At 65.2% G+C, this 57,671-nt stretch carries 47 protein-coding genes, 1 tRNA gene and 1 pseudogene (1 of these 49 running past the window's edge); 22 read left to right on the top strand and 27 right to left on the bottom strand.

Annotation, left to right across the window (positions count from 1 at the left end; all coding sequences use genetic code 11):
* The 3 genes and pseudogenes from F2P44_RS25295 to F2P44_RS25285 all read right to left on the bottom strand — a co-directional run.
* Nucleotides 1–439, bottom strand: partial view of an arginine/lysine/ornithine decarboxylase gene (locus F2P44_RS25295; RefSeq protein ID WP_167090532.1) — the 5' portion only. 1,814 nt of this gene lie to the left of the window's left edge; the window shows 439 of its 2,253 coding nt (coding positions 1–439); its start codon is at nt 437–439; the stop codon falls past the left edge of the window.
* A 202-nt stretch (nt 440–641) separates the two neighbouring features.
* Nucleotides 642–1,255, bottom strand: a pseudogene (locus tag F2P44_RS36215) (DUF4337 domain-containing protein).
* A gap of 5 nt (nt 1,256–1,260) precedes the next feature.
* On the bottom strand, nt 1,261–1,764 hold the full coding sequence (locus F2P44_RS25285) for a dihydrofolate reductase (RefSeq protein WP_167090530.1): 504 nt from the start codon (nt 1,762–1,764) through the stop codon (nt 1,261–1,263).
* 370 nt (nt 1,765–2,134) lie between these two features.
* On the opposite strand from F2P44_RS25285, the gene carA reads away from it, so the two are divergent.
* The 4 genes from carA (at nt 2,135) to F2P44_RS25265 (ending at nt 9,169) form a co-directional block, all read left to right on the top strand.
* Entirely contained in the window at nt 2,135–3,292 is a 1,158-nt protein-coding gene (gene carA / locus F2P44_RS25280; protein ID WP_167090528.1) for a glutamine-hydrolyzing carbamoyl-phosphate synthase small subunit, read from the top strand.
* Nucleotides 3,285–7,121 (top strand): carbamoyl-phosphate synthase large subunit, encoded by a 3,837-nt coding sequence (gene carB / locus F2P44_RS25275; RefSeq protein ID WP_167090526.1) that lies wholly within the window; start codon nt 3,285–3,287, stop codon nt 7,119–7,121. The genes carA and carB overlap by 8 nt, the downstream gene beginning before the upstream one ends.
* Nucleotides 7,122–7,139: 18 nt before the next feature.
* Nucleotides 7,140–8,882 (top strand): methyl-accepting chemotaxis protein, encoded by a 1,743-nt coding sequence (locus F2P44_RS36440; protein WP_167090524.1) that lies wholly within the window; start codon nt 7,140–7,142, stop codon nt 8,880–8,882.
* Nucleotides 8,883–8,986: 104 nt separating this feature from the next.
* Entirely contained in the window at nt 8,987–9,169 is a 183-nt protein-coding gene (locus tag F2P44_RS25265) for a hypothetical protein (protein WP_167090522.1), read from the top strand.
* 42 nt (nt 9,170–9,211) lie between these two features.
* Here the strand turns inward: F2P44_RS25265 and F2P44_RS25260 are convergent, their stop codons facing one another.
* From F2P44_RS25260 to wrbA, 9 genes are all read right to left on the bottom strand, one after another.
* Nucleotides 9,212–10,006 (bottom strand): thymidylate synthase, encoded by a 795-nt coding sequence (locus F2P44_RS25260; protein ID WP_167090521.1) that lies wholly within the window; start codon nt 10,004–10,006, stop codon nt 9,212–9,214.
* Between the two features lie 22 nt (nt 10,007–10,028).
* Nucleotides 10,029–11,117, bottom strand: coding sequence for a threonine aldolase family protein (locus F2P44_RS25255; protein ID WP_187363423.1), 1,089 nt, complete (start codon nt 11,115–11,117; stop codon nt 10,029–10,031).
* A 247-nt stretch (nt 11,118–11,364) separates the two neighbouring features.
* Entirely contained in the window at nt 11,365–13,191 is a 1,827-nt protein-coding gene (locus F2P44_RS25250; RefSeq protein ID WP_167090519.1) for an ABC transporter transmembrane domain-containing protein, read from the bottom strand.
* Nucleotides 13,192–13,217: 26 nt separating this feature from the next.
* Nucleotides 13,218–14,288 carry a lipocalin-like domain-containing protein gene (locus tag F2P44_RS25245; protein ID WP_167090517.1) on the bottom strand — a complete coding sequence of 357 codons (1,071 nt, stop codon included), beginning with the start codon at nt 14,286–14,288 and terminating at the stop codon, nt 13,218–13,220.
* Nucleotides 14,285–16,825: an FtsX-like permease family protein gene (locus F2P44_RS25240; protein ID WP_167090515.1), complete on the bottom strand. Its 2,541-nt coding sequence runs from the start codon at nt 16,823–16,825 to the stop codon at nt 14,285–14,287. Before F2P44_RS25240 ends, F2P44_RS25245 begins: the two co-directional genes overlap by 4 nt.
* Nucleotides 16,822–17,268 carry a DUF4124 domain-containing protein gene (locus F2P44_RS25235; protein ID WP_167090513.1) on the bottom strand — a complete coding sequence of 149 codons (447 nt, stop codon included), beginning with the start codon at nt 17,266–17,268 and terminating at the stop codon, nt 16,822–16,824. Before F2P44_RS25235 ends, F2P44_RS25240 begins: the two co-directional genes overlap by 4 nt.
* 17 nt (nt 17,269–17,285) lie before the next feature.
* Nucleotides 17,286–18,710, bottom strand: a complete 1,425-nt coding sequence (locus F2P44_RS25230; RefSeq protein WP_229423745.1) for an FAD-binding oxidoreductase — start codon at nt 18,708–18,710, stop codon at nt 17,286–17,288.
* A 5-nt stretch (nt 18,711–18,715) separates the two neighbouring features.
* Nucleotides 18,716–19,120 carry a DUF2069 domain-containing protein gene (locus tag F2P44_RS25225; RefSeq protein ID WP_167090511.1) on the bottom strand — a complete coding sequence of 135 codons (405 nt, stop codon included), beginning with the start codon at nt 19,118–19,120 and terminating at the stop codon, nt 18,716–18,718.
* A complete protein-coding gene (gene wrbA, locus F2P44_RS25220; protein WP_167090509.1) occupies nt 19,120–19,731 on the bottom strand; it encodes an NAD(P)H:quinone oxidoreductase in 612 nt (203 codons plus the stop codon). Before wrbA ends, F2P44_RS25225 begins: the two co-directional genes overlap by 1 nt.
* Nucleotides 19,732–19,849: 118 nt before the next feature.
* Between wrbA and F2P44_RS25215 the strand changes: the two genes are divergently transcribed.
* On the top strand, nt 19,850–21,205 hold the full coding sequence (locus tag F2P44_RS25215) for a YihY family inner membrane protein (RefSeq protein WP_167090507.1): 1,356 nt from the start codon (nt 19,850–19,852) through the stop codon (nt 21,203–21,205).
* 63 nt (nt 21,206–21,268) lie between these two features.
* On the opposite strand, the gene F2P44_RS25210 is transcribed toward F2P44_RS25215, so the two are convergent.
* Genes F2P44_RS25210 through F2P44_RS25190 form a run of 5 tightly spaced genes read right to left on the bottom strand, consistent with a single transcriptional unit; the run spans nt 21,269 to nt 24,438 of the window.
* Nucleotides 21,269–21,412: a PEP-CTERM sorting domain-containing protein gene (locus F2P44_RS25210; protein ID WP_167090505.1), complete on the bottom strand. Its 144-nt coding sequence runs from the start codon at nt 21,410–21,412 to the stop codon at nt 21,269–21,271.
* A gap of 51 nt (nt 21,413–21,463) precedes the next feature.
* Nucleotides 21,464–21,985: a hypothetical protein gene (locus F2P44_RS25205; protein WP_167090503.1), complete on the bottom strand. Its 522-nt coding sequence runs from the start codon at nt 21,983–21,985 to the stop codon at nt 21,464–21,466.
* Nucleotides 21,986–21,992: 7 nt separating this feature from the next.
* A complete protein-coding gene (locus F2P44_RS25200; protein WP_167090501.1) occupies nt 21,993–22,298 on the bottom strand; it encodes an Mpo1-like protein in 306 nt (101 codons plus the stop codon).
* A gap of 18 nt (nt 22,299–22,316) precedes the next feature.
* Complete coding sequence (locus tag F2P44_RS25195) at nt 22,317–23,126, bottom strand: alpha/beta fold hydrolase (RefSeq protein ID WP_167090498.1); 810 nt, start codon at nt 23,124–23,126, stop codon at nt 22,317–22,319.
* A gap of 1 nt (nt 23,127) precedes the next feature.
* Nucleotides 23,128–24,438 carry an O-acetylhomoserine aminocarboxypropyltransferase gene (locus tag F2P44_RS25190; RefSeq protein WP_167090496.1) on the bottom strand — a complete coding sequence of 437 codons (1,311 nt, stop codon included), beginning with the start codon at nt 24,436–24,438 and terminating at the stop codon, nt 23,128–23,130.
* Nucleotides 24,439–24,659: 221 nt separating this feature from the next.
* Here F2P44_RS25190 and F2P44_RS25185 point away from each other — a divergent pair, with 221 nt between their 5' ends.
* The 4 genes from F2P44_RS25185 (at nt 24,660) to F2P44_RS35785 (ending at nt 28,238) form a co-directional block, all read left to right on the top strand.
* On the top strand, nt 24,660–25,112 hold the full coding sequence (locus tag F2P44_RS25185; protein WP_054267929.1) for a CBS domain-containing protein: 453 nt from the start codon (nt 24,660–24,662) through the stop codon (nt 25,110–25,112).
* A gap of 1 nt (nt 25,113) precedes the next feature.
* Nucleotides 25,114–26,004, top strand: a complete 891-nt coding sequence (locus tag F2P44_RS25180) for a PhzF family phenazine biosynthesis protein (protein WP_187363422.1) — start codon at nt 25,114–25,116, stop codon at nt 26,002–26,004.
* A 390-nt stretch (nt 26,005–26,394) separates the two neighbouring features.
* Nucleotides 26,395–27,267 carry a PEP-CTERM sorting domain-containing protein gene (locus F2P44_RS25175; RefSeq protein ID WP_229423744.1) on the top strand — a complete coding sequence of 291 codons (873 nt, stop codon included), beginning with the start codon at nt 26,395–26,397 and terminating at the stop codon, nt 27,265–27,267.
* Nucleotides 27,268–27,380: 113 nt separating this feature from the next.
* On the top strand, nt 27,381–28,238 hold the full coding sequence (locus F2P44_RS35785) for a PEP-CTERM sorting domain-containing protein (RefSeq protein ID WP_229423743.1): 858 nt from the start codon (nt 27,381–27,383) through the stop codon (nt 28,236–28,238).
* A 146-nt stretch (nt 28,239–28,384) separates the two neighbouring features.
* Here the strand turns inward: F2P44_RS35785 and F2P44_RS25165 are convergent, their stop codons facing one another.
* The 3 genes from F2P44_RS25165 to F2P44_RS25155 all read right to left on the bottom strand — a co-directional run bounded on the left by F2P44_RS25165 (nt 28,385) and on the right by F2P44_RS25155 (nt 34,553).
* Complete coding sequence (locus tag F2P44_RS25165; protein WP_167090494.1) at nt 28,385–31,522, bottom strand: ligand-binding sensor domain-containing diguanylate cyclase; 3,138 nt, start codon at nt 31,520–31,522, stop codon at nt 28,385–28,387.
* Nucleotides 31,523–31,794: 272 nt separating this feature from the next.
* A complete protein-coding gene (locus F2P44_RS25160) occupies nt 31,795–32,295 on the bottom strand; it encodes a YcxB family protein (RefSeq protein WP_167090492.1) in 501 nt (166 codons plus the stop codon).
* Nucleotides 32,292–34,553 (bottom strand): putative bifunctional diguanylate cyclase/phosphodiesterase, encoded by a 2,262-nt coding sequence (locus F2P44_RS25155; RefSeq protein WP_167090490.1) that lies wholly within the window; start codon nt 34,551–34,553, stop codon nt 32,292–32,294. The genes F2P44_RS25160 and F2P44_RS25155 overlap by 4 nt, the downstream gene beginning before the upstream one ends.
* Before the next feature lie 307 nt (nt 34,554–34,860).
* Here F2P44_RS25155 and aroC point away from each other — a divergent pair, with 307 nt between their 5' ends.
* Both aroC and F2P44_RS25145 read left to right on the top strand, forming a co-directional pair.
* Nucleotides 34,861–35,955 carry a chorismate synthase gene (aroC, locus tag F2P44_RS25150; protein WP_167090488.1) on the top strand — a complete coding sequence of 365 codons (1,095 nt, stop codon included), beginning with the start codon at nt 34,861–34,863 and terminating at the stop codon, nt 35,953–35,955.
* Nucleotides 35,948–37,126 carry an MFS transporter gene (locus F2P44_RS25145; protein ID WP_229423742.1) on the top strand — a complete coding sequence of 393 codons (1,179 nt, stop codon included), beginning with the start codon at nt 35,948–35,950 and terminating at the stop codon, nt 37,124–37,126. The genes aroC and F2P44_RS25145 overlap by 8 nt, the downstream gene beginning before the upstream one ends.
* Before the next feature lie 9 nt (nt 37,127–37,135).
* On the opposite strand, the gene F2P44_RS25140 is transcribed toward F2P44_RS25145, so the two are convergent.
* Both F2P44_RS25140 and F2P44_RS25135 read right to left on the bottom strand, forming a co-directional pair.
* Nucleotides 37,136–38,650, bottom strand: coding sequence for an HDOD domain-containing protein (locus F2P44_RS25140; protein ID WP_229423741.1), 1,515 nt, complete (start codon nt 38,648–38,650; stop codon nt 37,136–37,138).
* On the bottom strand, nt 38,647–40,371 hold the full coding sequence (locus F2P44_RS25135; RefSeq protein ID WP_229423740.1) for a putative bifunctional diguanylate cyclase/phosphodiesterase: 1,725 nt from the start codon (nt 40,369–40,371) through the stop codon (nt 38,647–38,649). The genes F2P44_RS25140 and F2P44_RS25135 overlap by 4 nt, the downstream gene beginning before the upstream one ends.
* Before the next feature lie 355 nt (nt 40,372–40,726).
* Here F2P44_RS25135 and F2P44_RS36660 point away from each other — a divergent pair, with 355 nt between their 5' ends.
* The 5 genes from F2P44_RS36660 to F2P44_RS25115 all read left to right on the top strand — a co-directional run bounded on the left by F2P44_RS36660 (nt 40,727) and on the right by F2P44_RS25115 (nt 44,074).
* Nucleotides 40,727–41,398, top strand: a complete 672-nt coding sequence (locus F2P44_RS36660; protein WP_370662747.1) for a hypothetical protein — start codon at nt 40,727–40,729, stop codon at nt 41,396–41,398.
* On the top strand, nt 41,370–42,404 hold the full coding sequence (locus F2P44_RS36655; RefSeq protein ID WP_370662746.1) for an acyl-CoA dehydrogenase family protein: 1,035 nt from the start codon (nt 41,370–41,372) through the stop codon (nt 42,402–42,404). The genes F2P44_RS36660 and F2P44_RS36655 overlap by 29 nt, the downstream gene beginning before the upstream one ends.
* A gap of 88 nt (nt 42,405–42,492) precedes the next feature.
* The gene (gene upp, locus F2P44_RS25125; protein WP_167090484.1) at nt 42,493–43,143 is read left to right on the top strand and encodes a uracil phosphoribosyltransferase; all 651 of its coding nucleotides are present in this window, start codon (nt 42,493–42,495) and stop codon (nt 43,141–43,143) included.
* A 13-nt stretch (nt 43,144–43,156) separates the two neighbouring features.
* Nucleotides 43,157–43,528 (top strand): Hpt domain-containing protein, encoded by a 372-nt coding sequence (locus tag F2P44_RS25120; protein ID WP_167090482.1) that lies wholly within the window; start codon nt 43,157–43,159, stop codon nt 43,526–43,528.
* A gap of 342 nt (nt 43,529–43,870) precedes the next feature.
* On the top strand, nt 43,871–44,074 hold the full coding sequence (locus F2P44_RS25115; RefSeq protein WP_010398811.1) for a cold-shock protein: 204 nt from the start codon (nt 43,871–43,873) through the stop codon (nt 44,072–44,074).
* A gap of 91 nt (nt 44,075–44,165) precedes the next feature.
* Here F2P44_RS25115 and F2P44_RS25110 read toward each other — a convergent pair whose 3' ends face one another.
* Complete coding sequence (locus F2P44_RS25110) at nt 44,166–45,068, bottom strand: LysR family transcriptional regulator (RefSeq protein ID WP_167090480.1); 903 nt, start codon at nt 45,066–45,068, stop codon at nt 44,166–44,168.
* 131 nt (nt 45,069–45,199) lie between these two features.
* Between F2P44_RS25110 and aceB the strand changes: the two genes are divergently transcribed.
* Nucleotides 45,200–46,789: a malate synthase A gene (gene aceB, locus F2P44_RS25105; RefSeq protein WP_167090478.1), complete on the top strand. Its 1,590-nt coding sequence runs from the start codon at nt 45,200–45,202 to the stop codon at nt 46,787–46,789.
* A 148-nt stretch (nt 46,790–46,937) separates the two neighbouring features.
* On the opposite strand, the gene F2P44_RS25100 is transcribed toward aceB, so the two are convergent.
* The 4 genes from F2P44_RS25100 to gloB form a co-directional block, all read right to left on the bottom strand.
* Nucleotides 46,938–51,374 carry an EAL domain-containing protein gene (locus F2P44_RS25100; protein WP_167090476.1) on the bottom strand — a complete coding sequence of 1,479 codons (4,437 nt, stop codon included), beginning with the start codon at nt 51,372–51,374 and terminating at the stop codon, nt 46,938–46,940.
* 4 nt (nt 51,375–51,378) lie between these two features.
* Nucleotides 51,379–52,491, bottom strand: coding sequence for an ABC transporter substrate-binding protein (locus tag F2P44_RS25095; RefSeq protein WP_167090474.1), 1,113 nt, complete (start codon nt 52,489–52,491; stop codon nt 51,379–51,381).
* 131 nt (nt 52,492–52,622) lie between these two features.
* Complete coding sequence (locus F2P44_RS25090; RefSeq protein WP_167090472.1) at nt 52,623–53,630, bottom strand: ABC transporter substrate binding protein; 1,008 nt, start codon at nt 53,628–53,630, stop codon at nt 52,623–52,625.
* Between the two features lie 184 nt (nt 53,631–53,814).
* Entirely contained in the window at nt 53,815–54,615 is an 801-nt protein-coding gene (gene gloB, locus F2P44_RS25085) for a hydroxyacylglutathione hydrolase (protein WP_167090470.1), read from the bottom strand.
* Nucleotides 54,616–54,642: 27 nt separating this feature from the next.
* Between gloB and F2P44_RS25080 the strand changes: the two genes are divergently transcribed.
* The 5 genes from F2P44_RS25080 to F2P44_RS25060 all read left to right on the top strand — a co-directional run.
* Nucleotides 54,643–55,416 carry a class I SAM-dependent methyltransferase gene (locus tag F2P44_RS25080; protein WP_167090468.1) on the top strand — a complete coding sequence of 258 codons (774 nt, stop codon included), beginning with the start codon at nt 54,643–54,645 and terminating at the stop codon, nt 55,414–55,416.
* 26 nt (nt 55,417–55,442) lie between these two features.
* Nucleotides 55,443–55,880 carry a ribonuclease HI gene (gene rnhA, locus F2P44_RS25075; RefSeq protein ID WP_167090466.1) on the top strand — a complete coding sequence of 146 codons (438 nt, stop codon included), beginning with the start codon at nt 55,443–55,445 and terminating at the stop codon, nt 55,878–55,880.
* A gap of 56 nt (nt 55,881–55,936) precedes the next feature.
* Complete coding sequence (dnaQ, locus tag F2P44_RS25070) at nt 55,937–56,641, top strand: DNA polymerase III subunit epsilon (protein ID WP_167090464.1); 705 nt, start codon at nt 55,937–55,939, stop codon at nt 56,639–56,641.
* Nucleotides 56,642–56,678: 37 nt separating this feature from the next.
* Nucleotides 56,679–56,753, top strand: a tRNA-Val gene (locus tag F2P44_RS25065).
* Between the two features lie 734 nt (nt 56,754–57,487).
* Nucleotides 57,488–57,671, top strand: a 184-nt coding sequence (locus F2P44_RS25060; RefSeq protein ID WP_167089541.1) for an IS4/Tn5 family transposase DNA-binding protein, incomplete at its 3' end; no start/stop codon positions are given.

Raw genomic sequence — 57,671 nt, 5'->3', positions numbered from 1 at the left:
CCAGGTAGGACTTGGCTTCGCGGATGATGTGGCGCGCCACGAATTCGGGCGTGTCCTCGAACATGTGGATGAAGCCGTGCAGCTCGCGCAGGATATCGTTCGGGATGTGGCGCGAGGTGCGCGTTTCGCCGTAGATGTAGATCGGGATGTCCGAGTTCTTGTGGCGGATCTCCTTGACGAACGCGCGCAGCGCGATCAGGGCCGAATCGGTGTCTTCGATCGAGCCGGAGCCGAATTCCTCGTCATCGATCGACAGCACGAAGGCCGACGCGCGCGACTGCTGCTGCGCGAACTGCGACAGGTCGCCGTAGCTGGTGACGCCGAGTACCTCCATGCCCTCTTTTTCCATCGCCTCGGCGAGCGCGCGGATGCCGAGGCCGGAAGTGTTCTCGGAACGAAAATCCTCGTCGATGATGACGATTGGGAAACGAAATTTCATGGACAGCTCCAAAGCGAAGCGCCGTGAGGATGTCCACGCCTGTGCGGGACGCCGCTCACGGCACCGGTCAAAAAAAGAAGAAGCGGATTTTCGCAGAAATGGCGGCAATCCGGTGAAAAACTTTTGCTAGATTAACTACAAGCGGACCGTAGTGTCGCACAACAGGGGCGCGCGTGCGGCGCGCGCGCCAAACGCCGTCTTTTTAGTGGGCCGCGGCCGCGCCGGCGCCCATCAGCGCACCGATCGGATCGACGTGCAGCCAGGCGAACACGCCGAGCAAAATGCCGACCGCGGCGACCGCGTAGGCGCCGATCATCAGCCATTATTTACGCGTCAGCAGGGTGATCGCCGCCAGCGAAATGGCGATCTGTTCGGCCGTGGTGGCCAGCGCCCACTGGTGATGCTGGTGCATCTTGGCGTCGGACTTATGATTCCACTCGTCGGCCTTGGCGTCGAGCGCTTCGGCATCCTTGCGGATGTCGTCTTTTTCAAGCTTGTAGCGCGCCACGTCGGCCTTGTATTTTTCCGGGTCGACGCCGGGCAGCACCATCGCCAGTTCGGCCAGGTTCTGCTTGTTCGCTTGGCCTGGTAGTAGTTCCAGCTGTTGGCGGCCTTGGTCTTTTCGATCGCGGCGTTATTCTTGAACAGCGCCGCATCGTTCTGGGTGGCGCCGCCCTGGTAGCCGAACATGGCGCCGACCGTGGCCAGCACCGCCGTCATCACCGCGATATTGTTGGAGAAGGTGTCGCTGCCGTGGGCGGCGTGTTCGAGCGCGTGGTCGTGCGGTCCGTGTACGTGAAAACCGTGTCCTGACATGGGAATTAACTCGCTTTACTATAAGTGACGAAGGCGTAATCGAAGCCATTGCTGGCCGAATGGTGTGGTTCGCGCGCGGTCTCGGTCCATGCGGCCGGGTCGAGCGGTGGGAAAAAGGCATCGCAGGCGAAGCTGTGCGCGATCTCGGTGACGATCACCTGCTGCGCCAGGTCCAGCGTCTGCGCATACACCTGGGCCCCGCCGATGACGAAGGCCGAAGCGTCGCCAGCGCCATCGCCGCCTTGCACCAGCGCCAGCGCCTGCGGCACCGAAGCTGCCCGTTCCACGCCCTCATGGAACCAGTCCGGATTGCTGGTAATGACGATATTGCGCCGGTTCGGCAGCGGGCGGCCGATCGACTCGAAGGTCTTGCGGCCCATGATGATCGGGTGGCCCGTGGTCAGGCGCTTGAAGTGCGCCAGGTCTTCCGGCAGGCGCCAGGGCAGGGTGTTGTCGATGCCGATGCCGCGCGCGGCGTCCATCGCAACAATGAGTGAGAGTGTTGTCATAAGGCCTCGGTGTTTCCAAACAAATCAGAAGGTGCTCATTATCATGCAAATCGGCGACTTCGCGAGATTTTGATCTGTCGAATGCCCTGTTGAGCCGTTGCTTCGCCCCGATGTTTCAAATTGAAAAGTCACAAACTCTCACACCTTGTTTTGTTGTAAAGCATTAATTACAAAGGGGAAATTGGCAAATTAAAAATTAAGTGTTGGGATAAAACGTCACGCATTAATTTCTGTATGGCAACTGCGTTCCTGTGCTGTATCGTATTCCAACACTCGCCGCAACATGGATGGATAGCGCAGGTTTTTCTTGTCAGATTGCAAGACGATGACTGCCGGGACCGCGCAGCGGGTGCCCTATTTTGGAGATCAGATGAAGCACCCACTCAGTAACAGCAACGGCGCCCGCCCGCGCGCCACGCTGGCATTACAGGATGGCACCCTGTTCGAAGGCAGCGCCATCGGTGCCATCGGCCACACCAGCGGTGAAGTCGTATTCAATACCGCCATGACCGGCTACCAGGAAGTGCTGACCGATCCGAGCTACACGCGCCAGATCGTCACGCTCACCTATCCCCACATCGGCAACACCGGCATCAACAGCGAAGACGGCGAATCGGCGCGCGTGCAGGCCGCCGGCCTGATTATCCGCGACCTGCCTTTGCTGGCCTCGAATTTCCGCTCCACCCAAAGCCTGTCCGACTACCTGGTGCAGCAGGGCGTGGTGGCGATTGCCGACATCGACACCCGCAAGCTGACCCGCCTGCTGCGCGAAAAAGGGGCGCAGAACGGCGCCATCGTGGTCGGCGGCGAGCCGGGCCAGGCGCTGGCCCTGGCACGCGCCTTCCCCGGCCTGGAAGGCATGGACCTGGCGCGCGTCGCCTCGACCAGCGCGCCCTACGAATGGACCGAAGGCCTGTGGCAGCTGGGCGCCGGCTACGCGCCGCTCCCGGCCCCGCGGCTGCACGTGGTGGCCTACGACTACGGCGTCAAGACCAATATCCTGCGCATGCTGGCCGGGCGCGGCTGCCGCGTCACCGTGCTGCCCGCGCAATCGAGCGCGCAAGAGGCGCTGGCGCTGGCCCCGGACGGCATTTTCCTGTCCAACGGCCCGGGCGATCCGCAAGCCTGCGACTACGCCATCGAGGCCGCGCGCACCCTGATCGACAGCGGCACGCCGGTGTTCGGCATCTGCCTCGGGCACCAGATCATGGCGCTCGCCTCGGGCGCGCGCACGGTCAAGATGAAGTTCGGCCACCGCGGCGCCAACCACCCGGTGCAGGACCTGGCCAGCGGCAAGGTCGCCATCACCTCCCAGAACCACGGTTTCGCGGTCGATGCGGCCACCTTGCCGGCCAACTGCCGCGTCACCCACGTGTCGCTGTTCGACGGCACGCTGCAAGGCTTCGAGCGTCTCGACAAGCCAGCCTTCTGCTTCCAGGGCCACCCCGAAGCCTCACCCGGTCCGCACGACCTGGCCGTACTGTTCGACAAATTCGTTACCATGATGGAAAGGCGTAAACATGCCTAAGCGTTCAGACATCCGTAGCATCCTGATTATCGGCGCCGGCCCGATCGTGATCGGCCAGGCTTGCGAATTCGATTATTCCGGGGCCCAGGCCTGCAAGGCGCTGCGCGAGGAAGGCTACAAGGTCATCCTCGTCAACAGCAACCCGGCCACCATCATGACCGACCCCGAAATGGCCGATGCCACTTACATCGAGCCGATCGCCTGGGAAGTGGTGGCGCGCATCATCGCCAAGGAGCGTCCCGACGCCATCCTGCCGACCATGGGCGGGCAGACCGCGCTCAATTGCGCGCTCGACCTGCACCGCCACGGCGTGCTGGCCGAATTCGGCGTCGAACTGATCGGCGCCACGCCGGAAGCGATCGACAAGGCCGAGGACCGCGCCAAGTTCAAGGCCGCCATGACCAGCATCGGCCTGGCCTCGGCCCGCTCGGGCGTGGCCCACAGCATGGCCGAAGCCTGGGAAGCGCAAGGTGCGCTTGGCTTTCCGGTGGTGATCCGGCCCTCGTTCACGATGGGCGGCAGCGGCGGCGGCATCGCCTACGATGCGGCGCAGTTCCACACCATCTGCCAGCGCGGGCTGGAACTGTCGCCCACCAACGAACTGCTGATCGAAGAATCGCTGCTCGGGTGGAAAGAGTTCGAGATGGAAGTCGTGCGCGACAAGCTCGATAACTGCATCATCGTCTGCTCCATCGAAAACCTCGACCCGATGGGCGTGCACACGGGCGACTCGATCACCGTGGCGCCGGCGCAAACGCTGACCGACAAGGAATACCAGATCATGCGCAACGCCTCGGTGGCGGTGCTGCGCGAAGTGGGCGTCGACACCGGCGGCTCGAACGTGCAGTTCGCGGTCAATCCGGCGGACGGGCGCATGATCGTCATCGAAATGAACCCGCGCGTCTCGCGCTCGTCGGCGCTGGCCTCCAAGGCAACCGGCTTTCCGATTGCGCGCGTGGCCGCCAAGCTGGCGGTCGGCTTCACCCTCGACGAACTGCGCAACGAGATCACCGGCGGTGCCATGCCGGCCTCGTTCGAGCCGTCGATCGACTACGTGGTCACCAAGATCCCGCGCTTCGCCTTTGAGAAATTCGCCGGCGCGGACGAGCACCTGACCACCCAAATGAAATCGGTGGGCGAGGTGATGGCGATCGGCCGCACCTTCCAGGAATCGTTCCAGAAAGCCTTGCGCGGGCTCGACATCGGCGTCGACGGCGTGCGCCGCGACGGCATGCAGACCGGGCGCGCCGTGATCGAAGAAGAATTGTCGAAACCGGGTCCGGACCGCATCTGGTACGTTGGCGAAGCCTTCGCCCAGGGTTTCACCCAGGATGAAGTGCATGCGTGCAGCGCCATCGATCCCTGGTTCCTGGCGCAGATCCACGACCTGGTCGAGGTCGAGCAGTGGCTCGAACAGCAAACCCTGGCCACGCTCGACAAGCCGGTCATGTACCGCCTCAAGCAGCAGGGTTTCGGCGACCGCCGCCTGGCGGCGCTGCTGGGCGCCACCGAACAGGCGGTGCGCCAAGCGCGCCACGCGCTCGGCGTGCGCCCGGTGTACAAGCGGGTCGACACCTGCGCGGCCGAATTTTCGACCAGCACCGCCTATCTGTACTCCACCTACGATGAAGAATGCGAAGCGGCGCCTAGTACGCGCAGCAAGATGATGGTGCTGGGCGGCGGCCCGAACCGCATCGGCCAGGGCATCGAATTCGACTACTGCTGCGTGCACGCGGCGATGGCCCTGCGTGCCGATGGCTATGAAACCATCATGGTCAACTGCAATCCCGAAACCGTCTCGACCGACTTCGATACCTCCGACCGCCTGTATTTCGAGCCGGTGACGCTGGAAGACGTGCTGGAAATCGTCGCCCTCGAAAAGCCGGCCGGCGTGATCGTGCAGTACGGCGGCCAGACTCCGCTGAAGCTGGCGCTGGCGCTGGAAGCGGCCGGCGTGCCGATCATCGGCACCTCGCCCGACATGATCGACGCCGCCGAAGACCGCGAACGCTTCCAGCAATTCCTGCAAAAGCTGGACCTGCGCCAGCCGCAGAACCGCACCGCGCGCACCGAGGTCGACGCGGTGCGCCTGGCCCATGAAATCGGTTATCCGCTGGTGGTGCGTCCCTCGTATGTGCTGGGCGGGCGCGCCATGGAAATCGTGCACGAGCAGGCCGACCTGGAACGCTACATGCGCGAAGCGGTCACGGTCTCGCACGATTCGCCGGTGCTGCTGGACCGCTTCCTGAACGACGCCATCGAGATCGACGTCGACTGCGTGTGCGACGGCGCGCGCACCCTGATCGGCGGCGTGATGGAGCATATCGAGCAGGCCGGCATCCACTCGGGCGACTCGGCCTGTTCGCTGCCGCCGCATTCGCTGAGCGCCGCCACGGTGGCCGAGATCAAGCGCCAGACCGCCCTCATGGCGCTGGAACTGAACGTGGTCGGCCTGATGAACGTGCAGTTCGCGGTCCAGCAAAAGCGGGTCGACGGGCGCGTGCATGACGTGGTCTACGTGCTCGAAGTGAACCCGCGCGCCTCGCGCACCGTGCCGTTCGTGTCCAAGGCGACCGGACTGCAACTGGCGAAAATCGCCGCGCGCTGCATGGCCGGCCAGTCTTTGGCGAGCCAGGGCATGCTGGAAGAAGCGGTGGCGCCGTGCTTCAGCGTCAAGGAAGCGGTGTTCCCGTTCGCGAAATTCCCCGGCGTGGACACGATACTCAGCCCGGAAATGCGCTCGACCGGCGAAGTGATGGGGGTCGGCCCGACCTTCGGCGAAGCCTTCTTCAAGGCCCAGCTGGGCGCCTCGGTCAAGGTGCCGCGCGCCGGCCTGGTGTACCTGCGCGTCAAGCGCGGCGACCAGGCGCGCGCGGTGGTGCTGGCGCGCCAGCTGCTCGGTGCCGGCTTCACCCTGGGCGCCAGCCTGGTGACGGCCACCGTCATCCGCGCCGCCGACCTGGAGGTGGAGGATATCGAGGATGCCGTCATCCTGGAACGCCTGGCCGCGCGCCAGATCGCCATGATGGTCCTGACGGTCGATGAAAAACGCAGCGCCGTGGTGGCCTCGCGGCCGCTGCGGGTGGCGGCGCTGGCGGCCGGCACAGTAGTGTGCACCACCATCGCCGGCGCCGAATGCATGTTCGAAGCGGCCCGCCACGCCGACAGCTACGGCCTGGCCTCGCTGCAGGAACTGCACGCCAAGCACCCCGAGGCGGCACCGGCGCCGCCCGCGCGCGCGCTGCCCAGCGCCGCCGACCTGGCGGCGGCGTCCACCGTCCTGCCCGAGCGGCGCGCACGTTCGCGCGAACGCACGGCCGGCGGCACGCCGCTCAAGCTGTTCATCCGCCAGCCGTTCACCGAGTCGGACGCCGAGCAGCAGCGCCTGATCGGCGACATCATGGACCTGATCGACAGCGCCAACGGCATGCCGCACCCGTTCGACTACCTGACCGGCACCCGCGCCGAAAGCGCGGACACCTTCAAGAAGTCGTTCGAACGCGATTACCACCTGCCGTTCACGCCCAAGAACTTCCGCGACCACCGTCTCGGATTGCTCGACCATGCCGATGCGGTGGTCAATATCCGGGTCGGCATGAGCGAAAGCAGCGCCTTCGAGCTGGGCTACCACATCTTCAAGGGCCGCTGCACGCCGGTACTGTTCCTGGTATGGAAGCACGCACCGATCAAGACCACCCTGATCCGCGAGCTGCAAGACCTGTGCGACGTGACGTATCTCGAATTCGAGCACGTCGACGAGCTGCGCAAGGGCATCCACGCATTTTTCAGCACCATCCGGCACGGCGCAAGCACGACCACCACTTCGTAGTCATACAAGGAGGAACGCATGTTCGATAACATGAAAATCAGGACCCTGGTGATGGGAGTCCTCGGCTTCCTGATCGTGCTGATGGTTACCATCGGCGCGATGGGGATCTACAGCGGACGACATTCGGTCGGGCTGGTACGCGACGTCACCGTCGAAGACCAGCGCAACACCAATGTACAATCGGCCATCCGGCTCGAAATGGAACTCAATCGCAGCCAGATCCTGCAAGCGCTCCAGCACAATCCGGTGCTGAGCTGGGCGCAACTGCACGACCACGCGCTGACGGTCCACTTCGACCAGATCGACGCGATCGCCGGGCGTACCGCCAAGCGCTGGGAAGAGTACATCGCCGGGGTCAGGTCGCCCGAGGAAAAGCGCCTGGCGCAGGAGTGGTATGCCAAGAGCGACGGACTGGGGATCGAGAACGTGCGCGCGGCGGCGGCCTTCATCAAGGCCGAGAAATGGGACGACGCCGAGATGGTCCTGATCAAGAAGATCAACCCGGGCTACCGCATCGGCGACGCCACCCTGGCCACGCTCAAGGAACTGGCCGACAAACGCGTCAAGGCCGATGACGAGATGGTCAATTCCAGCCTGGCGCGCATCGCGTACGGCATGATGGGCATCCTGGTGGTCGGCGTGGTGCTGGGCATGGCGGTGGGCTGGACCCTGGTCAAGGCCATTTCGGCACCGCTGCAGGAAGCCATGCAGATCGCCATGCGCGTCGCCGACGGCGATCTGACCGGACAGATTGTCTCGCACGGGCGCAACGAGATCGGCGCCTTGCTGGGCGCGATGGCCAAGATGAAATCGAACCTGGCCGACATCGTCTCGGAGGTACGCAGCAGCACCGACACCATTTCCAGCGCATCGAGCGAAATCGCGGCCGGCAATACCGACCTGTCGGACCGCACCAGCTCCCAGGCCAGTTCGCTGGAGCAGACCGCCGCCTCGATGGAAGAATTGACCTCCACCGTGCGCCAGAACGCCGACAATGCGCGCCAGGCCAATGTGCTGGCGATGTCGGCGTCGGAAGTGGCCAGCAAGGGCGGGCTGGTGGTGGCGCAGGTGGTCGAGACCATGGGCTCGATCAATGCCTCGTCGAAGAAGATCGTCGACATCATCGCCGTCATCGACGGCATTGCGTTCCAGACCAATATCCTGGCGCTCAACGCCGCCGTCGAAGCGGCGCGCGCCGGCGAACAGGGGCGCGGCTTTGCGGTGGTGGCATCCGAAGTACGCAACCTGGCGCAGCGTTCGGCCGGCGCCGCCAAGGAAATCAAGGAACTGATTGGCGATTCGGTCGAAAAAGTCGACAGCGGCGCCAAGCTGGTCGACCAGGCCGGCCTGACGATGCAGGAAATCGTCACCAGCATCCATCGCGTGACCGACATCATGGGCGAAATCACCACCGCCAGCGCCGAGCAGACGGCCGGCATCGACCAGATCAATGAAGCGGTCGGGCAGATGGACTCGATCACCCAGCAAAATGTGGCGCTGGTGGAGGAAGCGGCGGCCGCCGCCGGACTGCTGCAAGAGCAGGCCGGCACGCTGACCCAGGTGGTCAGCGTGTTCAAGCTCGATGGCAGCCGTGCAGCGGCAGCGCCAGCGCGCATGGCGCCGCCGCGCAAGGCCGCGCCGGTAGCGCCGCGCTTGGCGGGCAAGAGCGCGCCGGTCGTCAAGAAAGCCGCCGCGCCCAAGCCGGCCCCGCAAAAGCGCGCCGCTACCACGGCCGCCGAATCGGATTGGGAAGAGTTCTGATCGGACCCGCAGGCCCATGGCGGCGCCCGCGCCGCCATGGGCCTGCGCGCCGGTATCATGATGCCGGCCATATTGTATGTGGACTATTGCACAAGCTTGTCGCGGTGCCTGGCATAAGCGACGGCAGTGTACTGGCATTCGACCGTCCCCACGACCGCCTGTATGCGGGCGCGGGAAGCACTGTCCGGGTGCTGGAGCGGGCCAGCAAACCGGGTGAGGATGGCCAGGTAGCGCCGCTGGCGAACAACGCCGGTTCCCTCGCGGTGATCAGCGCTTTCGCATTCTGAGGCAAAGGGCGGCGCCTGCGCAATGGCGGGCGCCGCCCCGGTTCACACCGCGACCGGCGCCTTGATGGACGCGTGCGATTCGTAGCCGACGACCTCGAAGTCCTCGAACTTGTAGTCGAACAGCGAGTCCGGCTTGCGCTTGATGACCAGGCGCGGCAGCGCGAACGGTTCGCGCGAGAGCTGCAGGTCGACCTGCTCCATATGGTTCGAGTACAGGTGGCAGTCGCCACCGGTCCACACGAAGTCGCCTACTTCCAGGCCGGCTTGCTGCGCCAGCATGTGGGTCAGGATCGCGTACGAGGCGATATTGAACGGCACCCCCAGGAAGATATCGGCGCTGCGCTGGTACAGCTGGCACGACAGCTTGCCGTCGGCAACATAAAACTGGAACAGGGCATGGCAGGGCGGCAGCTTCATGTTCGGAATGTCCGCCACGTTCCAGGCCGAGACGATCATGCGGCGCGAGTCGGGCGTATTCCTGATCTGGTCGAGCACCTGGCTGATCTGGTCGATGTGCTCCCCGCTTGGGGTGGGCCAGCTGCGCCACTGATAGCCGTAGATGGGACCCAGGTCGCCATTGGCGTCGGCCCAGTCGTCCCAGATGCTCACGCCATGGTCCTTGAGGTAGCCGATGTTGGTGGACCCCGCGAGGAACCAGATCAGCTCATGGATGATGGATTTGAGGTGCACCTTCTTGGTCGTCACCAGCGGGAAACCGTCTTGCAGGTTGAAGCGCATCTGATGGCCGAAGACGGAGCGGGTACCGGTGCCGGTGCGGTCGGTTTTTTCGGTGCCATGGTCTTTCACATGGCGCATGAAGTCGAGGTATTGGCGCATCGCTAAAACTGCTGATTATAACTCACTGGCCGGCCAGGCCCCTGGCCAGCAGCTCGATGCTGTCGCGCACGCGCTGGTCGGGCAGGCCGGCCAGGTTCTCGCCCACGTACAGCTCCACGATGCTGGTATCGGCCAGGGCGCCCGGCGCGGCGCGGCCGAACAGCCACACCTGGTGGTCGTGCGCGACGCGGTTGCGGATCTCGATTGCGCGTTCGCGGCTGACCGGCAGGTGCAGATGCAGCATGTTGGCCTGCGGGCGGGCCGGATTGATGCGGATGGCCGGATAATCGCGCAGCACCTCGTACAGCCACTCGGTGCGGCGGAAATAGTGCGGCATGGCGGCGATGCGGGCATCGAACTGCATCGCCGCCGACACCACGTAGGGCGAGCGGTGGATCACATTGCCGCCCTGGCGCCGGAACCACTCGGCCGCGCGCTCGACGAACGAACGGCTGCCGGCCAGCATGGCGCCACCCAGGCCGCCGATGCCCTTGTACAGCGACACGTAGACCGAATCGAAGCCGGCGGCGATCTTGCGCGGCGTGCGCTTGTAGGCGGCGGCCGCCTCCCACAGGCGGGCGCCGTCCATGTGCAGGTGCGCGTTGCGGGTGCGGCAATGGGCCTTGATCGCATCGAGCTGCTCCCAGTCCGGATTCTGGCCGCCGATTTCGCGCATGGGCACCTCGATGGCGACGGCGCCCAGTTTATCGGGAAGCGCGCGCAAGTCGGCCGCCGTCCACGGGCGATGGCGTTCGCCCGCCACTAGCGCGTGGAAGTGGCCGAGCAGCTGGTAGTTCGATTTTTCGTGGACCAGGATGTGGGAGGTCGGATGGAGCGCCACGAGGGTGCTGGCGCGGTCCTCGCAAGCCAGGCGCAGCGCCGTGACCTGGGCCATGGTTCCGCTGATGCAGAACACGGCCGCCTCGAAGCCGAGCAGGGTGGCGATTTTCTCCTCGAACTGCTCGACCAGCGCGCCGTTGCCGTAGACATCATGTGCGACATGATTATCCTCGCACCACGCGGCCATGGCCCGGAACGTCTCGGCCGGCGTACGCGCCCGATGGCCCGGCAGCACCGTATGGCAGTGTTGAAACAACTCGGCATCCGTCAAAACACACTCCTTCGGCAACTAATTCCCCAACCGGGGTCTGACCTCTGACTCGAAATTTTGCAAAATCGCGAACAGGCCCGGTTTGCAAAGATGTTCTTTAATACTGTTCAGTCCTCGCATTGCGTTCAAACCCCGTGTTTGGTCGCTTTTCTCCGTCAGAGTATTGCGTCGGTAAAAAGTTTTGAGTCAGAGGTCAGACCCCGGTTAGGAAAAGTTTCGAATCAGAGGTCAGACCCCGGTTTGGGGGTCAGGCGGCTTCGTGGGCGATGTGGATGTTGTGGAACTGCAGGGCGGCGAGGTTGGCGTAGATGCCGCCCAGCGCCACCAGCGAGGCGTGCGTGCCGGTTTCGACGATCCGCCCGTCTTCCATGACGATGATGCGGTCGGCCCGCTGCACCGTCGCCAGGCGGTGCGCGATGATGACCGTGGTGCGCCCGACCATCGCCGCTTCCAGCGCACTCTGGACCAGCCGCTCCGATTCGGCATCGAGGGCACTGGTCGCTTCGTCGAGCAGCAGCAGCGGCGGGTTTTTCAGCAGCGCGCGTGCAATCGCGATCCGCTGACGCTGGCCGCCCGACAGCCTTACCCCACGCTCGCCCAGGAACGATTTGTACCCCTGCGGCAGGCGTTCGATGAATTCGTGCGCGGCCGCCATGCGCGCGGCGGCAATCACTTCGGCGTCGGTGGCGCCGGCACGCCCGTAGCGGATGTTTTCCATGGCGTCGGCCGAGAAGATCACCGTGTCCTGGGGGACGATGCCGATCGCGTCGCGCAAGGCGTGCAGGTCGAGCCGCTTGATGTCGACGCCGTCGAGCGTGATGGTGCCGCTTTGCGGGTCGTAAAAGCGCAGGAACAGCTGGAACAGGGTGGTCTTGCCGGCACCCGACGGGCCGACCACGGCCACCGTTTCACCCGGCGCGATCGATAGCGTCAGGTGCCCGAGCGCCGCCGTTTCTGGCCGCGACGGATACGAGAAGGTGACGTCGTTCAGGGCCAGCGCGGCGCCGGTGGCGGTGCGCGCGGGCAGGGCGACCGGCTTGGCCGGGTTCTGGATCGAGGATTGTACCGACAGCAGTTCGAGCAGGCGTTCGGTGGCGCCGGCGGCGCGCTGGGCTTCGCCCATCACTTCGGACAATGCGCCGATCGAACCGGCCACGATCGAGGCGTACAGAATGAACTGGCCAAGGTCGCCGCCCGTCATCGTGCCCTGGAGGACGGCGTGGGCGCCCAGCCACAGCACGAACACGATGGTGCCGAACACCAGCACGATGGCCAGCATCGTGAGCAGGGCGCGCGCGCGGATGCGCCGCATCGCGGTCTGGAAGGCGCCTTCGACCGATTTGCCGAAGCGCGCCGATTCGATTTTTTCGTGCGTGAAGGCTTGCACCGTCGGCATGGCGTTGAGGATTTCACCGGCCATGGCGGAGGCGTCGGCGATGCGATCCTGCGAGTCGCGCGAGAGCTTGCGCACGCGCCGCCCGAACAGCACGATCGGCACCACCACCAGCACCAGCAGTCCCAGGATGATGGCGGAGAGCTTGACGCTGGTTACGAACAGCATCACCAGGCCGCCCAGGAACAGCAGCACGTTACGCAGCGCCATCGAGATGCTGGTGCCGACCACCGCCTGGATCAGGGTGGTGTCGGTGGTGATGCGCGAGAGGACTTCGCCGGTCTGGGTGGTTTCGAAAAATTCGGGACTTTGCTCGACCACGTGCTGGTACACGGCACTGCGGATATCGGCGGTGACGCGCTCGCCCAGCCACGAGACGGTGAAGAAGCGCGCGGCAGTAGCCACGGCCAGCACCGATGCCACGCCGAACAGGGCGAGGAAGGTGGCGTCGACATGGCGGATGCTTTTGGGCCCGGCCGAGGCGCCGAAGCCCAGGTCGATCATCTGCTTGAAGGCGGCCGGAATCGCCAGCGTGGCGCAGGCGGCGACCACCAGCGCGATGCCGGCCATCAGGAACTGGCGGCGGTAGGGTCGGAGGAACGGGAACAGGCCCTTGAATGCGGCGAGACTGCCTTTGCGGTTCGATTCGGACTGCGTGCTGCTGGTGGAGCTGTTGGTCATCGTGTCAGTGCTTCAGTGTTCGTTTTTTAAAGTTTCATCGCGCGGTCGTAACCGGTCATTTCAAGGTACCCCTGGCCGGCTTGCACCCCATCGCGCTTGACCGTGACCGCGCCTTCCCAGTACACGGCGCCGGTCGAGCGCCGCGAGTCGAGCTCCTGGTCTTGCTGCAGGGGGGTGATCTGCCAGTTGGTGGCGCCCGTCGTTATTTGCGTCGCCACCGGGTAGACGGCATTCGTGCGCGGCGACTTCCAGTGGGCCTGCGGCGTAAATGCCACGTCGCCGGGGGCATATTGCGTCACTTTGCCGGCCGCGTCGCGCAGTGTCGCGTGCGCCCATAGTTTACCACCTTGTTTGCTGCGGATCTGGAAAGCCATCAGCGCCGAGCCGTCCGCGAGATTGGCGCCGACCCAATCCCAGCCCTGGGTGTCGGGCGGCAGCGCTTCGGTGGACCATTCGTGATCGAGCCAGGCGCTCCCTTCGACCGCGTGCGCGGCGCCGCCGCCGGCAGCGGCCATGCCGCGTACCTTGAGCTGCGGTTCGCTGTAGTAGTAGCTGGCGTGCCGGCCTTGCGCACTCTTGGGCGAGTAGCCTTGCTCGCCCTGCGCCAGCACCGGCTGGGTCGGCGCCAGGGTCAGGTTCAGGGTCAGGTGCGGCGAGACGATGCTCACCTGGTAGCTGCCGTCGGCCGCGCGCAGCATGCGCCAGTCGTCCAGTTTGAGGTCGGTGGTGCCGGTCTTGGCGTGCGCCAGGCCGAAGCCTTCGCGCACGGTGCGCTGGTCGTGCACCAGTTTGCCGAGCGCGGGGTCGGACAGCGCGGCGTGGCCGATCACCAGCTGCTTGGGTGCGAACGCGCTCGGATTGGCGCGGTCATGCCCGGTGGCGCTGCGGAAGAAGGTGACCTGGAACCCCAGCGGCTTGCCGTCGCCGGTCTTCAGCCAGCCGGTGACGTACCACCATTCGGTGCGGTAGTCGGGATGGGCGCCGTAGTCCGCCGGGAAGGCAAGCGCGCGCCCGGGCGCGACAAGCCCGAACACCGGCGGGGCCGCCTGGCAGGTGTGCGCCGCCGCCAGCAGCAGCGCGAAAATGTATCGTTTCACCAGTCCTCCCTGACTGCTCGAATAGGTCCGCCCGACAGGGCGAAGCGCCCCGACACCAGCGCGGTTGCGACCGACGCCACCAGCAGCACGGCAGCCACGCTGCCCACCAGCGTCCACGGCACATGCAGCTGCATCGACCAGTGGAACGATTGCGGGTTGACCACGTAGACCAGGATCGTGCTGATGATGAAGCCAAGACCGAAGCCGCAGGCCACGCCCAGCGCGGTCAGCGCCCCGCCTTCCAGCGCCAGGATGCGCAGCACCTGCCCGCGCGTGACGCCCACGTGGCGCAGCATGCCGAATTCCTTGGCGCGCGCCAAGGTCTGGGCCGAGAAGGTGGCGGCCACGCCGGCCAGGCCGATGGCGATGGCGATCGCTTCGAGCACGTAGGTGACGGCGAAGCTGCGGTCGAAAATGGTCATGCTGAGCGCGCGGATATCGCCCGGCTTGGCGAAATCGAGGGTGCGCCCGAAGGGCAGGGCGCGGATCTGCTGTTCCAGCCGGTCGGCCGTGGCGCCTTTGGCGACCCACATCGCGGCATCGTTGACGTGCATGTCGCCGGTCAGGGCGCGGTAGTCGGACAGGCGCATCTGCACCGAGCCGGCCTGGGTGGCGTAGTCGCGCCACACGCCGGCCACGAAAAAGTCGCGCAGGCGGCCGGCAAGGGGCATGCGCAGCACGCCGCCGGCCTTGACGCCATACAGGTCGACCATCGCTTCGGACACCCACACCGGCACCGCGCCGTCGGGCACCGGGACCGTCGCGCCACGGATCAGGATCGTGCGCGACGGGTCGGCAGCGTCGATGGTGCGCGCCATGAGCAGCACGTCGGGCCGGGCCGGGTCGAGCGACACCTGGCGCGAACGCAGGAAATCGACGCGCGCGGCGCCCGGCAGCGCGCGCAGCGCGGCCTGTTCGGGCGGACCCAGGCCGCCGGCGCTACCGCCGCTGGCAATGCGCACATACAGGTCGGCCGGCAGCAGCTGCACCAGCCAGTCGTCGAGCGAGACGCGAAAGCTGGAGACCATGATCGCCATCGCCACCATCAGGCTGAAGCTCGATAGCACGCCGCCCAGGGCGATGGCGGCCTGGCCGGAGGCGTTGGCCAGGCGCGCCATGGTCAGGGCCAGCACCGGATGGCGCACATTGCGGCGCATCGCCACGCGGTTGACCAGGCCGAAAAGGGAGGCGGCCAGGCGCGGCATCAGGCCGATGCCGCCGATCAGCAGCAGGCCGATGGCGGCGTAACCGAACAGGGGCAGCTCGAACACGGGCGGCGCGAACGCCATGGCGCCAGCCAGCACGATGCACAGCACCGATGGCCAGATGCGCGCCAGGCGCGCCAGCGCGACTTCGTCGGTACCCGATTTGAGGGCCACGGCGGGCGCCGCGCGCGAGGCTTCGAAGGCGGGCGCCATGCAGCCGAGCAGGGCGACGCCCAGGCCCAGGGCAAAGAAAACCACGGCTGCCACGGGGGTGAACTGCACCGCCGGACGCGCCCCGGTAAAGTAGCCGGCGCCCAGGTCGCCGCCAAAAAAGTGCAGGGCGGTGGCGGCCAGCGCGTAGCCGGCACCGATGCCGGCCAGCGCGCCGATGAGACCCAGGCTGGCGCCTTCGAGCATCACCTGGCGCAGCAGCTGGCCGCGTTCGACGCCAAGCACGCGCAGCAGCGCGAACTGGCTGCGGCGCCGGATCACGGACAGTGCCTGGGTCGAAAACACCAGGAAGGCGCCGGTGAACAGGGCCACCAGGGCCAGTACCGTGAGGTTGACGCGGTAGGCGCGGCTCATGCCCTGGTTGCGGCTTTCGGTGTCTTCGTCGTTGGGCTGGCCGACATTGAAACGGCCGGGGAAATCGCGTTCGAGTTCGCGCGCCAGCGCGCGCTCGAAGCTGTCGCGGTCGATGCCGTCGCGCAGGCGCAGGTCGATGCGGGAAAGCGTGCCGACCTTGTCGAAGCGCCACTGGGCCGCGCCGATGTCCATCACGCCGATGCGCTGGCCGGGGCGCGCCTGTTGCAGGCCGCCGGCCACGCGCAGGGTGAAGTCGCGCGTGCCCGAACGCAGCTGCACGCTGCCGCCGCGCTGCGTCTTGAGCCAGCTCATGGCCGCCGGCGACAGGAACACGGCGTCGTCGGCCAGCACGTCGGCCATGTTCTCGCCATCGGTGGCGCCGAGCAGGCCGGGCGAAACGAAACCGGCGCGAAAGGCGTCCAGGCCGATGATCTTGAGATTGCCCTGGGCGCCGGGCACGCCGGCGTTCAGGGTCAGTACGGGCGAGGCCACCGCCACCGAAGGGTGCCCGGCCAGGCGCGGATAAATCGTTTCGTCGAAACCGCTTTCACGTGCCGATACCTGGATGTCGGCCTGGCCCGACAGGCTCTTGACGGCCGCCGAGAATTCGTTGAAGGCGGAGGCGTTGATCAGGTGGATGGCAAACCCCATGGCCACGCCGACCGCGATCGCCGCCACCGCCAGCAGGGCCCGCACCGGGTGCGCGCGCCACTCGCCCAGCAGCAGCCAGCGTGACAGGGTCTTCATTGACGGCACGCGGCGTCGCGCGCCCGGGCCGTGTTCAGTGCGCGCTGGTCGCGCTCGGCTTTGCCCATGCCGCCGGCCTTGGCGGCTTCGGCGGCCAGCCGCTGTTGTTCCTTCGACTGTTGCTGCTGCGCGCTGGCGCACGTCGCTTGCCGCGCGGCGGCGGCCCGGTTGGCGCGGGCGTCGGCGCGGGCCGCCTGCGCCTGCCTGGCATCGCGCGTGGCGCGTTCTTTTTGCAAGCGGGCCAGCAAGTCCTTCTGGCGCTGCGCTTCGCGGGCCGCGTTTGGATCGGGCGCGGGCGCCGCGTCGAGCTGGGTGCTGTTGCCGCTGGCGCAGGGCTGGTCGGCGTAGATGACCTTGCCGCCAGTGCTGCATTTATAGATGGGGCCGGCATGCGCGGCGCCGCCCAGGGCGCACAGCGCCAGGATGTGCAGGGGATGTAGCATGATTGCTCGCTCCGGATTCACAGGATTTTTCCAGGGTTCATAATGCCCAGCGGGTCGAGCGCCGCTTTGATGGCACGCATCATGTTCAGTTCCACATCCGATTTATATCGCTTGAGTTCGTCTCGTTTGAGGGCGCCAATGCCATGCTCGGCCGACATCGAGCCGGCGTACGCCGCCACGCTGTCGTGCACGATGCGGTTGAGCGCGTCCTGATGCGCCAGGAAATCCTCGTGCGGGGTGCCCGGCGGCGGCGCCACGTTGTAGTGCAGGTTGCCGTCGCCCACATGGCCGAAGCAGACCAGCTGGCAGCCGGGATAGGCCGCCAGCACTTTGGCGTCGGTGCTGTCGATGAAGTCGGCAATGCAGGACACCGGCAGGGCGATGTCGTGCTTGATGTTCTTGCCGGCCGCCGCCTGCGCCAGCGGAATGTGTTCGCGCAGTTGCCACAGGGCCAGCGACTGGGCCACCGAGGTGGCGACCACGGCGTCGTCGGCGATGTCCTGGGCGATGGCGTCGGCAATGGTGTCTTCCAGCAGGCCAACGGCATGCTGTTCCGACTCGCTGCTCGACAGTTCCAGCAGCACGTACTGGGCGTGGCGCGTCACGAACGGCTGCGCCAGGCTGGGGAAATGGGTGGCGACCAGGCGCAGGCAAAAGTCGGACATCAGCTCGAAGCCGGTCAGGCTGGCGCCGCAGCGGTCCTGGGCCAGGCTCAACAGGTCGAGCGCCTGGCGCGGCGCGGCAATCGCGACCAGCGCCGTGATCGAGGCCTTCGGTTGCGGGAACAGGCGCAGCACGGCGCCGGTGATCACGCCCAGGGTACCTTCGGCGCCGATGAACAGGTCGCGCAGGTCGTAGCCGGTATTGTCCTTGCGCAGGGCGCGCAGGCCGTTCCAGAGTTCGCCCTGGGCGGTGACCACTTCCAGGCCCAGGCACAGTTCGCGGGTGTTGCCATAGCGTAGCACGGCGGTGCCGCCGGCATTGGTCGACAGGTTGCCGCCGATACTGCAACTGCCTTCGGCCGCCAGCGACAGGGGAAACAGGCAACCGGCGGCGGCGGCCGCTTCCTGGATGGTTTGCAGGATGCAGCCGGCGTCGACCGTGATGGTGCGGTTGACCGGGTCGAGCGCGCGCACCCGGTTCAGGCGCGCCAGCGAGAGCACCACCGCGCTGCCGCTGGCGTCGGGCACGCTGCCCAGCACCAGGCCGGTCTTGCCGCCCTGCGGCACCAGCGGCACGCGGTGCGCGGCGCAGGCGTGCACCAGTTGCGCCACCTGGCCCGGGTCGGCCGGACGCAGCACCGCCAGCGCGCGCCCGGTGAAGCGGCCGCGCCAGTCGGTCAGGAAGGGCGCCATGTCGGCCTCGCTGGTGAGCACGTGGGCCGGGCCGGCGATGGCGCGGCAGCGCTGCAGGAAGCCGTTGCCCGGCGCTGTACTGTTCAAGGAGTTCACTTCGTCGATTTGGTGCAGTTCACCTTCTCCAGCAATTCCTTGGCCATCTTTTTCGCGGCCTTTTTATAGGGGCGCAGGTACAGCAGCGCGCAGGCGAAATAGACGAACACGAGCACGATTTCGCCGAGCGCCATCATGCGCGATTCCGGCAGCTTGTCGCTCCAGGCGCGCACCACGCCTTCGGTGAAGTACAGCAAAATCACCATCGACGACCATTGCAAGGTGTAAATATCGCGCTTGATCACGCCGCCCAGGGGAATCAGCAGGGGCAGGGCCTTGAGCGCCAGGATCCAGCTGCCGGGGCGCAGGGGCGCGACCACGATTTCCCAGGCCAGCAGCCAGGCGATCAGCACCGCCAGGCTGGCGATGGCGCCGATGTGAAAGTACTTGGGCGCTTGCATCAGGAAGCTCCGTGCAGGCGGGCGGCGGTTTCCGCCAGGCGGCGGCCCATGGCGATGGCGAGCCGTTTTTCATCCTCGCTGACCGCTTTGTTGCCGTCGACCCCGGCCCAGTGGGTGGGGCCGTAGGGCGTGCCGCCGCTGGTGGTGGTCATCAATTCCGGGTTGCTGTAAGGCAGGCCCATGATCATCATGCCGTGATGTAAGAGCGGGATTATCATCGACAGCAGGGTCGATTCCTGGCCGCCGTGCAGGCTGCCGGTGGAGGTGAACACGACCGCCGGCTTGCCCGACAGGGTGCCGGCCAGCCATTCGGCGGCGGTGCCGTCCAGAAAATATTTCAGGCTTGACGCCATGTTGCCGAAGCGCGTGGGCGAGCCCAGCGCGAGGCCGGCGCACTCGGCCAGGTCCTGCGCTTCCACATAGGGGGCGCCGGCCGGCGGGATGGCCGGCTCGGTGGCCTCGGTCACGGTGGAGATGGCGGGCACCGTGCGCAGGCGCGCATCGACCCCGGGGACGCTTTCGATACCTTGGGCAATCAGTTCGGCCAGCTTGCGCGTGGCGCCATGGCGCGAGTAGTACAAAACGAGAATAATCGGATTGGTTTGGTTCATCGTTGGTATTATAGGGCGCTTTACAGGGTTACATCGGCGCAGCCGGCGCGTTTTTCACGCGTTTTCACGATACATGCTTTCAAAAACCGTCCATTCGATTTCCCGATCCACCAGCGAAATGATCAATAGCAGCGTCGATATGGTGCGTGGCCTGACCTGGAGCGAAGCGCGCGACTTGCTGCGCTTCGCCCGGCGCCGCCTCAACGAAGAGAAATTGCCGCAGGTGGCAGGCAGCCTCACGTTCACCACCACGCTCGCACTGGTGCCGCTGCTGACCATCGTGCTGGCCATTTTCACGACCTTTCCCGTGTTTAGCAATTTCCGAGTGGCACTGGAAGCGTATTTCGTCCAGACCCTGATGCCCAAGGCCATCGCCAACACCATCACCGGCAACCTGACCCAGTTCGCCAGCAAGGCCAAGAGCCTGTCGGCGGTCGGCGCGGTGGCGCTGGTGTTGACCTCGGCGGCGATGATGAACATGATCGAGCGCGCCTTCAACCAGATATGGCGCGTGCGCGAAGTGCGTCCGATCGGCCAGCGCGTGACCATTTACTGGGCCCTGGTCACGCTCGGCCCGCTGCTGTTCGGGTTGTCGCTGACGGCCACCTCGCAACTGTTCATGGCCACCAGCGCGCTGGCCAGCAACCTGCCATTCCTGAGTACCCTGTTCTACACGGCGGCCTCGGTCGGGCTGACCACCGGTGCCTACACGCTGCTGTACATGACGGTGCCGAACCGCTTCGTCGACTGGCGCGATGCGGTCTGGGGCGGGCTGGTGGCGGCGGTCGCCTTCGAGCTCGCCAAGCGCCTGTTCGCCATGTTCGTCAGCCGCTTTCCGACCTACGCCATCATTTACGGCGCGCTGGCGGCGCTGCCGCTGTTCCTGCTGTGGATTTACGTGTCGTGGATGATCACCCTGGTCGGCGCCTTGCTGACCGCCGCGCTGCCGATCGTCAAGTACGAACGCTGGTGGTATGAGCCGGTGCCGGGCGGCGCCTTCGTCGACGCCATGGCCATCCTCAAGGTGCTGCACGGCCGCGCCCAGGTGAGCGATACGGCGCTGGTGTCTTCCGCCGCGATCCGCGCGCATACGCGCATCGGCTACGATGAAATGACCACCTTGCTCGAACAGATGCTGGCGGTGGGCTGGGTCGGGCGGGTGCAGGCGAACGTGACCACCCGTTCACGCTGGGGCAAGCGCGCCATCGAAAGCGCCGAGAACTGGGTCTTGCTGGTCAATGTCGACAAGCTGCGGCTGGCCGATGTGTACCGCCTGTTCGTGTTCGGACGGACCGCGATCGATGCGGCCGTGGCCATCGACCTCGACAAGGATACCGAGCTCGACAAGAACTCGCCGATGACGCTCGACGGCAGCGCGCTGGCGCGCCAGGTGGAGTGCGCGGTGGAGGATGGTTTACATCAAACCCTGGCGCAGCATTTTGCCGCGCCGCTGGCGCCCGCGGCGCGCGCCTGAAAGACAGCGCCGGGCGCCAGACTTGCCGGCACGGTGCTGAACTTCAGGCGCCGTGTGCATCGATCAGATGGCGTTGGCCATGGCTGGCGTTGCCCGCTTTGCACGGCGGCGCATCGCGCCAACGGCTAGCAAGCCGACACCGAGCATCAGGTAGCTGTGCGGTTCGGGCACTGCCGTGATCGCGAACTTGGTGTCGGGGGTCATCATATAGATGGTGTAAGAGCCCTCGCCAAGATCAAAGAAATGGCCCCAGAAGCGCTAGTCGGGTGTCACGGCAATACTATCGGAAATGCTTCCGCCATCGGACGGAGGGGTGCCATTTCCTATCTGTTGGCTGTAGCTATACCAGAGAGTCAATGCGCCTTTTGGATCGTAATTAAACTCCGACAACGTACAGCGAATCGATGGATCTTCTCCACAGTGCTGTACCGCCGGGAATCTGTAGGTGAACGATTTCACTTCTGGCAAAGTGAATACGCCGTCGCCGTTCAGATCATCGACGATAAACTTTCCCCCGGTGCTTACGTTGGCATCCCAGACCCCGTCCAAGCTTGCTCCGGTGTAGCTAAACTCATAAGCCTGCTCGGCGGCCTGGCTGTTCAGTGCGCTTAGCGCAAGCAGGCAGGCGGCGATTTTCCTCAGCATGGGTATTTTCCTGAGTTTGTTAAAATAATATTGTAGTCCAAGCAGCAAAAAACGCGGAATAAACCTACAAATTTTCAACTTTTTATCGCCGTGGACGAACGGGAATTCACAGGTGGAGTGCTGGACGTTGACCATGCCCGCACTACCAGCTCAGCTTCCCCGTCAACATCTGCCAGTACATCACCCAATCGCCCATGAAGGAATACAGCGGCCGTGCAAACGAGGCTGGCCGGTTCTTTTCATAGAAAAAATGCCCGATCCAGGCGCCGCCATAACCCGACACGAGCGCCGCCAGGATCCACCACGGATTCATGCTGTCCACATACTGCACCAGCGCCGCGAGCGCCGACGAGCTGCCGATAAAATGCGCCCGCCGGCACAGCACGGTCGCGTGCTGCGTCAGGTAGTAAGGATAAAATTCGGCGAAGCTGGCGTGGCGGGTCGGCATGCGGCTCTCCTGGCGGATTTACGCGGGCGCGGTGGCGAACCCGAACAGCGCGTCCAGCACCGCGTCGGGCTGCTCGGCCATCAGCTGGTGGCCGGCATCGACCTGGAGGACTTTGCCGTGGGCGATGGCGCCCGTCAGCAGTTTTGTCGAGCGCGGCGGCGTCATCATGTCCTTGCTGCCGAAGATGAACAGGGTAGGGCAGCGCACCGTCTCCGCCGCGGCCTGGCCGTTGGCGTAGGCATTGCAGGCGTAAAAGTCGGTGTAGAACAGCTGGTCCGGATTGATGACCGACATGCGCTGCATCAGCCGCCGCGCGCCGCCCATGGTGTAAAACCCCGGTCCGGGACACGATGGCTTTTGCGCCATCGACGAGTGCGAGAAAATATTGACCATGTCGATCGCAGCCTGCTCGTTGTTCCTGGCCGTATCGAGCAGCGCGTCGGACACCTTCATCGGATAAGTGGTGCCGAGCAGCGCCAGATGGCTCACGCGCGCGGGCGCCCGGAACGCCGCTTCGAGCGCGATCAGGGAGCCCATGCTGTGGCCCGCCAGCACGGCGCGTTCGACGCCCACGGCATCGAGCACCGCCAGCAGCCAGGTCGCCATTTCTTCCACGCTGTGCAGCGCCGCGCCCCTGCTGCGCCCGTGGCCGGGCAGGTCCACCGCCAGCACATTGAAGCCGTGGTGCGCGAAATAGCGCGACTGCAAGGCCCACACCGAATGGTCGTTCTGGGCGCCGTGGATGAAGACGATGGTCGGCTGGGCCGCGTTGAAGGCCTTGCCGCCGGTGTAGCAGTAGGCGTCGAAGCCGGGAAGGGTGCAGATCATGTCAGGCTCCCTTCTGCGACAGTTTCAGGCCGCGCGCCAGGTCTTCGATCAGGTCATCGACGTTCTCCAGCCCGATCGACAGGCGCATCGTGCCTTCCTTGATGCCGGACGCCGCCAGTTGTTCGGTCGGTACCCGGAAGTGGGTGGTCGACGCCGGATGGATCACCAGCGACTTGGCGTCGCCCACGTTGGCCAGGTGCGAGAAGATCTTGAGCGCGTCCACAAAGCGCCGCCCGGCGGCGCGGTCGCCTTTGAGGCTGAACGAGAACACCGCGCCGCAGCCCTTGGGCAGCAGGCGTTTGGCCAGCGCATAATCGGGATGCGATTCCAGTTCCGGATACGACACCGACTCCACCGCCGGATTGGACAGCAGGAATTCGACCACCTTGCGCGTGTTGGCCACGTGGCGGTCCATGCGCAGGCTGAGCGTCTCGATCCCTTGCAGCACGGCGAAGGCATTGTGGGGGCTCATCACCGCGCCGAAATCGCGCAAGCCCTCGCGCCGCGCGCGCAGCGAAAACGGCGCCACGGTCGATTCCTCGGCGAACACCATGCCGTGAAAGCCCTCGTACGGCTCGCACAATTCGGCGAAGCGCCCGGTCTTGTCGTAGGCGGCTTGCCAGTCGAAGGTGCCGCCGTCGACCAGCAGGCCGCCGATGGCGGTGCCGTGCCCGCACAGGAACTTGGTGGCCGAGTGGAATACCAGGTCGGCGCCATGGTCGAAGGGGCGCAGCAGGTAAGGCGTGGTGAAGGTCGAATCCATCATCAGCGGCAGATGGTGGTCGTGCGCGATGGCCGAGACGGTGGCGATATCGAGCACGTCCAGCCCCGGATTGCCCAGCGTTTCGGCAAACAGCACCTTGGTGTTGGGACGGATCGCGGCGCGCCAGGCGTCGGCGTCGCGCGGGTCCACGAAGGTGGTCTCGATGCCGAAGCGCTTGAGCGTGTAGGCCAGCAGGTTTTGCGAGCCGCCGTACAGCGCGCGCGAAGCGACGATGTGCGAACCGGCGCCGGCGATCGTCACCAGCCCCAGATGCATGGCGGCCTGGCCGCTGGCGGTGGCGATGCCGGCCACGCCGCCTTCGAGCGCGGCGATGCGTTCTTCGAGCACCGCGTTGGTCGGGTTCGAGATGCGCGAGTACACGTGGCCGGCGCGTTCCATATTGAACAGCGACGCCGCGTGGTCCGAGTCCTTGAACGCGAACGAGGAAGTGAAATAGACAGGCGTGGCGCGGGCGCCGGTGGCCGGGTCGGGCGCAGCGCCGGCGTGCAGCGACAGGGTGTCGAAGCCGGGGTATTGAGGTCCGCTCATGGTGGGCTCATCAGTTAGAAAAAGGATGGGCCGAATCGTAGCACGCATGCGTTGCACAAAAGCGTGGTTTGCTCGCTAAAATGGTGCAATGACCAATCGGGCCCTTTCTCCAGGGGCCTGATTATTCGCAATGCTGGATTTTTTGCCAAGCTTACGCTACAGTCGGAGCTAGGGCTTATAAAAGACATCCACTTATAACCTCACATGACAAGGCGGCCACCATGAAAGTCTCAGAAATCCTTCAAGTGAAGGGTAACATCCTGTACACAGCAACGCCCGAGATGCTGCTCGTGGACGCGGTCAACACCATGGCCGAAAAGGACATCGGTTCGCTGGTGGTCATGGAGTTCGGCGACCTGGTCGGCATGCTGACCTTCCGCGAAGTCATCAAGGTGCTGCACAAGAACGGCGGCTCGGTCGGCGCGGGCACGGTGCGCAAGCACATGGACGATCATCCGATCACCGTCACCCCGGACACCGAGGTCAACGAAGTACGCCGCATGATGCTCGAAAAGCACGCGCGCTACCTGCCGGTGATGAACGCGAAAACCCTGCTCGGCGTCATTTCGTTCTACGACGTCGCGCGCGCCGTGCTCGAAGCGCAGAGCTTCGAGAATCGCATGCTCAAGGCCTACATCCGCGACTGGCCGGCCGAAGCCGTTCAGGAAGACTGATTTGAGCGTGGCCCCGGGCGCGGCGCGCCGCTTCAAGCAGGTCGACGTGTTCACCAAGGTCGCGTTCAAGGGCAATCCACTGGCCGTCGTGCTCGATGCCGACGGCCTGTCCGACGCCGACATGCAAGCCATGGCGCGCTGGACCAACCTGTCCGAAACCACCTTCGTACTGACCGCGCGCGATGCGCAGGCCGACTACCGCGTCCGCATCTTCTCTCCCGATACCGAGTTTCCCTTCGCCGGCCATCCCACTTTGGGCACGGCGCACGCCCTGCTCGAAGCGGGCCTGGTGCCGCGCCGCGCCGCCACCTTGGTGCAGGAGTGCGGGGTGGGGCTGGTGCCGATCGAGATCGGCGCCGATGGCACCTTGGCGTTTCGCGCGCCTGCGGCCACCCTGGCGCCGCTCGAGCATCAGCACCAGCCCTTGCTGGCGCGGGTCTTGCCAGGCGCCGTGCCCGATGCGGTGTGCACGCCGCTCGTCGTCACCATGGGCATCGCGTGGCTGGTCGTGCGTTTGGCGAGCGCGCAAGCCTGTCTCGATGCGCGCATCGACGGCGCCGCGTTGCAGGAAATGACCCGCCTGGGCGTGACCGGCGTGGCGATCTACGGCCCGCATGACGCCGACGGGCCGGCCGATTACGAGGTCAGGGCGCTGTTTACCAAGCACGGATCGCTGGTCGAAGACCCGGTTACCGGCAGCGCCAATGCCTGCATCGCGAGGGTGCTGCAGGCGCAGGGCTTTCCCGGCGGCGGCCAGACCAGCCGTGCTTACACTGCGCGCCAGGGCACCTGTTTGCAATGCGACGGCCGCATCGCGGTTACCTACGTCGATGGCGAACCGTGGATCGGCGGCCAGTCGATCACGGTGATCGATGGCGTCGTGCGCGTTTAAGTGATATGAAATCGCGACTTTCACACGACACTAACCCTGCGCGCCGCGGCCGACGGCGGTCGCTTCAGTAATAGCGGCGTGCCGGAGGGTGCCAACAAGACCCGGTACTGGCGCTACGACCACCGCAACAATGCCGATCGCCTGGTGTATGAAGATCCTGCGCGGGGCGGCCGAATTCCTGATTTTCGCCGGACAGCCGGTATCCCGCCATCAGCGCGAGCGACGACATGGGCCGGGACAGTGCCAGCGCTGCGCGCATCTTCCAGTCTGGCACCGCAACCAAGCCGGAAGCCGGGAAGTGTGAAAAATTTGTAACAGGCCATCGCCCGCGCGGCAGGCACTGGTATATTCCGGTGTCCGACAATCTTGCTATAAATTTAAGGCTAATCCATGAACAAATTCGCCGCAGGTATGGTGATGGCGGCTACGCTGGCGTCACCGCTATTGGCCCACGCACAGGTTCGCGCTGAAGGTAGCCTGAGCAATTTCTCGTACACCTTGATCGACTTGTTGCCCAACGATGGCATTGCCCCGTCGCTCAGCATCGTCACCCCACAGGGTTATGCCGGTGGCGCCTCGGTGTTCGGCTCTCTCAGCCAGTCTGACTCCGTCGAGCCATGGTTTGACGACGCGCGTAGCCAATTCACAGCGCCTTATGACCGCGACCTCGCCGTTGGCCTCGCCACGTCAGTCGGCACGGCAAGGGCGAGCTTGACTGGTACTGATTTTCATTCATTGCAATTGCACACCGTGGCGTCGACGGCCGGCACCCCTGCTGCAAGCCGCCACGCGAAAGGGCAAAGCGGTTTGAACATCACCGAGTTTGTGCTCTCGCCGGGTACCCGGGTGTCGTTTTTCGCAGACTTTACCGGAAGCGCCTTGATCACGCCAGAAGGCGAGGCACATCAGGCATTTCGGGACTATGCGGAAATCCAGGCTCGGGTGTCTTTAAACGCCAATATACAAAACCGGCCGGGTGAATATGTATATGTATCAAATTTCATCAATCGGGAAGCATGGAACGGCCATCCAGGTGAAAGCCCTGCCAGTGAGCGCTTCTCGCTTACGCTCGACAACAAATCGGCGTTTTCAGCCGATCTGAGTCTGAAGTACGACTTGCACGCGACTGTGCAAGCTCTGAAGGCCACCGAGGTGCCGCCAACTCCTGTGCCTGAGCCGGCCACCACGGCCATGCTGCTTGCCGGACTGGCGCTGGTCGCCGGTGCCGTGCGGCGCCGACGCAAGATCGTGGGCAAGGACTGATCGGCAGACGGCGCCGCGATGGGCGCGTCCTGACGGTGGACGCGCCTCCCCGAGTCCTGCACTGGCTTGCCGCATTCCGTGTAGAACACGCTCATTATTCACTCAGGATTTTTATGAACACCATTGTTAACACGCTGGCATTGACCGCAGCGCTCGCTGTCCCGCTGTCCGCCAGCGCGCAAGTGAGCGCACAAGGCACATTGACCAATTTTTCGTATGCGCTGGTAGACCTGCTGCCCAACGACGGCATCGCGCCTTCGCTCTCGATCGTCAAGCCGCGCAGTACCAGCTACCCTGGCACGCGGGCCGGCGGCGATATCATCGAAACCGGATTACGTGCCACGCGCAACATGAACCAGGACAGGACGAGCGCGCTGTATAGCCGCGATGTCGATGGCAGCCTGTCCACCCGCCAGGGGACCGTGGTCTCTACCATCAGCGGAAACAATTTCCAGAGCCTGGACTTGGGTGCGGCCGCGTCGACCACGGGCACTGTCGGCTATAGCCGGTCGGCGACCGCATCGAATTTCATGTACATCGAAGAATTCGTCCTCTCGCCTGGTACGCAGATCACGTTCTTTGCCGACGCGAGTGGCAGTGTGGCAACGTCACTGCCACGTACAAATGTGCTGAGGGAAAATTCAACCCTCAAGGCCAGCATGGGCTTCGAAAGCGCCGCGCCCGACTGGTACCCGACTACGACGACGCACTTCGAGTTGACTGCGCCGACCTGGAGTAGCGACCCGAATTTGCCGTTCTCGCAGTCGGCAAGCGAGCGTTTGTCGATCATGTTCGAGAACACCAAATCGACCACGCAGAACCTGAAGCTGTCGATCAGCTTGTGGGCCGAAGCGCAATCGCGCGATACGACGCCATCGACCAGCCCGGTGCCGGAACCGGCAACCTATGGGATGCTCCTTGGTGGTTTGGCGCTGGTCGCCGGCGCGGCCCGCCGCAAGCGGGTTCGCTGAGGATTCTGCATGCCGGCGCGTGCCGGCATCGTTACATGTGCTCAGCGGCCAAGGCCGAGATGGCGAGATGGTGAAGTTCTTACAGCGCAAGCGCTTTGACTGTCCTTACGGCCGCCGTCGCCTTGCGTAGTGGGAGATCGAGGTGCTCAGCCCGGGTCGTTCGACTCGGCCAGCGCCGCGTGCGCGGGCGTGAGCTGGTCGCTTGAACTGATCAGGGTCGCCCGGCCGGTGTCGAGCATCGCCTGCGCGCCCAGGTGCAGTTTTTCGATCAGCTCCCGGTTGTCCGCATTGGGCTTGGGCCGCAGCGCGCTCCAGCCATTGCGGCCATTCGCCTTGACCCAGTACAGCGCGGCGTCGGCCAGTTCCACCAGGTGTTCCCAGCTCACGCCCTTGGCGTCGTCCAGATACAGGCCGCTCTCGGCCAGCCCCACCGAACAGGTGAGCGATACCTCGATGCCGTCGCCCAGGTCGAACACATGGTTGGCGACCGCGCGCCGGATACGCTCGCCCAGCACCGGTACGAACTGGCGCGTGCCGGGCCGGCACACCAGCAGGAATTCTTCGCCGCCCCAGCGCACGATGTAGTCGCCCACCCGCACCTGGGCGCGCAGCACGTCCGACACCTGCTGCAGCACCCGGTCGCCCGCCTTGTGGCCATAGGTGTCGTTGATGCGCTTGAAGTGGTCGATGTCGACCAGCGCGAACAGCAGCGTGTTGTCGCCGGAGCCGGTGCGCTTGTTTTCGCGCTCGTAGAAGGCCAGGTCGGCCGGGATCTGGTTGCTCAGGTAGCGCCGGTTGTGCAGCCCCGTGAGCGGGTCGGTCTGGCTGGCCAGTTCCAGCGCGCGGTTGGCCACGTGCAACTGCTCGGTGCGCTCGGCCACCTGCTGCTCCAGCGCGGCGCGCTGTCTTTCATGCGCACTGCGCTGCAGGCGGAAACCGGCGTACACGGTGCCGCCCAAACAGGCCAGCAGCAGGCCGTAAAACCAGCTGGTCTCGTAGAAATGCGGCGCGATGATAAAGTCCAGGCGCGCCGGCAGCTTGCTCCAGACGTCGGCGTTGTTGCTGGCCTTGACCTCGAACTTGTAGGAGCCGGGCGGCAGGTTGGTGTAGTTGACCGCGCGCGGCGCGCCCGCCTGCAGTTCGCGCCAGTCCTTGTCGTAGCCATGCAGGCGGTAGCGCAGCACCACGCTGGCCGGGTCCTGGAAGCTCAGGGCGGTGAATTCGAAGGCCAGGTCGCGCGCATCTTCGCGCATGCGCAGGGCGCCGACCTGGCCCTGGCGGATGTCGCGCCAGGTGTCGAGCACGCGCACCCGTTCGATCACGGCCGTTGGCGGCGTCATGTTCCTGGTCAGGCCCATGGTGTCGAGCGTGACCACGCCATCGCGGCTGGGCAGCCACAGCGTGCCCGCCGGGTCCATGAAGCCCTTGGACGTGCCGGCGCCGTTGCAGCAGAAACCCTGTTCGCCGCTGCGCCGGTCGCCGCGCTCGTTGAGGATCATTTCGCCGGCGGCGGTCCTGGCCTGGCCGTTCTGGACCCGGCGCATGTCGGCCAGCGGGGCGCGCAGGATGCCGCGCAGGCCGGCCGACCACAGATAGCCGGCCGCATCTTCCGCGAGGAAGAAGGGCGCGTTCGGCGGCAAACCCTCGGCGCCGCCGAACTTGTGCCAGCGGCGGCCGTTGAACAGGTAGATTTCCTCGGTCAGCGTGCCGAGCACCAGCGCGCCGTCGCGCAGCTCGGTGATGGCGGTGATGTCCATCCCCGGCCGCAAGCCGCTGTCGGGGCCAATCTGCTCCATGCGCTCGCCGCGCAGTTGGTACAAGCCGTCCTGGGTGGTCACCAGGATGCGCCCGTCCTTGAGTTCGCGCACCTGGCGCGCGCGCACGTCGCGCAGGCCTTCGTCCTTGCCGAATTTGCTTAGCGCGGCGCCGGCCAGCCGGAACACGCCTTCGCTGGTCGGGAACCACAGCGTGCCGGCGCGGTCGCGCACGATGCCGTTGATTTGCGCCGCGGCCATCGGCGCGAACAGGGCGGGCGTCTCGACTTTTCCGCCGCGCCACAGCGCCAGCCCGCGCCGCGTGCCGATCCAGATGCGGTCGGCGTCGGCCAGCAGGTTGTAGGCATGCGGATGCGGCAGCTGGCTGCCCGACAGCACCTGGCGGAAGCGCCCGTCTTTGTACACGCTCAAGCCATCGCGGGTGCCGACCCAGGTGCGCCCGTCGGGCGCGCGCGTCAAGGACCAGACGATCGGTTCGGTCAAGCCTTCCGCCGCCGCCAGGCGCCGGGTCGAGCCGTTCCACAGGCGCACCAGGCCCTGCCACTGGCTGCCCAGCCACAGGTTGCGCTCGCGGTCTTCAAAGGCGCTCAGCACGCCCTTGAAGGCGGCCGGGTTCTGGTCGGAGATGATTTCGGTAGTCTTGCCGTCGCGGATGCGCGCCATGCCGGCGTTGCTGGCAACCCACAGGTTGCGGTCGCTGTCCTGATACAGCATGGTAGTCGGCGAATTTTGCAAGATGGGTTCGGTGCCCGCCGCTTCCAGCACGCCGCCGGTGCGCGCAAACAGGCCGACGCTGGTGCCGGCCCAGATTTTGCCTTGCGCCTCGGCCAGCCGCGTGACCACACCATGGCGCAGGCCGGCCGGCAACGGAATCCGTTCGGTCTGTTTGCCGCTGCTGTGAAAGATGCCGCCGGTGCCGCCGATCCAGGTCCCGTCGGCGCTCTTGAGCAGGGCGGTGGCCGGCGCCGGGCTGCCGGGACGATGTACCAGCTTGCCGCCCTCGTAATCGAACACGCCGCTGGTGGTGGCCACCAGCAGCCGGCCCTGGTCTTCGGCCATGGCGTAGATGTCGAGCATGGGAAACTGGGTCGCATCGGCCGCGGGGATGGCGCGGAACACGCCGTTTTCGTAGACGGTCAGGCCCTTGTAGGTGCCGATCCAGACGCGCCCGGCGCTGTCGGCCATCAGGCTGCGGATCCAGACACCGGCCATGCCAGGCTGGTTCTCGGGCGAATAGGTAGTGAAGCGCACGCCGTCGAAGCGCGCCAGGCCATTCTGGGTGGCGACCCAGATGTAACCCTGCTGATCCTGGGTGATGGCTTGCACGCTGATCTGCGGCAAGCCGTTCTGGATCGACCAGCTGGTGCGCACGAAGTGGTGGAAGGCTTTGTCGGGGTCAAGCGCCAACGCCGGCCCGCTCAGGGCGAGACAGGCCAGCCAGAGCAGCGCGCAGCAGCACCAGGCGCGCCGCGCCAGGCTTGGGCTGCAGCGCGACGTGTCGATCCTCATGCATTCATTCAAGTTGGCGCCCCATCCAGTGCAAAGCATGGGATCGATATTACGTGAACGCAGGCGCGCACGGGACGTTTACAGATGACGGAATGGGTGCTGTTGCCGACGTGCAACGATTGCTTGCTACTAGGATACTTCGGGGTGCTCGCGCACACCTTCACCGTCGCCCCCGCGCAGGCGGGGGGCCAAGTTCGTACCGAAGCCAGTGGCATATCTAAATACTTGGGCTCCCGCCTGCGCGGGGGCGACGGTCGGGGGAGCGTGTGCGCTCAGGCCGCCGTTTTCAGCGTCCTGGCCTGCTGCCAGAATGCCTGGAACGCCTCGCCACTGCTAAATGCGCGGCGCGGCAGCAAAAACACGGTATTCCCCTTCAGCCGGAACAGGATATATCCCGACAGCCGGCCCACCGAAGCGACCGCGGCCCACGGCTGCATGCTGTCCTGCTTGCCCGCGCGCAGCTCCAGCCCGGCGTCGGTAAGCGCATAGTGGTGCCGCCCCAGCATGGGGTGGCCGGCATCGAGCTTGAGCAGCATGGTCGCGATATTGATCGTCAGGGCCGACAGCCCCCCGCCCAGCGCGCCCCCGAGCGCCGCCGCCGCCGCCACGCCCAGCGAGTACAGATTGCCCGGCGTGCGCGTGACCAGCACCAGCACAAAGATCGCCAGCGCCAGCACGCCCATGAAAATCCAGTTGCCCTTGAGGCGAGGAATCATCGCCAGCGACACCAGGAACACATCGCGTTTGGTGATATCGACCGTCACCTGCATCATGCAGGGCGCGGCAGGGCTTCGTCGTTGAGCCACTCGTACAGCGCCGTGGTGGCCATCGGACGGGCGAACAGGAAACCCTGCGCCAGCGGGCAGCCGAGCGACTGCAGGATTTCGGCCTGGCGCTCATCCTCGACCCCTTCGGCGATCACCGACAAGCCCAGGTTGCGCCCGAGCTGGATGACCATTTCGGCAATGCTGCTGCCGCGCGCCGAATGGGTGATTTCGGTGACGAAGGCGCGGTCGATCTTGAGCCGGTCCACCTGCAAGCGCTGCAAATACGAGAGCGATGAAAAACCGGTCCCGAAGTCGTCGATCGCGATCGACACGCCGGTGTGCTTGATCTGGGCCAGCATCTTGATCAGCAGGTCCGGCTCTTCCATCGCCATCGATTCGGTGATTTCGAGTTCGACAAATTCCGGCGGCGCCCCGGTTTCTTCCAGCGCCGAGCGCAGCATGTCGAGGAAGTAGGGATGGCGGAACTGCACCTGCGAGACGTTGACCGACATGGTGAACTGGCGGTGCCCCGCTTCGCGCAGGCGCACCAGTTCATGGCAGGCGCTGCGCAGCACCCATTCGCCGATATCGATGATCAGGCCCGAATACTCGGCGATGGGAATGAAGCGGTCCGGCGAAATATAGGTGCCGTCGGCAGTCTGCCAGCGCAGCAGCGCCTCGGCGCCCACCGGGCAGCGCGCCACCAGGTCCATCTGCGGCTGGTAGACGACGAACAGTTCGCCCTTGGCAAAGCCGGTGCGCAGCGCGTGCATCATGCGCACCCGTTCGCGGATTTCGACCCCCATGCTGCGCGAAAAATAGAAGTGGCCGGCGCGCTGCTGGCTCTTGGCGCGCTTCAAGGCGATGTCGGCATCCTTGAGCGCATCGGCGCCGCTGCCGTCGTGTTCCGACAGCCGCACCAGGCCCAGGGTGGCCGACAGCTGCACATCCTGGCCGTCGATCGAGAAGGGGGTCTCGAACAGCTCCAGGATGCGCACCGGATTGACCGCCTCGGCGTCGCCCAGCACGCTGAAAATATCGCCGCCGATGCGCGCCACCGTCAATTGCTGGCCGAGGCGCTGCTGCAGGCGGGTGGCCACGGCGACCAGCAGCATGTCGCCGAACTGGTGGCCGAGCGCGTCGTTGGTTTCGGCGAAGTGGTCGAGATCGACCAGCGACAGGGTGGCGTCGTTGCGCGCCGGTCCGGCCATGGTGGCGTCGAGGATTTCGACCAGGCGGGTGCGGTTGGGCAGCTTGGACAGCTGGTCGTAGAAGGCGGCGTTGTGCAGATGCGTCACCAGTTCGACGTTATCGAGGCCGACGGCGACATTGCTGCAAAAGACTTCGAGCAGGCGCTGGTCAATCTCGCCGAGCACGCGGCCGGGGGCCAGGTAGGCGACGAAATCGCGGCTCGATTTCCCCGCGAAGAACAGGGTGACGATGCTTGGTTCGTAGATGTTGCGGCGCTGGGCCAGGGTGCGTTCCATGGCCGTGGCGACGGCGGCATCTTCGACTGCGGTCAGCTTGCCGGTGCCAAGCCGGCGGTAGGCGCCAGCGGTGGCGATGATGTGCAGCTCGCGGCAACGCCCGTCCGGGCACTCCTGCACGCACAGCACGCCGTTCGGCTCCACGTCCAGGATCTCGGCGATCTGGGCCAGCACGCCGGCGGCGAAGTTTTGCACGCCGTGCAGGGCCATCAGCTCGGTGCTGGCGCGTACCACCAGGTCCAGGCCGCGCCGGTTGGCGCTGATCGCGCGGATTTGCTGGTACGAGCGGATTGCCGCCGTCACCGTCGTAAACAGCTTGATGCGGGTCAGTTCGGACTTGGTCTTGTAGTCGTTGATGTCGAAATCGCGGATGGCGTCGATTTCGGGCGCGTAGCCGGGCTGCCCGGTGCGCAGGATGATGCGCACGTCGGCCAGCTTGAGCGTTTCGCGGATGTAGCGCACCAGGTGCAGGCCGGCGTCGTCCTGTTCCATCACCACGTCGAGCAGGATGACGGCGATGTCGTGTTCGTGCTTGAGCATTTCGCGCGCCTGGCCGGCCGAGTAGGCGTGCACGAATTCGAGCGGCCGCTGTTGCATGTCCAGGTTGCCGAGGGCGAAGGTGGTGGTCGAGTGCACGTCTTCGTCATCGTCGATGATCATCACGCGCCAAACGCCGTTCCCACCCCCGGCTGCCGGTAGCGCGGGATGTTCCTCCAAAAATACCAGATCGTCGTGGTCGTCCTCAAGGTCGTCCAAGGGCGTGCTCGATGGGGGCATGTGTCGCTTCTCCAGGCGTTTCTCGGTAAAGACGCGTCGCCAGTATACGTCCAATAGTTACAGTAACGCATATTCATGCAGATAGGGCGACACAGATTGCGGAACTGCCACTGATTTCCAACAGCATGCCACGAATTCCGCCTGCTGTATGTATTAACCATGAGAAAAAGAAATTGCACAACGGATCGGGCGAATTGGCAAAATGTCCAGCCGCCTGGCGTGGTTGGCGTGGAACTACTTGGCCGGCGCCGCCAGCAAAAGCGCGCGGACTGGTAGAATTGGCTTTTCCGCCACTCACTTTCCTATCATGTCCGGCAATTCTTTTGGCAAGCTGTTTACCGTTACAACGTTTGGCGAATCGCACGGACCGGCCATCGGCTGCGTGATCGATGGCTGCCCGCCGGGCCTGGTGTTGTCCGAAGCCGACATCCAGCCCGACCTCGACCGCCGCAAACCGGGCACCTCGCGCCACGTCACCCAGCGCCAGGAAGCCGATACGGTCGAGATCCTGTCCGGTGTGTACGAAGGCAAGACCACCGGCACGCCGATCATGCTGATCATCCGCAACCAGGACCAGCGCAGCAAGGATTACGGCAATATCGTCGAGAGCTTCCGGCCCGGCCACGCCGACTACACCTACTGGCACAAATACGGCGTACGCGATCCGCGCGGCGGCGGACGTTCCTCGGCGCGCCTGACCGCCCCCGTGGTGGGCGCGGCGGCGATCGCCAAGAAATGGCTGCACGAGCAGTACGGCACCGTCTTCATGGGCTGCATGGGCCAGCTGGGCGACATTCCCGTGCCCTTCGAGGCCTGGGAACACGTGCCGAACAACCCCTTCTTTGCCGCCAGCGGCGACGCCGACCTGATCGCGCGCATGGAAACGGCCATGGATGAACTGCGGCGCGACGGCGACTCGATCGGCGCGCGCATCGACGTGGTGGCCAAAAACGTGCCGGTGGGCCTGGGCCAGCCGATCTACGACAAGCTCGATGCCGACATCGCCTACGCCATGATGGGCATTAACGCGGTCAAGGGCGTGGAAATCGGCGCCGGGTTCCGCTCGGTGGCCCAGCGCGGCTCGGAGCATGGCGATGAACTGACCCTGGAAGGCTTTGTCGGCAACAACGCCGGCGGCGTGTTGGGCGGCATTTCGACCGGCCAGGATATTACGGTGTCGATTGCGATCAAGCCGACATCGTCGATCCGCACGCCGCGCCGTTCGATCGACAAGGCCGGCAATCCGGTCATGGTCGAGACGTTCGGCCGGCACGACCCCTGCGTCGGCATCCGCGCCACGCCGATCGCCGAAGCCATGCTGGCCCTGGTGCTGATCGACCACGCGCTGATGCACCGCGCCCAGTGCGGCGATGTGCGGGTCGATACGCCGAAAATTGCCTGACGCCGGAGCGGGGCGCGCGTCCCCGCAACTTCTTCCCTATTCGCTGTTCCTGTTTGCGTATTACGCGCAGGTCGGCGCCTTTGCCATCTACGCGACGCTGTTCTTCGCCGCGCGCGGCATGAGCGCGCCCCAGATCGGCGTGCTGATGTCGCTGATCCAGGTCATGCGCATCATCGGCCCCAACCTGTGGGGCGCTCTGGCCGACCACAGTGGCCAGCGCGTGCGCGTGCTGCGCCTGACCAGCGCCGGCGCGCTGCTGGCCTTTTGCGGCATGTTCTTCGCCCAATCCTATGCCCAGTTCATCGCCGTGATGGTGGTGTACAACCTGTTTTCGAGCGCGCAGGCGCCGCTGGCCGAGGCCTTGCTACTGGCGGCATTGCGCGGCGACGCCAGCAACTACGGGCGGGTGCGCATGTGGGGTTCGGTCGGTTTCATCGTGGCGGTACTGGCCGCCGGCTGGCTGCTCGACTGGCTGGGCGTGAACGCCTTGCCGGCGATCGCGCTGTTCCTGCTGGTGTGCGTCGGCGCCTCGGGCCTGCTGATAGTGCAGGCGCCCGCTGTGCCCCATGCGGAAGCAGCGCCGGGCTTGTGGAGCGTGCTGCGGCGGCGCGAGGTGATCGCGTTTTTCGTCTCGGCCGCGCTGATGGCGGGCGTGCACATGTCGCTCAATGCCTTTTATTCCCTGTACCTGGAGCAGGCCGGCTACAGCAAGCCGGTGATCGGCGCCATGTGGGCGCTGGGAGTGGTGGCCGAGGTGGCCTTTTTCTATTTCCAGGCGCCGCTGCTGCGCCGCTTCGGTGCGCAGCGCGTCATGATGTGCGCCTTCGCGGTGGCTGCCGTGCGCTTTCCGCTGGTCGGCGCGGCCGGCCAACTGCTGGTGGTGCTGGCGCTGGCGCAGCTGCTGCACGCGGTGACCTTTGCCGCGCACCTTTCAAGCTCGGTGATGGTCATGCAGCGCTGGTTCGCAGGTCCGTTGCAGGCGCGCGGCCAGGCGCTGTACATGAGCCTTGCGTATGGCATCGGCGGCACCGCCGGGGGCTTGGCGATGTCGCTGTGCTGGGACCGCATTGGCCCGCCGGCCGTGTTTTATCTGGCCGGCGCGCTGGCGCTGGGGGCTGCCGCCAGCGCCGCGCTGTCGTTTCGCTGGCAGCGCGCGCAGCATGTCGGCTGATGCGTGCGCTCAGCGCGGTTTGGCTGCCGCGGCGTCCAGTTCCACTTGCTGGCGGCGGGCCACGGTCTTGACGATCAGCGCGCGCAGGTCGTTGAGCAGTGCGAATTCGGTCTGGCTGAGGTGGATTGCCGGGAAGCTGTCGTCCCAGTCGCCGTAAATGAAGCCGACCGGCTGGCCGTTCGACGACAGCGGCAGGATCACGAAGCTGCGCCCGGCCGACAGCGCATCTTTCCACCACTGCGGCAGCTTGGCCGCGAACTTGGGGTCGTGCGCGTTTTCCACGAAAATCACGCGGTCGCTGCCGAGCGAGGCATGGAACACGTTGGCGCTGTAGGTGTCGTCGAAACCGAGGCCGCCGATCAGGTCCTTGACGCCATCGCCCAGCCCCATCTTGGCGATGTACTTGTTTTCGCGGCGGTTGCGCAAGAAGGCCACGGCGCGCGAAAAGGTCAGGCCCTGGTGCACCGTCTCCAGCGCCATCGACATCATCTGGCCCGGATTGGCCGTGGCGACGACGTCGCGCATGTCGGACACGCCGGAGAGCAGCACCTTGTTGCCCTCGGCGCGCATGCGGCGCGTGGCGATGTCGGCTTCGCGTTTTTCGGCCGGCTTGGCCAGCGGCGCGATCGACAGGTCAGCCGCCGCCGTTTCCTTGGCTTTTTCGATGGCGGTGAGGAGGTGATCCGGTTCGACCCCCAGCATCGACGAAAAACTGCTGGCCAGCGCGCGCACGTTGGCGGCCCCCGCCTCGTCGTCGTTCCACAGGGAGCTGGCGCATTGCGACGACATGGTCGATACCGCGGCCAGCCAGTCTTCGTGGGTGAACGCGTCGCCGCGCTCGGCCGGCTCGATCCGGCGCATGCCGTTGATCAGGTTTTTCGGCAAACCCCAGTGTTCGGCGGCGGCGCGCCCGATCTCTTCCATCGTCAGCCCCAGCACCGGCTGCGCGGCGGCGTCTTCGCCGCCGGTGCCGCCGACCGCCTGCAGCGCGGTCCAGCGTTCGGGCATGTAAAAGGTGATCATCATGCGCCCCAGGGTGTGCAGCATCGAGCACACCACCGCTTCCTCGGAGTCGCGCGCGGCGGCGCTGGCGGCGACCTGCTGCGCCACCATCCCGGCCAGCACCGCTTTTTCCATCTCCACGTGGGCGATGGCCGAATCGGGCGAGGCGCGCGTCAATTCCTCGATCAGTTTCAGGCCCAGCGCCAGGTGGCCGATGGCTTCGGTGCCGAGCACCAGCACCGCCTTGCTGACGGTGTTGATGCGCTGGCCGAAGGCCGAATACATGCCGCTGTTGGCCAGGCGCAGCACCTTCTGGGTCAGGACCGGGTCCGACAGCACCGTTTGCGTCATGCTGAACTGGTGCTCGTCCTCGCCGCGCATGGCGCCGAGAATGGAACTGATGGCCTTGGCGAAGCCGGGCATGTCGCCGCGCCGGCGCACCCGTTCCCACAACTGGTTCAGGGTGGCGTCGGCGCTGGCCGGGCCGGGCGGGGTGGGATGGAGCAGGGCGCCGGCAATCATCGTATCCCCGCCTGCGGTTCGATCGGCATCAGGGACGCGTACAGGTCTTCCTTGAGGGCGGCCATGGCCGCGTGGGCCGGCATCGGTTTGCCGGTCAGGTAACCCTGGATGTACTGGCAGCCGCGCTGGTCGAGGTAATCGAGCTGCGCTTCCGTTTCCACGCCTTCGGCCACCACCGACAGGCCGAGGTGCTTGGCCAGGTCGAGCACCGCATTGCAGATCGCGCCATCCTTGGGCGCGTCGGGCAAGTCCTTGATGAAGGCACGGTCGATTTTCAGCACCGAGATCGGGAAGCGTTTCAGGTACGCCAGCGAGGAATAGCCGGTGCCGAAATCGTCGATGGCGATGCGCGCCTGTCGCTCGGCCATCTTGACGAGGATCGATTCTGCGTGCACGGGGTCGATCATCAGGGTTCCTTCGGTGATTTCGAGGACCAGCTGGCTGCCGCTCATGCCGGAAAAGGCGAGCGCATGGTCCAGCACCTCGAGGAATTTATCGTTGCGAAACTGGCGCGGGCTGATGTTGACCGAGATGTATAGCGGGCGCTTGGCCACTTCCTCGAACTGCTTGAGCTGCACGCAGGCCGCTTTCAGGGCCCACGCGCCCAGGAGGTTGATCAGGCCATTGGTCTCGGCGATGGGGATGAAGCGCACCGGCGGCACCATGCCCAGGGTCGGGTGCTTCCAGCGCATCAGGGTCTCGAAGCCCTGGATGCGGCGCGTGGGGGCATCCACGATCGGCTGGTAGTACAGCAGGAACTCGCCTTCGCGCACGGCCTGGAACATGGCCGCTTCGAGCGAGATGTCGTGTTCCGGCGGGCCGCTGTCGCGCGGGCTGTAGACCAGGCAGCGCGCCTTGCCGGTTTCCTTGGCGCGCGACATGGCGGCGTCGGCCAGCGCGACCAACTGCACTTCATCTTCGGCGTGCTCGGGGAACAGCGCCAGGCCGATCGAGGCGCCGATGTAGATCGTGTGCTTGTCGACCTCGAACGGCGCTTGCAGGGTCGCCAGCAGGCGTCCGGTGACCAGCTTGATCTGGGCCTCGCTGCAGGTGCCCGGCAGGACCGCGACAAACTCGTCGCCGCCGATGCGCGCCAGGGTGTCGCTGTCGCGCAGGGTCTTGCGCAGGCGTGCCGCGGCGATGCGCAGCACGGCGTCGCCGACCGGGTGGCCGAGGCCATCGTTGACCTTCTTGAAGCCATCGAGGCCGATGGTGGCGACTGAAAAATTCTGGCCCGAGCGGCGCGCGTGGGCGATCACCATGCGGATGCGGTCCGACAGCAGCAGGCGGTTGGGCAGTTCGGTCAGGGCGTCGTGGGTGGCCAGGTGGCGCAGGCGTTCCTCGGTATCGCGCCGGAGCGAGATATCGCACCCGACCACCAGCAGGGCCGCGCCGCCGGCGTGCTGCAGGCGGCCAAGGCGCAGCTCGAACCAGATATCCTTGCTGGCGGTGTGCAGGCGCACGTCGAGCCGGGCCGGTTCGGCGGCGGCGCCGGCATCGAGCAGCGCCGCGCCCAGTGCGGCCTGGTCGGCCTCGGGCGCCAGCGATACCAGCGCCGCTCCCATCCCGCGCAGCGCGAACAGGGTCCGGGTGCGCTCGCTGGCCGCGACGATCCGGCCCGCCGGGTCGAGCCGGAACACGACGTCGCCGGCCGCTTCCATGAACTGGTCAAGCTCGGTGGCCGTATCGCCGTGGGGAACTGATGGGGCACTGGGGCGCATGGTGAAATCGTTACCTTCGTAGTGTGGCTTGGCGCGGGTGGCCGGCTGCCCGGCCTGGTCTAGTTTAACAAATCGCTATCCTATGTGGCACGGAAAGATTCTAGGATGCATCAAAAACCACCGGTGTGGTGCGTCATTTAAAGTTGCTTGAGCGAACGCAAATAGCGGTGTGCCGGACGGGCGGGAAAGCAACTCTTGCCCCGTTTTCGGCTTTGGGCTAGGCTGGAGCGCGGCACGCCGCCGGTTTTCCGGCCCGGCTTGCTATTGTCGCTCACCCTGAGCGGTTCGAGGGGGGCGCGCACTTGGATAATGCTGCTTTTGCGCAATATTTTCGGGACCCGCACCCGGCCAGACCATGAATCCATACGATACCCACGAGATTTTTAACCAGGCAAGCGCATTTGGGAATGTCAACCTGTATGCCTGCGATCCGGCGCTGCAGGAAGCGCTGACGCGCGAAGGGGCGGGGTGGGCCAGCGACGCCCTGCACGCGCTGGGCGAACAGCTCGGACGCGCCGAGGTGCTGGACCTGGCGCGCCAGGCCAATGTGAACAAACCCGTGCTGCATAATTTCGACCGCGGCGGGCGGCGCGTCGACGAAGTCGAGTTCCATCCCTCCTGGCACCAGTTGATGGCACTGATGATCGGGGCCGGCGTGCACGCCACGCCGTGGGAGGCGGCGCGGCCCGGCGCTCAGGTGGCGCGCGCGGCCCAGTACATGCTGTTCGGGCAGGTCGAAAACGGTTCCCAGTGCCCGCTGACGATGACCTATGCCTCGGTACCGGCGCTGCGCCAGGCCGGGGCCATCGGCGCCAAATGGCTACCCAAGATCCTGTCGCGCCAGTACGATCCGCGCTCGCTGCCGATCGAACAAAAAAGCGGCGCCCTGATCGGCATGGGCATGACGGAAAAGCAGGGCGGCACCGACGTGCGCGCCAACACCACGCGCGCCACCGTACTCGATGCGCCCGAGGCGCGCGCGGTTCGGGGAAGAGGGCGTGGATGCCTGGCGCATCGTCGGCCATAAATGGTTCTTTTCGGCGCCGCAGTCGGACGCGCACCTGATCCTGGCCCAGACCGACGACGCCGGCAGCGCCGGACTGACCTGCTTTTTCGTGCCGCGCTACCTGCCCGACGGCAGCCGCAATGCGATCCGCGTGCAGCGCCTCAAGGATAAACTGGGCAACCGCTCGAACGCCTCGTCCGAGGTGGAGTTCTGCGACGCCGTCGGCTGGCCGGTGGGGAAGGTGGGGCGCGGCATTCCGACCATCCTGGAGATGGGCGGCTACACCCGGCTCGATTGCGTGATCGGCAGCGCCGGCATCATGCGCGCGGCGCTCACCCACGCGCTGCACCACGCGCGCCAACGCGCCGCCTTCGGCCGCACACTGGCCGAACAGCCGCTGATGCAAAACGTGCTGGCCGACCTGGCGCTCGAATCGGAGGCCGCCACCGCGTTCGCGCTGCGCCTGGCGCGCTGTTTCGACAACGTGGCCGATCCGGCCGAAGCGCTGCTGGGCCGCATCCTGACCCCGGCCGGCAAATACTGGCTGTGCAAGCGCGGTCCCGCCTTCGGCGCCGAAGCGATGGAAGTCATGGGCGGCAACGGCTACGTGGAAGATGGTCCGCTGGCGCGCCTGTACCGCGAGTTTCCCGTCAATTCGATCTGGGAGGGTTCCGGCAATGTGATGTGCCTGGACCTGTTGCGCGCCTTCGGCAAGACGCCGGCCGCGCGCGCGGCACTGGCGGCGGAACTGGCGCTGGCCGGCGGCACCGATCCGGCGTTCGATGCGTGCGCCGCAAGCCTGCTGGCCGACCTCGATGGCGCCCAGGGTGACGAATACGGCGCGCGCCGGCTGGCCGAGCGCATCGTGATCGCGGTGCAGGCCGCGCTGCTGCTGCGCCATGCGCCGGGCTTCGTGAGCGAGGCCTTCATCGCCTCGCGCGTGGCCATCGACGTGGGCGGGGCGTTCGGTCGCCTGCCGGCCGGTGTCGATTGCGCCGCGATCCTGGCGCGCGCGCTGCCGCTCTGACGCGCGTACCGACAAAAAAGCGAACAAGCGCCCGGTTTGCGGGATAATACGGGTACAAGCCACAACAACGATAACTGAATCGAATTCCATGAAACAAGATCCGCGCTTCCCCAATCTCTTCATCCTCAACCACCCGCTGATCCAGCACAAGCTCAGTCACATGCGCGAGCGCGACACCTCCACGCGCACCTTCCGCGAGCTGCTCAAGGAAATCACGCTGCTGATGGGTTACGAAATCACGCGCGACCTGCCGCTCACCACGCGCCAGATCGAAACCCCGCTGGTGACCATCGACGCGCCCGTCATCGCCGGTAAAAAGCTGGCGATCGTGCCGATCCTGCGCGCCGGTATCGGCATGAGCGACGGCTTGCTGGAACTGGTGCCTTCGGCGCGCGTGGGCCACGTGGGCGTGTTCCGCGACCCGGAAACGCACAAGCCGGTCGAGTACCTGGTGCGCCTGCCCGACACCACCGACCGCATCTTCATCCTGTGCGACCCGATGGTCGCCACCGGCAATTCGGCGGTGCATGCGATCGACGTGCTGAAAAAGCGCGGCGTGACCGACGAACAGATCATCTTCCTGGCCCTGGTGGCCGCGCCCGAAGGCGTGCAGGTGGTGCAGGACGCGCATCCGAAGGTGAAGCTGTATGTGGCCTCGCTCGATTCGCACCTGAACGAACATGCCTACATCGTGCCGGGCCTGGGCGACGCGGGCGACCGCATCTTCGGCACCAAGTAAGAAGCCGCGCGCGATGGCCACGCTGATCGACCAGGAGTTTTTCGCGCGCCTGCACGCGCTCAACGAGAAGTTCGCGGCCAGCGTGCCGGCCACGCTGGCGCGCCTGGAAGAGCTGCGCGCCAGCTTCGACCCGGCCGCCGCCGACGCGGCCCTGGTCAAGGAGCTGCATCAGAGCCTGCATACGATCGCCGGTTCGGCCGCGACGTTCGGCTTTCGCGTGTTCGGGGCCCAGGCGCGCCAGCTGGAGCAGCGCCTGCGCGTGCTGATGGCGTTCGAGCTGATCGCGCCCAAGGACTGGAACGACTGGCTGCATGCGCTCGACGTGTACGTGGCCTGGGCGCGGCACGACCCCAAGGCGGCCAGTTACCCCGGCCAGGACGACTGAGACGCCAAGAAAACGACAGCGCACGTACTTTTTTACCAATTGTGCGCGCATGCAAGGTCAAGTGCGCGTATCGTTTGATTTAGCGCAAACTTCCGCAGTGTCGATGCCCCTATATTTATCGAACTGCCGCTGCAAACCCGGTGCCGCAAAGTTGATGTTTTGAATTTTTAAAGCTTCCGGGAAGTTTATTTTGCAGAGAACGTGTTTTTTGTGTTTTATTCGGTATAATGCGGGATCGTTGTGATTCGAGGTAGTTGTGCAGTCTGTCTGTCATTTCTTTCTTGCTTCGTCAAACGATCTAAAACGGGCGTAAGCCCAACTTAACTGAAATAGGAAATTGTAATGGCAACTGGCATCGTAAAATGGTTCAATGATTCGAAGGGTTTTGGCTTTATCACTCCTGATGAAGGCGGCGAAGATCTGTTCGCTCACTTCTCGGCGATTCAGTCGAACGGCTTCAAATCTTTGCAAGAGAACCAACGCGTCTCTTTCGAAGTAACCGCTGGCCCTAAAGGCAAGCAAGCTTCGAACATTCAGCCTATCTAATCGCTGAATCAACGACAAAAAATCCTCGGTTTCCGGGGATTTTTTTTGTCCGTCTTTTCGTCGGCCCGCCTCGTGCGGGCCGATGTTGTTTTCAGGCGCGCCAGTAGCCCGGCTGCGCGTAGGTGCGGCGCAGGAAGTCCACGAAGGCGCGGATGCGCAAGGGCAGGTGGCGGCGCTGTGCGAACACGGCGTGAATGTCGTTGCCGGGTGCCGCAAAGCGGTCCAGCACCGTGCACAGGGTGCCCGCTTCGATCTCGGTTCCCACTTCCCACATCGAGCGCCACGCCAGGCCTTTGCCGGCCAAGGCCCAGTCGTGCAGCACTTCGCCGTCGTTGCAGACCATGTTGCCCGCCACTTTCAGGGTCACCAGCTTGCCGTTGTCGCGGAAGGTCCAGCCACGCTGGCTGCCTTCGCTGCTGATCGCCAGGCAGTTGTGGCGCGCCAGGTCGGCCAGGGTTTCCGGCATGCCGTGGCGTTTCAGATAGGCGGGCGAAGCCACCAGCACGCGCTGGTTGTCGGCCAGCTTGACCCCGATCAGGCTCGAATCGGACAGGCTGGCGATGCGGATCGCCACGTCCACCCCTTCGCCGATGACGTCGACCACGCGGTCGTTCAGGTTCAGGTTGACCGTCACGTCGCGGTGCTCGGCCAGGAACGAGGGGAGCAGGGGCGCCACGTGCTGGCGCCCGAAGCCGGCCGGCGCCGACACCAGCAGGTGGCCGCTGGCGCGCGCGCTGCGTTCGGCGACCGCCGATTCGGCTTCTTCGAGTTCGCCCAGGATGCGCTGGCAGTCTTCCAGGAAGGCCGCGCCTTCGTCGGTGAGCGCCAGTTTGCGCGTGGTGCGCTGCAGGAGCTTGACGCCCAGGCGCGCTTCGAGCGCGTCGAGGCGGCGCCCGATCATGGCCGGCGCGATGCCCTCGGCGCGCGCTGCCGCCGACAGGCTGCCGCGGGCGACTACTTCGACGAAGGTGGAAATCTGACGGAACTGCCCCACGTGTACTCCTTTTGTCTGTGACAAAAACGCACAGATGAATGTATTTTTTGTCTCGTTTAGCTACCAGTTAGTGAATATACTAGATGACAGATGAAACGCCAATTTTGCATTTACCTTCGACAGGAGCACGCATGACTATCAATATCCCCGCCGGCATGGAAATCACCGCCGAGATCAAGCCTGGCTACGAACAGATTCTCACTTCCGAGGCGCTGGCCCTGGTGGCGCGCCTGACGCGCGCGTTCGAGCCGCGCCGCCAGGAGCTGCTGGCCGCGCGCGTGGCGCGTGCCAAGCGCCTCGACGCCGGCGAGCGTCCCGACTTTTTGCCTGAAACCGCGCAGATTCGCGCCGGTGACTGGAAAATCGCCCCGATTCCGCCGGCACTCGAGTGCCGCCGCGTCGAAATCACCGGTCCGGTCGAGCGCAAGATGGTCATCAACGCCTTCAACTCGGGCGCCGACAGCTACATGACCGACTTCGAAGACTCGAACACGCCGAACTGGGACAACCAGATCACGGGCCAGATCAATATGCGCGACGCCGTGCGCCGCACCATCTCGCTCGAACAGAACGGCAAGGTGTACAAGCTCAATGACAAGATCGCGACCCTGGTCGTGCGTCCGCGCGGCTGGCACCTCGATGAAAAACATGTGCTGGTCGACGGCAAGCGCGTCTCCGGCGGCATTTTCGACTTCGCGCTGTTCATGATCCACAACGCGAAAGAGCAGCTGGCGCGCGGCGCCGGGCCGTATTTCTACCTGCCGAAGATGGAATCGCACCTCGAAGCGCGCTTGTGGAACGATATTTTTGTCATGACGCAGCAGGAACTGGGCCTGCCGCAAGGGACCATCAAGGCGACCGTGCTGATCGAAACGATCCTGGCCGCGTTCGAGATGGATGAAATCCTGTACGAGCTGCGCGAACACAGCGCCGGCCTGAATGCGGGCCGCTGGGACTACATCTTCTCGTGCATCAAGAAATTCAAGCTCGATAAGGACTTCTGCCTGGCCGACCGTCCGAAAGTGACGATGACGTCGCCGTTCATGCGCGCGTATGCCTTGCTGCTGCTGAAGACTTGCCACAAGCGCGGCGCACCGGCGATCGGCGGCATGGCGGCGCTGATCCCGATCAAGAACGATCCGGAGAAAAACGAGATCGCCATGGGCGGCGTACGCAACGACAAGGCGCGCGATGCGAGCGACGGCTACGACGGCGGCTGGGTTGCGCATCCGGGCCTGGTGGAACTGGCGATGGGCGAATTCAAGAAGGTGCTGGGCGAGAAGCCGAACCAGATCGACAAGCAGCGTCCCGATATCGCGGTGACGGCGGCCGAACTGCTGGACTTCAAGCCGGAAGCGCCGATCACGGAAGCGGGCCTGCGTTATAACATCAACGTCGGTATTCATTACCTGGGCAGCTGGCTGGCCGGTAATGGCTGCGTGCCGATCCATAATCTGATGGAAGATGCGGCGACGGCGGAGATCAGCCGTTCGCAGGTGTGGCAGTGGATTCGGTCGACCAAGGGTGTGCTCGACGACGGCCGCAAGGTCACCGCCGACATGGTGCGCGCGATGATTCCGCAGGAACTGGCGAAGGTCAAGGAAGTCGCACCGAATGGCGACAACCCGACCTATGTGCGCGCGGCGGTGATTTTTGAAGAGATGTCGACGTCGGAATCGTTTGCGGAGTTCTTGACGTTGCCGCTGTACGAAGAGATCTAAGAGCCGTCGTTCCTGGCATTGCCAGAAACGACTTCCCGCGCAGGGCTAGGCGCCCCCACGGCAACCCAAGGTTGTTTGATCCGCCATCTACTACGCTACGGACTTGGGTTCCCGCCGAGTGCCGCCTTGGCGCGGGAACGACGGTGGGTCAAGCGCGCAGCGCCATCGCTTCGCGCTTGATGATCAGCTCCGCAAACTGCTCCGCCGGCATCGCCGGCGCCAAATACCACCCTTGCAGCAGATCGCAACGCTGCGCCCGCAGGTAGTCGAGCTGCGCTTCCGTCTCCACCCCTTCCGCCACCACTTCCAGCCTCAGGCTGTGCGCCAGCGCGATAATGCCCGCGATGATGGCCGCGTCGTCGGCGTCGTGCGGCACGTCGGCCACGAACGACCGGTCGATCTTGATGATGTCGACCGGGAAGCGCTTCAGGTACGACAGCGATGAATATCCCGTGCCGAAATCGTCGATCGACAGCCGCACGCCCAGCCCGCGCAGGCGGTGCAGCGCCTTGAGCGTATCCTGCGCGTGTTCCATCAGGGTGCTTTCGGTGATTTCCAGTTCCAGCAAATCGGGCGGCAAGCCGGATGCCACCAGCACCGCTTCCACCGTATCGGCAAAATTCTTTTGCAACAGCTGGCGCACCGACAGGTTGACCGCCACCCGCATCGGCGGCAAGCCCTGGTCGATCCAGGCCTTGAGCTGGGCGCACGCGGTGCGCAGCACGAATTCGCCGAGCGGATTGATCAAGCCCGTTTCTTCCGCCAGCGGGATGAATTCGACCGGCGGCACCATGCCGCGCGTCGGGTGCTTCCAGCGCACCAGCGCTTCCATGCCGACGATGCGCTGGTTGTCGAAGCGCGCCTGCGGCTGGTAAAACACTTCAAGCTCGTTGCGCTCCAGCGCGCGCCGCAAGTCGCTTTCCAGGCGTACGTGTTCCGAAATGGCCTGTTCCATCGACGCTTCGTAGAACTGGAAGCCAGTATTGGTCTTCTTGGCCCGGTACATGGCGCTGTCGGCGCGCTTGACCAGGGTCGGCACATCGAGGCCGTCGAACGGATACATGGCGATGCCGACGCTGCTGGTGACGAAAATATCGTGGCCATCGATCTGGAACGGCGCGGCCAGCACACGGCAGATGGTCTGCGCCGCGGCCGCCGCCGGCGCCGGCCCGTCGACATCGCCCAGGACGATGGTGAATTCGTCGCCGCCCAGGCGCGCCACCATGTCGATGCTGCGCACCGCGCGCCGCACGCGCTGCGCCACCGCCACCAGCAGGCGGTCGCCGATGTCGTGCCCGAGGTTGTCGTTGACGTACTTGAAGCGGTCCAGGTCGAGGAACAGCACCGCCAGCGAGGTCTTGTTCACGCGCGCCTGGTCGACCGCCTGCCCGAGCAGGTCGAAGAACAGGGTGCGGTTCGGCAGTCCGGTCAGCAGGTCGTTGAAGGCCAGGTGGCGGATGCGCTTCTCGGCGCGGTTCGCTTCGATGATGCGGCGCACGCGCTGCGACAGCACCGCGTAGTGAATCGGCTTCGGGATATAGTCGCTGGCGCCGGCCGCGAAGGCCCGCTCGACCGAGGAATTGTCTTCCAGCGCGGTGATCATCAGCACCGGAATGCTGCTGCCGCCGGGCAGTTCCTGCATGCGCGCGCAGGCCGTGAAGCCATCCATCACGGGCATGACCGCGTCCATCAGCACCACGTCGGGCTGGAAGCGCTTGAGCATCATCAGGGCCTGGGCGCCGTCGGCCGCTTCTTCGACCTTGAAGCCGTCGCGCTGCAAGGTGTAGCGCAAGGTGCTGCGGGTGCTGCGGTCGTCGTCGACGATGAGCACCTGCGGCACGTCGTCGACGCCGCCCTGGCCGGCCATGCCGTCTCCGGTCACTTCCTGCGCCAGCGCGCTGGCCACCGCGTTGTAGGCCACGCGCAGGCGTGGCAGCAGCGGCACGATCAGTTCGGGGTGGCCGCCGATGCCGTGGTCTTCGGCTTCCTTGGCCAGTTGCGCCAGGTGGGTCGCGCCCAGGTTGCCGGCCGAACCCTTGATCGCATGCGCCTTGGCGCGCGCGGTATCAAAGTCGCCGCCGTGGGCCGCCGCCTCCAGGTCGAGCAGGTATTGCGGCGTGTCTTCGAGGAAGGGGCTGATGGCCTGGGCCAGCGATGCGCCCATGATCTCGCGCAGCTTGACGAACATGGCCTGGTCGATCGGGCTCTCGCTGTCGCCCACATGCTCTCCCGGCGCGGGTACGCTGCGCGGCTCCTCGCCGGGCGCCGCATCGCCGCGCGGCAGCCAGCGGTCGAGCTTCTGGCGCAGCTCGAACAGGGTGATCGGCTTGGCCAGGTAGTCGTCCATGCCGGCCGCCAGGCATTTTTCGGCGTCGCCGCGCTGGGTGTTGGCGGTCATCGCGACCAGCGGCGTGCGCCGCCCGCTGCCCTGTTCAAGCGCACGGATATGCGCGGTCGCTTCGTAGCCATCCATCTCCGGCATGCTGCAATCCATCAGGATCAGGTCGAAGCTGCCATTGCGCACCGCTTCCAGCGCTTCGCGCCCGTTGGCGGCAAATTCGCAGGCGCAGCCGTTCATGGCCAGCATGCCGGCGGCGACCATCTGGTTGGTGCGGTTATCTTCGGCCACCAGGATGCGGAACGAGGTGCGCACCGGCGCGGCCAGCTGGCTGGCGATGGCCAGCGCGGGCGCCTTGGCACCGGCCAGCAAGTCCTTGAGGGCTTGCAGCAGGCGGTCTTCGCGCAGCGGCTTGCCGAGCGAGGGGTGGCCGTCGACCAGGGTGCCGCCCGAGGGCGTGCCGAAACGGTCGAGGATCAGCACCAGCGTGCCGGGCGAGTCGTGCGCGATTCTTCCCGCCAGGTCGTTGCCGTCGTCGTCGAGGGCGCCGATGTCCATCATGACGATGGCGTACGGGCGCGCCTCCATGGCGCCGACCTTGAGCTGCAGCAGCGCTTCGCCGCCCCAGCGCGTGACGTGGCAGTCGATCCCGTGGCGCTGCATGGTCTGGGCCACGAAGCTGCGCACGATCTGGCTGTCGTCGACCACGATCGTGCGCAGGCCGGCCAGCTCCGTGTGGGCCGGTTCCGGCAATTCCTGCAGCGCGGCCTTGCAGACGATGTTGAAGGTGAAGGCGGTACCTCCGCCAAGCGCGCTGTCGACCGTGATGGCGCCTCCCATCAGTTCCACCAGTTGCTTGCAGATCGCCAGGCCAAGGCCGGTGCCGCCGTATTTGCGGGTGGTCGACGGGTCGGCCTGGGCGAAGGACTGGAACAGGTGCTGCTGCTGGTCGGCGCTCATGCCGATGCCGGTGTCGCGCACTTCGAAGCGCAGCCCGAATTGCGGGCCGTCGGCCAGCGCGATTGCCACTGCCACTTCGCCATGCTCGGTGAACTTGACGGCGTTGCCGAGCAGGTTGATGAGCACCTGGCGCAGGCGCAGCGAGTCGCCATTGACGCATTGCGGCACGCCCGCGCCGAGCAGGTAGCCCAGTTCGACGTCGCGCACCTGCGCCTGCTTGGCCACCAGTTCGATGACTTCTTCGAGCAGCTTGCGCAGGTCGAAATCGACTTCTTCGAGCGAGAGCTTGCCCGCTTCCATCTTGGAAAAGTCGAGGATATTGTTAATCAGTTCGATCAGGGTGCGCGAGGAATTCCAGGCCACGTCCACGCATTCGGCCTGGCGCTTGTTCAGGCTCATTTCCTTGAGCATGTCGAGCATGCCGACCACGCCGTTGAGCGGGGTGCGCACTTCGTGGCTGACGGTGGCGGCAAACTGCGCCTTCACCAGCGCCATGCTGACGGCGGCGTCGCGCGAGTCCTTCAGTTCCGCTTCGCGCTGTTCGAGCACGTTCATCATCTTGTTGAAGGCGAGCGCCATGTCGATCAGGTCGCGCGGGCCGGCCGGGGCGGCGCGCATGCCCGATTCGCCCGCCTCGGCGCGCTGCATCAGGCGCGAAAGCGCATGCAGCGGGTTGATCATGTGGCGCGTGAGCAGGCGCACGATGGCCAGCAGGATGATGGCGAACGACAGCGTGACCACCAGGTTCCCCACCAGGAGCGACAGCGTGAGGCGGTTCAGCGTCACTTTGGCGACGGTCACGTGGACGTGGCCGAGCAGCTGTTTGGGCGGCTCTTGCAGGTCGAACGGCGAGGCCAGTCCCTGGCCGCCGAAGACCGGTGCCGTGAAGTGCCAGGCCTGCGAGGTTTCGCTGGCCAGCCGGGCCAGCGGCGTGGGCGAGACGGGCCCCGGCGCTGCGGCCGGCGCGGCGCCGGCCTGGCTTTTCGAGAGCAGGACCCGTCCGCGCGTGTCGCTGATCTGCACGCTGAGCACATCGGGGAAGGTGAGGGTGGTGGCCACCACGTCCTGGGCGTTTTCGGGCGAGTGGTAGAGCAGCGCCAGGGTGCTCTGGCGCGCCAGGTTGTCGGCGATGCGCTCGCCCTGTTCGAGGAAGTAGTCGCGCATGCGGGTGCGCGCTTCCCAGGAATTCATCAGCGAGGAAAACAGCGCCAGGCCAAGAATGGCGGCCGAGACGATCACTGTCAGCTGGCGGCGAAACCCGGTGCGGCGAAGGAAGTCGTGGAACATCTACTCAGGGCTCCGGATAAATAAGGTCGAAGGTACGTTGCTGCTGGTAGCCGATGTTCAGGCCCATATGGCTGGCGGTACGCAGGTTGATGGCGGCGTGCAGTTCGCGCAGCGGCTGCACGCCTTTCCTGCGCTCGCCGGCGATGGCGCCCTCGGCCGAATTGGCCAGCGAGCGGCCCAGCTCCACGTTGTTGGGACTCATGGCGAACAGCGCGCCTTTTTTCACGTGCAGCACATTGCTGGAGAAAATAGGCACGCCGCTGTTCCAGGCTTGCTTGAGGATCAGCGGCAGCAGGGTGCCTTCTTCGACGGTGGTGGTGTCGTGCGGCAGCCAGACGGCGTCGCGGCGGCTGTCGGCGCCGGCGAACAGGGTGGCGTACAGCTGGGCGGCCTGGGACAAGTCGCGCGCTTCGTACGATGCCAGTTCGAGGCCCTGCCCGCGCGCCGCTTCGCGCGCGAGGCGCAGCAGCCATTCGGTTTTCTTGGGGTCGTACACCACGATCACGCGCCGGGTGTCGGGCAGCAGCGTGCGCAGGCGCGCAAACAGCAGCGCCGGATCGGGCGTGAGGCTGATGCCGTTCAGGTTGACGATTTCGGCGTCCGACAGCAGCAGGGCGCCGCCCACCAGCACCTCGATATCGCGGTCCAGCGCCACGGCCGTGTTCAGGCCCTGGCGCCCGAGCGCGATGACGACCTTGGTACCGGTGCGCCTGAGCTGCGCATTCAGGTCGGCCGCGTCGACGCGGGCATCGACCGCGTAGCTGCGCACGCGCAGGCGGGTACGTTCTTCGATCCCCTGGATCATGCCGATGAAGGCGCTGCGAAACGGTTCCGACACGTTCGGATAGAACACCGCGATGCCGCCCTGGCCGACCGAGGCTTGCAGCTCGGGGCGGCGCAGCTGGTCTTCGAGCTGGGAGACGGTGAGCGGCTGCAGGCCGTACTGGCCGCCGCTGTCGTAGCGTTCGAGCAGGCCGGCCGACTCCGCCGTCGCAGGCGCGAGATCGTCAGCCATGGCGTGCGGCGCCGGGCCGGCCAGCAGCAGCAACGACAGCAGCGCGGACGCGCCACGCGGCGCGCGCGGCCGTGGCCGGGCGTTGAAAAGAAGTGTAGTCATTGCGTACAGCGGGGACGCGTGGTCCGGTTAATTTGTAAGCAGCCACGCATGTGGGCACACACCAGGCTGCAGTATACGTCACCGAAGTAGCCCGAAAGAAAGAATTTTGAAAATCTAACAAAAAACCACGGTCACGGTTCGGGATACAGGAACTGGAAGCTGCGCTGGACCGCCGGGCCGGCCGCGATGCCCAGGTGGCTGGCGGTGCGCAGGTTGAGGGCGGCGTAGACTTCGCGCAGGGGCAGCAGGCCGCGCGGCGGCGGTTCGGCCGTCATCATGGCAGTGGCAAGATTGCCAAGATTGCGGCCGAGTTCGATGTTGTTCGGGTAGAGCGCGAACAGGGCGCCTTTGCGCACGTGCAGGAAGCTGCTGGAAAAGACCGGCACGGCGCGGTTCCACGCTTCGCGCAGCACCAGTGGCAGGATGGTGGTTTCGTCGACGGTGGTGGGGTCGGTGGGCAGCCAGAGCGCGTCGCGCCGGTTGTCGGCGGCGGCGAAGGCGCTCTGGTAGAGGCGCGCGGCGGCGCCCAGGTCGAGCGCTTCGAGCGCCGCCAGTTCCACCCCGTGCAGGCGGGCCGCCTCGCGCGCCAGCCGCAGCAGCCAGTCGTTGTGCTGCGGGTTGTAGACGACGATGACGCGGCGCACGCCGGGCGCGAGGTTGCGCAGGCGGGTAAACAGCAGGGCCGGGTCGGGACTGAGGCAGATGCCGGTGTGGCGGTCGCCGTCGGGCAGCGAGGAAATGCCGCTGATCACCAGGCCGAGTGCGGGATCGAGCGCTTCGGCCACCTTGAGGCCCTGGCGCCCGAGGGCGATGATCACGCGCACGCCCTGGCGCCGCAACGCCGCGCCCAGTTCGGCCGGGTCCAGCGCGGCAGTGAGCGGCCAGGCTTGCACGCGCTGGTGCAACTGCTCTTCGATGCCGCCGATGATGTCGGTGAAGACTTTGCGCACCGGCTCGGGAAGGTCGGGAAACAGGACCGCGACCGGACGCGGCGCGGCAAGTTCGCCCGTGAAGATCGTTTGCGCATGCAGCGGCGCGTGCGGCACGAGTGGCACGGCCAGCGCGGCGCACAGGCGCAGCAATGCACGCCTGTGCGGGGAGGGCGGCGCCAGCTTATCGATGACGCGGCGCCCGGCCATGAAGGCAGCGGCGCGCTTGCGCCATTGCTGGATCGGGCTGGTGGGCCGCGCTTGGGTATCGTCTCGTCATGTGATTATTCACACTGTTTCTTTGTGGAATATCTTAGCTGAGTTATGCCGCCTTGGGTGTGCTGTCTTTACATCAACTGTGCTGGCGTGGCATTTAACAGACGTTTGATGGTGATCAAAACGTGTTTTTCCAGGTGCGCAGTGCGGCGAAGGAAGCTTGCGGCGGCGCTGCCGGGTCCAGTTTGCCCAGGGCAATCAGGTTGGCGACGATACCGGGCTGGCGGTCGCGCAGGAAGGGGTTGGTGGCTTTTTCCAGGCCGATGCTCGAGGGCAGGGTGGGGATGCCGCGCTCGCGCTTGGCGGTTTCGGTCGCGATGCGCTGCGCGATCAGCGCGTTGGCCGGTTCGGCCGCGGCGGCGAAGCGCAGGTTGGACAGGGTGTATTCGTGGGCACAATAGACGGCCGTGTCGTCCGGCAAGGCCAGATAGCGCGCGAGGGAGGCGCGCATCTGCTCGGGGGTACCTTCGAACAGGCGCCCGCAGCCGCCGGCAAAGAGCGTGTCGCCGCAAAACAGCCAGTGCTCGCCGGAGCGCTCGCGCAGGTAGGCGATGTGGCCGAGGGTGTGGCCGGGCACTTCCAGCACGCGCAGGGCGAGCGCCAGGCCGGGCACCTCGACCAGGTCGCCCTCGGCGAGCGGCACGCCGACCGTGGCGATGGCTTCGGCGCGCGGGCCGTACACCGGTACCCGCGCATGCGCGAGCAGTTCCGGTACGCCGCCAATGTGGTCAGCATGATGATGGGTGAGTAAAATGGCGGTGAGCGTGAGATGATGCGCGGCCAGGGCCGCGATGACGGGCGCGGCGTCGCCGGGGTCGACCACGGCGGCGTGCACGCCATCGTGGATCAGCCACAGGTAATTGTCCTTGAACGCGGGGACGGCGAGCACGCTCAAGGGGCGGGGCGTCGGATACGTCATAGTGAAGGTGTCGGCAAAGGGGTAGGCATGGATAGCGCGGCATCCGAAAAATCCATTATAGCGCTCGACGGCTGGCTGCAGACGCCGGCCGGCGCTTACGTACGCGCGTGGGAACAGGCTTGCCTGGACGAGTTGACGGCCGATATCTTCGGCTACAACGCGGTGCAGATCGGCTTGCCGCAGATCGATGCGCTGGCCGCCAGCCGCATGCCCAACAAGTGGCAGGCGGCCACGCGCACCTCCTCGCGCGAGCTGGTGGCGCTGGGCGCGGGCAAGCGCCAGATTGCCGTGGCGCTCGATTTCGCCGAGCTGCCGTTCGCTTCGCAAAGCCTGGACCTGGTGGTGATGCCGCATGTGCTGGAATTTGCGGCCGAGCCGCACCAGGTGCTGCGCGAGGTCGAGCGGGTGCTCATTCCGGAGGGGCAATTAATCATCTGCGGCTTCAATCCGGCCAGTTTGTGGGGCTTGCGCCAGGGCTTGCGGTGCGTGACGCGCTCGGCCTACCTGCCGGTGGCGGGCGAATTCATCTCTATGCCGCGTATGAAAGACTGGTTAAAATTGCTCAATCTGGGCGTGAGCCGCAGCCATTTCGGCTGCTATGCGCCGCCTTGCCGCACGGCGCAGTGGATCGAGCGCTATGCCTTCATGGAGCCGGCCGGGCAGCGCTGGTGGCCGTATCTGGGCGCGGTGTACATGGTGCATGCGATCAAGCGGGTCAAGGGCATGACCATGATCGGTCCTGCCTGGAATAAAAAATCGGCGACGGCGCCACAAGCGGTGCCGGCCACCAATCGGAAGTAAAGACAGCGAAAGCAGAGAAAGCCAGGATGAGCAAAGTAGAGATTTTTACCGACGGTGCGTGCAAGGGCAATCCCGGCACCGGCGGCTGGGGTGCCTTGCTGGTGGCCGACGGCCACGAGAAGGAAATCTGTGGCGGTGAACTCAATACCACCAACAACCGCATGGAGCTACGCGCCGTGATCGAGGCGCTCTGCATCCTCACGCGCCCGTGCGAAGTGGTGCTGCATACCGACAGCCAGTATGTACAGAAGGGGATTTCGGAATGGATCCACGGCTGGAAGGCGCGCGGCTGGAAAACCGCGGCCAGGGAGCCGGTCAAGAATGAGGATTTATGGAAGGCGCTCGATCTGGCGCAGGCGCAGCACGCGGTGGAATGGAAATGGGTGCGCGGTCACAATGGGCACCCCGGCAACGAACGGGCCGACGTGCTCGCCAACCGCGGGGTCGAGACCGTCCGCCGCTGAGCGCGCCCGCGCTTTGTTATACTGCGCGCTTCGTTTCACTCTTCACCCAGACTGCCATGCGCCAAATTGTCCTCGATACCGAAACCACCGGCCTCAATCCCCGCACGGGCGACCGCGTCATTGAGGTCGGCTGCGTCGAACTGCACAACCGTATGCTGACGGGGAATAATTTCCACCGTTACATCAATCCCGACCGCGATTCGGAAGAGGGCGCGCTGGCGGTGCACGGCCTGACCACGGAATTCTTGCGCGACAAGCCCCGGTTTGCCGAGATTGCGCAGGAGTTGCGCGAGTATATACAGGGCGCCGAGGTCATCATTCATAACGCGCCGTTCGACCTGGGCTTTTTGAACAATGAATTCAAGCTGCTCGGGCTGCCGTCGTTTACCGAGCATTGCAGCGGGGTGATCGATACCTTGGTCAATGCCAAGGAAATGCATCCGGGCAAGCGCAACTCGCTCGATGCGCTGTGCGACCGCTATGGCGTGTCGAACGCCCACCGCAAGCTGCACGGCGCGCTGCTCGATGCCGAGTTGCTGGCCGATGTGTATCTGTCGATGACGCGCGGGCAGAACAGTCTGTCGATGGATGTGGAGGATGAGTCGGCCGGTGGTGGTGGTACGCTCGAAGCGGTGGCGCTGGCCGAGGTGATCGTGCTGGCCGCCAGCGCGGACGAGCTGGCCGAGCATGAAGGCGTGCTGGGCGGGCTGGACAAGGCGGTCAAGGGAAACTGTATTTGGAGAAATTACGCGGAAGCGTGACGTTTTGCGAAACCTGTGTCATAATACGCCCCGCTTCGGGAGGTTAGCTCAGGGGTAGAGCACTGCATTCACACTGCAGGGGTCGCAAGTTCGAAACTTGCACTTCCCACCAAGAATACTAATGAAATCAAGGGCTTGCGAGAAATCGTCAAGTCCTTTTTTTGTTGGGTACGGAAAAAGTACGGAAAACAGTCTCGGGCTGCCCGGGATGAGGTTGGACATTAACATTGTTACGACGGTATTCGACGTTATCCTTCGGTGATTTTGGAAGCTAGGCAGTTGTTCCTATTGAAAATAAAATTCGTTAAATTTTCAATCCGGCATCAATATCTGCTGATTCGGTTAGTGCTGGACGCGATAGCGAAACCGACGCCTTTGTGAGCGCAAGAGGCTACTCGGTCAAATTCCAATATATCTAGGCGGCCACGTAGCCGCGCTACCTGCTTGGCCCAACCATTGGCTACTCAAGTCGCGACCGTGCCAAAAGGCGTAGGCCGCTACTGTGCGGAGGTGTAACTCCAGACCGGTTCCCGAGAACGATCTAAGCCAAACTCTTGCTACCATTGCGGAGCACGACGGGAGATGAATACGTCAGTAACTTTGCTTACTCGCACTGAAGATGGTCGCCTATCCATTTTTACGGGAAATTGATGCGACTCGTCAAAAAAGGGCCAATGCCGAAATCGACGTAAATCGAGCCTGTTTTCGACTTGAGACCATCACGTTATACACAACTCCGAACTCCCTGTCGCCATGACGAGAAAACCCGTTAACATTCAAGGAGTTACAGCTGCCACTTGTAAACTGTAGCGAAATGGCGTTTACTCTTGCCTTTTGGACGACGACATGGGCAAGGCAGTGACGCGGTGGACCGATCATGAGTTTGCTGGGCTCGACCTTGGTGACAGTCGTCTCAACAAGAGGGCGAAGATACTGATGGAACGATTTGCGGCAAACCCGCAAGCGAGCATTCCGGCGGCATGCGAGGGCTGGAGCGAGACGGTGGCGGCCTACCGCTTTCTGAGCAACA

This window comes from Massilia frigida (assembly GCF_011682175.1).
GTDB lineage: Bacteria > Pseudomonadota > Gammaproteobacteria > Burkholderiales > Burkholderiaceae_D > Telluria_A > Telluria_A frigida.
Note: the sequence above shows the minus strand (reverse complement) of the source record. Positions and strands in the feature narration are given on the sequence as shown.

Coding starts and splice junctions, on each gene's coding strand:
- wrbA (WP_167090509.1), bottom strand. CDS start 19,731: ATGAACCAAACCAATCCGATTATTCTCGTTTTGTACTACTCGCGCCAT.
- upp (WP_167090484.1), top strand. CDS start 42,493: ATGAAACAAGATCCGCGCTTCCCCAATCTCTTCATCCTCAACCACCCG.
- carA (WP_167090528.1), top strand. CDS start 2,135: ATGAAGCACCCACTCAGTAACAGCAACGGCGCCCGCCCGCGCGCCACG.
- F2P44_RS25185 (WP_054267929.1), top strand. CDS start 24,660: ATGAAAGTCTCAGAAATCCTTCAAGTGAAGGGTAACATCCTGTACACA.
- aceB (WP_167090478.1), top strand. CDS start 45,200: ATGACTATCAATATCCCCGCCGGCATGGAAATCACCGCCGAGATCAAG.
- F2P44_RS25235 (WP_167090513.1), bottom strand. CDS start 17,268: ATGCTACATCCCCTGCACATCCTGGCGCTGTGCGCCCTGGGCGGCGCC.
- F2P44_RS25195 (WP_167090498.1), bottom strand. CDS start 23,126: ATGATCTGCACCCTTCCCGGCTTCGACGCCTACTGCTACACCGGCGGC.
- F2P44_RS25200 (WP_167090501.1), bottom strand. CDS start 22,298: ATGCCGACCCGCCACGCCAGCTTCGCCGAATTTTATCCTTACTACCTG.
- F2P44_RS25155 (WP_167090490.1), bottom strand. CDS start 34,553: ATGCCCCCATCGAGCACGCCCTTGGACGACCTTGAGGACGACCACGAC.
- F2P44_RS25285 (WP_167090530.1), bottom strand. CDS start 1,764: ATGACAACACTCTCACTCATTGTTGCGATGGACGCCGCGCGCGGCATC.
- dnaQ (WP_167090464.1), top strand. CDS start 55,937: ATGCGCCAAATTGTCCTCGATACCGAAACCACCGGCCTCAATCCCCGC.
- F2P44_RS25080 (WP_167090468.1), top strand. CDS start 54,643: ATGGATAGCGCGGCATCCGAAAAATCCATTATAGCGCTCGACGGCTGG.
- F2P44_RS25260 (WP_167090521.1), bottom strand. CDS start 10,006: ATGCGCCAATACCTCGACTTCATGCGCCATGTGAAAGACCATGGCACC.
- gloB (WP_167090470.1), bottom strand. CDS start 54,615: ATGACGTATCCGACGCCCCGCCCCTTGAGCGTGCTCGCCGTCCCCGCG.
- carB (WP_167090526.1), top strand. CDS start 3,285: ATGCCTAAGCGTTCAGACATCCGTAGCATCCTGATTATCGGCGCCGGC.
- F2P44_RS25115 (WP_010398811.1), top strand. CDS start 43,871: ATGGCAACTGGCATCGTAAAATGGTTCAATGATTCGAAGGGTTTTGGC.
- F2P44_RS25175 (WP_229423744.1), top strand. CDS start 26,395: ATGAACAAATTCGCCGCAGGTATGGTGATGGCGGCTACGCTGGCGTCA.
- aroC (WP_167090488.1), top strand. CDS start 34,861: ATGTCCGGCAATTCTTTTGGCAAGCTGTTTACCGTTACAACGTTTGGC.
- F2P44_RS25210 (WP_167090505.1), bottom strand. CDS start 21,412: ATGATGACCCCCGACACCAAGTTCGCGATCACGGCAGTGCCCGAACCG.
- F2P44_RS25135 (WP_229423740.1), bottom strand. CDS start 40,371: ATGCGCCCCAGTGCCCCATCAGTTCCCCACGGCGATACGGCCACCGAG.
- F2P44_RS25160 (WP_167090492.1), bottom strand. CDS start 32,295: ATGATGCAGGTGACGGTCGATATCACCAAACGCGATGTGTTCCTGGTG.
- F2P44_RS25095 (WP_167090474.1), bottom strand. CDS start 52,491: ATGACTACACTTCTTTTCAACGCCCGGCCACGGCCGCGCGCGCCGCGT.
- F2P44_RS25240 (WP_167090515.1), bottom strand. CDS start 16,825: ATGAAGACCCTGTCACGCTGGCTGCTGCTGGGCGAGTGGCGCGCGCAC.
- F2P44_RS25090 (WP_167090472.1), bottom strand. CDS start 53,630: ATGGCCGGGCGCCGCGTCATCGATAAGCTGGCGCCGCCCTCCCCGCAC.
- F2P44_RS36440 (WP_167090524.1), top strand. CDS start 7,140: ATGTTCGATAACATGAAAATCAGGACCCTGGTGATGGGAGTCCTCGGC.
- F2P44_RS25205 (WP_167090503.1), bottom strand. CDS start 21,985: ATGGTCAACGTCCAGCACTCCACCTGTGAATTCCCGTTCGTCCACGGC.
- F2P44_RS25140 (WP_229423741.1), bottom strand. CDS start 38,650: ATGATTGCCGGCGCCCTGCTCCATCCCACCCCGCCCGGCCCGGCCAGC.
- F2P44_RS25225 (WP_167090511.1), bottom strand. CDS start 19,120: ATGCAAGCGCCCAAGTACTTTCACATCGGCGCCATCGCCAGCCTGGCG.
- F2P44_RS25250 (WP_167090519.1), bottom strand. CDS start 13,191: ATGACCAACAGCTCCACCAGCAGCACGCAGTCCGAATCGAACCGCAAA.
- F2P44_RS25100 (WP_167090476.1), bottom strand. CDS start 51,374: ATGTTCCACGACTTCCTTCGCCGCACCGGGTTTCGCCGCCAGCTGACA.
- F2P44_RS25165 (WP_167090494.1), bottom strand. CDS start 31,522: ATGAGGATCGACACGTCGCGCTGCAGCCCAAGCCTGGCGCGGCGCGCC.
- rnhA (WP_167090466.1), top strand. CDS start 55,443: ATGAGCAAAGTAGAGATTTTTACCGACGGTGCGTGCAAGGGCAATCCC.
- F2P44_RS35785 (WP_229423743.1), top strand. CDS start 27,381: ATGAACACCATTGTTAACACGCTGGCATTGACCGCAGCGCTCGCTGTC.
- F2P44_RS25120 (WP_167090482.1), top strand. CDS start 43,157: ATGGCCACGCTGATCGACCAGGAGTTTTTCGCGCGCCTGCACGCGCTC.
- F2P44_RS25215 (WP_167090507.1), top strand. CDS start 19,850: ATGATCAATAGCAGCGTCGATATGGTGCGTGGCCTGACCTGGAGCGAA.
- F2P44_RS25190 (WP_167090496.1), bottom strand. CDS start 24,438: ATGAGCGGACCTCAATACCCCGGCTTCGACACCCTGTCGCTGCACGCC.
- F2P44_RS36660 (WP_370662747.1), top strand. CDS start 40,727: ATGAATCCATACGATACCCACGAGATTTTTAACCAGGCAAGCGCATTT.